We start from the raw sequence: 57671 nt of genomic DNA on the forward strand, positions 1-57671 counted from the left end.
GCGGTAAAAAGGCTTTGTTAACAAAACTAAACTAAAACTAATGCTTCTTACTAAAGGAAGCTCATGAAAACCACCCTTTGGGCCTCAAGTCTGGAGTCGTGAGTTCTAAGTCTTAAGTCGATAAAACGAATTCAAATAAGACTTAGAACTTTCGACTTTAAACTTGCGACTTCAATCGGTGGTTTTTTTATGATGGATAATTAAAATCTCCTTCTGCGCTCAGGGCGATCTTCACGGGGTTTGCCTGAAAAGTCGCGGAAACCACCGCCATTGCTGTGCTCGCGCCTTTCGTTGCCACGGTAACCACCGCCTTCACGACGCTCGCCGCCACGGTAACCACCTTCACGGCGATCTCCGCCACGGTATCCGCCTTCTCTGCGGTCGCCACCACGGTATCCGCCTTCACGGCGTTCGCCGCCGCCACGGTTATCGCTGGTGCCCTCGCCAGAGATCTCGATCCTTACGGGGCGACCTTTATATTCGGCTTCTTTAAAGCTGGCCATCACTTTATCAACATCTTCGTTTTGTACTTCAAAGAAAGAGTACACACCTTTAACATCGATTTTACCTACGGTACGGCCGCTTATTTTGGTAGTGTTACAGATGTAACCTAACAAATCGCCGCGGTTAAATTCATCAACCGAACCTAAGTTTATAAATAAACGGGTAAAGTTGCCACGTACACCATTGCCGCGTTCGCCGCGATCTTCGAACCTGTTACGGCCTTCTTCAACGCTGGCATTCAGGTCAGGAGCGTTTTTGTAATAATCAAGGAAACGGTTAAATTCAATTGAAGCAAATCGTTTGATGAAATCTTCCTTGGTGAAATCTTTAAACTCGTCATAAATGCGTGGCAGGTATTGCTCAATCTGCTCTTCGTTAACAGTTACGTTATGTACTTTGTGAACGATAGAGAATAATTGTTTTTCGCAAACATCAAAACCTGTAGGGATCTCAGCTTTCACGAATTTTTTACCAATAACACGCTCAATCTGGCGAATTTTGCCTAATTCTTTGGCGTTAACGATAGAGATTGATACACCGGTTTTACCTGCACGGGCTGTACGGCCGCTACGGTGAGTGTAGTTTTCAATCTCGTCGGGTAATGAATAGTTAATAACGTGAGTTACGTCGTTAACGTCGATACCGCGTGCGGCAACGTCAGTAGCAATTAATAATTGCAGGCTGCGCTCACGGTAGCGTTTCATCACTTTATCGCGTTGTTGCTGTGAAAGGTCACCGTGCAATGAATCGGCATTGTAGCCGTCTTTGATCAGCGATTCAGCAATTTCCTGGGTTTCAATTTTGGTACGGCAAAATACGATACCAAAAATATCAGGATTAAAGTCAACAATACGTTTAAACGCGGCATACTTGTCACGTGCACGTACTATATAGTACTCATGCTCGATGTTGGCATTGCCGGTGTTTTTTGCGCCCATGGTAAGCTCGAAAGGATCGGTCATGTATTTTTTCGCGATCCGCCTAACTTCGGCAGGCATGGTGGCCGAGAATAGCCAGGTTTTTTTCTCTTCGGGTGTGGTAGATAAGATACTATCAATGTCTTCCTGAAAGCCCATATTGAGCATTTCATCAGCCTCATCCAATACTACATACTTCACAGCCGAAAAATCAATAGCCTTACGGTTAATGATATCAAGCATACGCCCTGGTGTAGCAACTACGATCTGTACGCCGCGTTTGATCTGGCGTAGCTGATCCATAATGCTTGCTCCGCCATAAACAGCAACAACGTGTACGTTGCTCATTTTTTTGGAGTAGTTCTTAATGTCGTTCGCGATTTGTAAACAAAGTTCGCGTGTTGGGCATAAAACAAGTGCCTGTGGATGATTTTCTTCGAAATCAAGCAGTTCCAACAATGGTAGGCCAAAGGCAGCAGTTTTTCCGGTCCCGGTTTGGGCTAATCCGACAAAATCGTTGCTGCCTGTTAACAATACCGGGATTGACTGCTCCTGGATTGGTGTAGGATTCTCAAATCCTAACTCAGAGATGGCATTAACAATATCATGACGGATTCCCAGTTCAATAAATGGGTTGTTCATGAATTTAAATAACGAATCTGGCAACATCGCCAAATCGGGCGCAAAGATAGTGTTAATGTTTTATAATTCCAATAGGCGGGTTGAGATAAAATGAAGTTTGGTGGTATTATTGAGAATAAGCAACTAATTAACTGAAAAAAAACCAGTTAATTAATAATTTCATAACAAGGATTACCTTTTTCTCCGGTTTTTAAAGCCCGATTTTCAGATAACAAGGGGCTTTATTAAGCATGAAAATCATAATCTATTACCTGGTTTTTACAAAGGGATTGCAAACAATGAACTTAGGTTAGTCATAAGTTTTAAATATAGAAAAGGAAACCAGACTTATAACTGCCGACTTAGTACTGTGGACTTAGTACTGTCGACTTAACACTAACCCGGGTTTACCTCAACCTGTCGGCCGATTTTACCAGCTTCTCATCTTTTTTTATGCTTTTTTGCGCAAAGATGATCAGTATAATGCTTAGTGAAGTAAGGAACAGGCCAATGCCCATCGTGCGTGTATCAAGGGTAATGCTGCCTGCTGCACCTTTAACAGTTTGTGCCATCCAGAAACTGTAGCCAATAAGTACAAGTATAGCACTATAGCAGAAGGCTATTTGCTGTTTTCTGTTTTTATATAGAAAAATGATGACCAAAGGAATAAGGGCAACAATAGCGGTTATAGCGGTTAGTGCCACAAATGTTTGGGTATGTTGCTGTACGCCGTTCACATCCTGGTAAATGCCGGTAACCATAATGCTGGATGGTTTATCATTAATATAGACGTTGTGGGCAAGCGGAAAAAAGAAAAGGGCGAACAGCACAAGGCTGGCGAACAAAAGGTAAATGCTTTGGATGCGTTGCAGCATGATATTAAAAATTATAAAGGCAAATATAAATGTTTTGCTTATTGGAGAAGCACTAATTTAATAGCGATATCGCTTGCTTTGAATGATAATTATTTAATGTATATTTATTTGTATTTAAACAATTGTCAAATGCCCCGCATTAGTGAACAAAACCCCGAAGATGTTAAATTTGAGAACGTCCATTTAAAAAGGATTTTCCTTGAGCACCTGAACAGTATTTATTTTGGTAAAAAACACCTGATTGATTTTTTTGAAGAGATAAAAGAGCTTGCATCCTTAGCTTATTTGAAGGAGGCCGTACAGGAATGTCATGAAGCTACCCAAAAGCAGCTTACCCATCTCGATTCTATTTACAGCGCCATTAATGAAACGCCATCAAAAACGACGGTACTTGGCATAAAAGCCATGACGCTTGAAGCTTATATATCGGCAATTAAAACCGGGAAAACCGCCATGGAGCGTGATGTGTTCATTGTATTTTATGTGCAGATCATCGAAGGTATTGAAATAACCTATTTTGATGTTTTGCGTAACCTGGCAAAAACCATTGGCTATAGCAATACCTTTATCAATAAGCCTTTTAATCTGGCTGTTAAAAATAAACTGGCGTTTGAGGCTATCTATAAGGCCTATATAACCGAACCCGCATAATACTATGACCAAATTATGAACCCGGCATAGGCGGCAGATTGTTAACTTTGCCTCGTGAGCAACAACCAGCGTTATTTTATTGAACTGGCCTACAATGGCACTGCCTATCACGGCTGGCAAATACAGCAAAATGCCGTAAGTGTACAGGAATTGCTGAACAAGGCACTGAGCACAATTTTACGGCAGCCCATAGAAACAACCGGCTGCGGCCGCACAGATACAGGCGTGCACGCCAAAGAATTCTTCGCGCATTTTGATGTTGAGGGTAATAGTTCATCGTTCATAGATCATGGCAAAGTTGACGGCCATGAACCATCAACTATTAACCATGAACAGGTGGAGAGGGGCCTCAACGCCCTGCTTCCACCTGATATCGCTATAAAAAATATTATCCCGGTACATGCCGATGCACATGCCCGTTTTGATGCCACATCGCGCTCGTATCAGTATCATGTTCACTTTAATAAAGACCCTTTTTTGCAAGGGGCTTCCTGGCAATTGCGCGATGTGCCTGATATTAATTTGATGAACCAAGCCGCGGCCATTATGATGGAGTACATTGATTTTAGCTGTTTCAGTAAATCAAACACCCAGGTAAAAACCAATAACTGCAAAATCACCCGTGCCGAATGGGTGAAAACCGAAAACGGCATTGTTTTCCATATCACTGCCGACAGGTTTTTGCGCAACATGGTGCGGGCCATTGTAGGTACCTTGATGATGATTGGCCGGGAAGAAATGCAACCGGAAGGTATCCGTGAAATTATTGAAAGTAAAAACCGCTCCAATGCCGGCACCAGCGTACCGGCTTGCGGGTTGTATTTGACGGAAGTTAAATATCCTTACCAACTGGTCGCTCCATTAGCCCCCTAGCCCCCTGAAGGGGGAACAATGGTGGATAATGTGGATGAGATTTGACGATAGATAATTATACTTTAACTTTGATATAGTGGCTAAAGAAGAAAAAGATAATAAACAGGAAACTCCCTCCTCAGCAAATGAGGGAGCAACCAAGCAAGCAGCCCCCCCTTCCGGGGGCGTAACCGGAAAGGCCCTCGACTGGAAGCTACTCGGCCGGGTGATGCATTACGTTAAGCCGTATAATAAAACCTTTGTTATAGCTACTTTCCTCACCATTTTTATAGCAGCCAATGCTTTGCTGCAGCCAATCCTGATCCAACGTACATTGGATGTTAATATTTTGAACGATGATTATAATGGGTTGGTTTTTATGGTTGAGCTCATGATAGCACAGCTTCTCATTCAAACTATTGCGCAGTACTACCAAACTTATTTAACCAATGCGCTGGGCCAATATGTGATCCGTGATTTGAGGATCGATATTTTTAACCACATTACCAGTTTAAGATTAAAATACTTCGACCGTACGCCTATCGGTATGCTTATTACCCGTACGGTGTCTGACCTGGAAACTATTGCCGATATTTTTTCCGAAGGGTTGATCTCTATTATGGGTGATATGCTGTTGGTGGTTGCAGTGATAGGCTATATGCTTTGGCAGGACTGGAAACTGGCCCTGATCACGCTCATTCCGATGCCCTTCCTATTTGCTTCAACCTATGTGTTTAAGGAGGCTATCAAGTCATCATTCCAGGAGGTGCGTACGCAGGTGGCACGGCTCAATACTTTCCTGGCTGAGCACATTTCAGGGATCAGCGTGATCCAGATCTTCGCCCGTGAAGACCAGGAGATGCGCAAATTTAAAGCCGTGAACGAGAAGTACCGCGATGCCAATATCCGCTCCAACTGGTATTATTCGATATTCTTTCCTGTAGTAGAAATTCTGTTTGCCATATGCATGGGCCTGTTGGTTTGGTATGGTTGTAAACGAATGCTGTCAGATAGTCAAATGCTAACTATCTCTGCATCAGGTAAGGGTATTACTCCAGGATTAATCACCAGCTTTATAGTATTGCTGAATATGTTATTCAGGCCTATCCGCCAGCTGGCCGATAAGTTTAATACCCTGCAAATGGGCATGGTTGGTGCCGACAGGATTTTTAAAGTACTGGATACAGACGAGGTGGCCGAAAATAAAGGCACACTTACAACAGGCAGACTGCAGGGCGATATTAGCTTTGATAAAGTATGGTTTGCCTATAACGATGAAAACTGGGTGCTGAAAAACATCAGCTTCCATATCAAACCCGGCGAAACCCTGGCTTTGGTAGGGGCAACCGGCGCAGGTAAATCATCAACCATTAATATCCTGAACCGTTTTTATGAAATTGGCAAAGGCTGTGTAAGGGTTGATGGGCACGATATCCATGATTACGACGTAAACTACCTGCGCTCGCAGATAGCCACCGTGATACAGGATGTTTTTTTGTTCAGCGATACCATTGCCAATAATATCAGCCTCAATAATCCCACTATTACCCGTGAGCAGATCATAGCTGCAGCCAAAGATGTTGGTGCACATGATTTCATTGAACGTTTACCCGGCGGCTACGATTATAATGTGATGGAACGCGGCTCAACACTTTCGGCCGGGCAATCGCAGCTGATCTCGTTTATCAGGGCGCTGGTTTATAATCCCGCGATCCTGGTTTTGGACGAAGCTACGTCATCTGTTGATACGGAAACCGAGATCCTGATCCAGAATGCCATCAATAAATTAATGGAAGGCCGCACGGCTATAGTGATAGCCCACAGGCTTTCCACCATTCAAAACGCCGACAGGATCATTGTACTTGATCACGGCGAGATCATGGAAACGGGCAGTCACCAGGAATTGCTTAAAATTGAGAACGGCCACTACCGGAAATTGTACGACCTTCAGTTTAACTCAGCGGGAATTGCGAGATAGGTACATATTAAATCATGTCATTGCGAGCGCAGCGTGGCAATCCCATAGCCAATGCATGTTCGATATGCATAGCTACGAGATTGCTTCGTCGTTCCTCCTCGCAATGACAAATATTGTGTGACTCACTTCTTCGGTACACTCTTCACCGAATGAACCGGTTGTTCTTCTTTCTCATGCTTTTTGGCAATATCGCCTCCATGCGGATTATCGGCGTGATATTGTTTATCTTCTTTACGCACCTTGCTTTTATGCCCGTTGTCATTGGGGCTGTGGGTCGGGGTATCTGATGGCGAAGGTTTATCTTTTTCGTTTGCTGGCTTTGTCATGTATTGATAACAATAGCGGTAGCGCTTTGTTTAACTCCAGGTTTAGATCAGAATTGATGTTTAATTTGTCTGCACCGGGATTTGGGGGGATTTTCCTGATTTTTCGGATGTTTGTTTGATTGAAATTTGTCGAAATCTGTGTAATCCGAAAAATCCCCCCAAATCCTGGTTCTGTTGTTAATAAATGTTAAATCTGTTAAGCTAAAGCGTTATTAAACATATTTATAAGCAATAAACTTTTACCTTTAGGGAGGGTTTCTTATTTTCGCAGAAATATGATGTTAACTTGAGGGGGATAGTGATCTCAAATCTCACGTCTAATATCTAACATCTAACAAAAGTAAATGGAAGAATTTGAAGCAAGCGCATCCTCTAAAAAGACAAAAACCATCTACATTTCAACTGTATTTGGTATTGCCATGGTGCTGTTAATGGTAGGCCTGCTGGGTTTAATACTGGTGTACGCTAAAAATATTTCGAGCTATGTTAAAGAAAACATCGTACTTAATATTTTTGTTGATGATGCCGCCCACGAAAGCGATGTATTGCAACTTCAAAAACAGTTGGATGGCAACGTAATGGTAAAACAAACCCAATACGTAAGTAAAGAGCTTGCCGCCCGCAACCTGCAAAAAGATCTTGGCGAAGATTTTGTAAAGTTTTTAGGTTACAATCCGCTATCGCAGTCAGTTGATGTTTACCTGAAAGCGGAGTATGCCAATAACAAGGATATTGAAAAGTTTAAAGCCGAATTGCTTAAGAACCCATTAGTAAAGGAGGTTAAATATCAGCAATCGCTGGTTGACCAAATGAACCAGAATGTAACAACCATCAGTTTGATCATCCTTACCTTTGCCGGTATTTTTGTGGTGCTGTCGGTAGCGTTGATTAACAATACCATCAGGCTGGCCATTTATTCGCAGCGTTTCCTGATCAAATCGATGCAGCTGGTTGGGGCTACAAAAGGGTTTATCCGCAAGCCTTTTTTACTGTACGGGATCTGGCATGGTTTATTAGGCGGGTTAATTGCTATTATCCTGCTGATAGGTACTTTATATGTTGCTTATGACAACGTACCCGACCTGGTGTTTTTACAAAACTACACCGAGTTTGGCATCGTGTTTTTAGTTGTAGTTGGGCTGGGTATTTTTATATCAGGCTTCAGTACCTTTTTAGCAGTTAACAAGTTTTTACGTTTAAAAATATACGATCTGTACAGATAGAGGTTAAAGGCAAAAGGTTTAAGCTGAAAGGCTTAATCTGAACTTTCAACCACTAATTCATTAACTCAATAATTCAGTAATTAAAAGATAAATGGCACAAAAATTTAAACCAGCCGGCCCTGTAAAAACAACTGCTGCAACATCGCCGGCAGCTACCGGTGCTGCAAAAGCTACTGCGCCTGCACAACCGGTACAATTTATATTTGATAAAAGCAATTACCGTATGCTGATCATCAGCGTGGCGGTTGTTGCCTTCGGTTTTGTCCTGATGTCGGGCACAACTGACATTTACAGCACTACCAAAATAGTTATCGCCCCAATAGTAGTTTTGGGCGGTTTTGCTTTGGGTTTCTTCGCTATCCTTAAAAAGCCTTCGGCTAATTAATACAGTAACCATGCTGAATTTTACAGTAGATATGTTTTAGTGAAAGATATCTACTGTAATAACGTATATCTCTACCTCAACCCCTTAAAACCCCAATGAATTTAATCCATGTTATTATCCTTGCAATTATTGAAGGGATAACTGAATTTTTGCCCGTATCATCAACCGGGCACATGATCATTGCTTCATCAGTAATGGGCATAGCAGCCGATCCTTTTGTTAAGCTTTTTACTATTGCCATACAACTGGGTGCCATCTTATCGGTAGTGTTTTTGTACTGGAGAAGGTTCCTGCAATCGGTTAATTTTTATTTAAAACTGTTTATCGCTTTTATACCTGCAGCGGTATTTGGCGTATTGTTTAGCAAAAAGATTGACGCTTTATTGGAGAGCGCGCTTACGGTTGGTATTACCCTGTTTGTTGGCGGCATTATTTTATTGTTTGTTGATAAATGGTTCAACAAGCCAGTGATTAAAGAAGAAAAGGATATCAGCAATTTAACGGCACTTAAAATAGGCTTTTTTCAGTGTTTAGCTATGATCCCGGGAACATCACGTTCGGCCGCTACCATTATTGGTGGTATGGCACAGAAACTGAGCCGTACTGCAGCTGCCGAGTTTTCATTCTTTTTGGCGGTGCCCACTATGTTTGCCGCGACTGCAAAAAAACTATATGACTTCCATAAAGAAGGACATGTATTTACCGGCGAAGAAATTAAACTGCTGGCCATAGGTAATATCATTGCTTTTATTGTTGCCATGCTGGCTATTAAAACATTCATTACTTTTCTTGAGCGCCGTGGCTTCCAGATTTTCGGCTGGTACCGTATCGTGGTTGGAGCTGTTATTATAGGATTAATTTTGAGCGGGCACCAATTACAAACGATTTAAGCCTTTAAGTATATCACATTAATTTTGCCGCGCCGGATCAGTCTCATACCAAAGGAGATTGATCCGGCGCAGTAATTTATAGCTTGTCAGGCAATAGGGGCGAAAATCGTACCTTTGCGAAAAATCGGATAAATTGATCCGACATAAATAAAAGATTTGAAGAACACGTACACTAAAATAGAGGAATTTGCTGAGGGTCAGCTACTGCTGGTTAATAAACCATACCAATGGACAAGCTTTGATGTGGTTGGCAAGCTCCGCAATTCATTTAAGCCGCTTAAGCTTAAGGTTGGCCATGCAGGCACGCTTGATCCGTTGGCTACAGGCCTGTTGATCATTTGCACCGGTAAAATGACCAAGCAGATTGATACTTTCCAGGCCGAAGAAAAGGAATATACCGGGACCATGGTATTGGGCGCAACTACGCCCTCATATGATATGGAAACGGAACCAGACAAAAGTTTCGACATCAGCCAACTCACTGAAGAAATGCTGCGTAACAACTGCGGGCAGTTCATTGGCGATATCCAGCAATATCCGCCGGCGCACTCGGCCATAAAAGTTGATGGCGAACGTTTATATGAAAAGGCACGCCGGGGCGAGGATGTGGAACTGAAGCTGCGTAACGTCACTATAACCGGTTTTGAACTAACCCGTATTGAGCTGCCTGAAGTTGATTTCAGGGTGGTGTGCAGTAAGGGTACTTACATCCGTTCGCTGGTAAATGATTTTGGCGCTGCTTTAGGTAATGGGGCTTATCTTTCAAAACTAAGGCGTACACGCAGCGGTAACTTCAGAATTGAGGATGCCTGGGAAGTGATGGAACTGGTAAATACTGTAAGGGAATTAAAAGTATCAGATGTACATACAGCGCGGTAAAGGAAATTTACAAAGCTCAAACACTCCGGTTGTTAATCCCACCAACTAAAAATTAACTTTGTGTTTTACTCATAAATGAGGGTTTACAATAATATCGACGAATTTACAGCGGTAAACAATGCAGTAGTCACCATCGGTACATTTGATGGGGTACACTTAGGGCACCGTAAAATCATATCAGGCATTAAGGATCTGGCCGAAAGCACAGGAGGCGAAACGGTGATCCTTACTTTTTTTCCGCACCCGCGCATGATCCTGCACCCGGAAGATGAAAGCCTGAAACTGATAACCACCATTGCCGAAAAGGCCGAACTAATGGAACGCATCGGGGTTGACCATCTCATTATAACCCCTTTTTCAAGAGATTTCTCCAATCAATCTGCCGAGAGCTATATCCGCGATGTGCTGGTTAACAAAATTGGCACAAAAAAAATAGTAATAGGCTATGACCATCGCTTCGGTAAAGACAGACAGGGCGGCTTTGAAGACCTGCAGCGCCTTAGCGCTGTGTATGGTTTTGATGTGGTAGAAATTCCCGAACAGGACATCAACGAGGTGGCTATCAGCTCAACCCGCATCCGTAATGCCCTGTTAAGCGGCGATATTCATTTGGCTAATGCCTTTTTAGGCTATCCTTTCTTTATTACGGGAAAGGTTGTCCGCGGCGATCAGATCGGCCGTCAGCTTGGTTATCCAACAGCCAATATCGTGGTTGAAGAAAAATATAAGCTTATTCCATGCGATGGTATTTTTGCGGTAACAGTGATTGTAGCCGAACGCAAATACAAAGGAATGGCTTACATTGGCAGTCGCCCAACGGTCAATGGCCTTAGCCGCAATATCGAAGTAAACATCTTTGACTTTAACGAGAAGATCTATAATCAAACTATCCGTATGGAGTTTCACCACTACATCCGGGGCGATGTTAAGTTTTCATCGCTTGATGAATTAAAAGTGCAGTTGGCTCAGGATAAGGTAGATGTGCTGAATCTTGATTTTTAAGGGAACCTTGATGTGCTTGATTTAAGGATTATCTTGAAATTAATATCGATTATCAGCCGTATCAGGCAATCCTTAAATCAAGCAAATCATGGTTCTGTTTTAGTGTTTAAAGAACGATAAGTAAATCTGTTTCACAACATGATACATCGCGAAAGCAAAAAATAATATAGCTATGCTGGTATTGATAAGCCTGGTGCTTAACGCAAATCGTTGCTGTATATACCTGGCAAACTTGGCGTAGATAAACAAGCATAAAAAAGCACCTGCTGCCGAACCCATACTAAAAATAACAAGAGCTACACGGCCATCAAGGATCCATTCATGCGTGATGAGGTATGTGCCTGTAACCATCCAGAAGGGCACCTGCATGGGGTTTAGAAAGCCTAATAAAATACCGTATTTAATACTGGCGTGTTCAGAGTAATTGGCTTTAGGTGGGGCATTGCGATGAATCCAGGTGATATAACCCATTACACCAAACAAAACCACCATGATCCAGTCGATGATGGTGCCCAGTTTCAATTGTCCCGAAAGCCAGCGGGCAGCATGCATAATAAAATAGGTAAAGAAAAATTCAACTGCCGAAAAAGCTGTAATAAAACGTACAGCCTCTTTTATGCCACGGTTTATAGTGATCTGTACTAAAGTTAGGTTTATATTGCCGGGTGGTATATAGCCTATGAAATTAGCTATAAGCCCGATGAAAAAAGTCAAAAATATCATTGCAGCAAAGATAGGTTGTTAATTGGAGTTGGCAAATTATTGTCTGAACCACGATTTATAGGATTTGAGTATTGTCCGATGTCGGCATTAGAATCCAATAATCTGACAAATCCGTTTAATCCCGGTTCAGAATCTTCCTTACATTTGCAAACTTTAACTTGTTAACATGCCAACAAAAAAAATAGTTTCGTTACTACCGGCCGCTACCGAAATAATTTGTGCTTTAGGATTAGAGAAAAACCTGGTGGGGCGTTCGCACGAATGCGATTTTCCGGCATCTGTTAAAGAATTACCCATATGTGCTGAAGCTAATTTTCCGGATGGTTTGAGCAGCGCCGATATTGATATAAAAGTGAAAGAGATCCTGGCCGATGCGCTCTCGGTTTATACCGTAAAACGGGAACAAATTAAAGCACTTTCACCTGATGTAGTGATGACACAAGCCCAGTGCGAGGTTTGCGCCGTATCGTTAAAAGATGTTGAAGAAGCGCTTGAAAACTACCTGGATAAACAGGCACAAATTATATCCCTGCAGCCTAACAGTCTCGATGATATTTTTGAGGACATTGTTACCGTTGCCAATGCACTGAACGTGCCCGCGGCTGGTGCCGAACTGCTTGAAAGCCTGCAGGAACGGGTTGACATTATCAAGCATAAACTGAAATTTATAGACAGCAAACCCACCGTTGCCTGTATTGAATGGCTAGAGCCAGTAATGATATCCGGCAACTGGGTACCAGGCCTGGTAAACATAGCCGGCGGAACGCCCGTTTTGGCACAGGACGGCAAGCACTCACCTTATATTGAGTGGGATGAGATCCTGCAGCAGGACCCGGAAATTATTGTGGTGATGCCTTGCGGCTTCAGTATTGAACGCACCATGCGGGAGATCAACCTCCTTTTGGACCGCCCGGGTTTTGCATCACTCAAAGCCGTAAAAAACGACAGGTTTTATATTGCCGATGGCAACCAATATTTCAATCGTCCCGGCCCAAGGATTGTCGACTCAATAGAGATCCTGGCCGAGATCATCCGCCCCAAGCAGTTCATATTTGGTTATGAAGGTGAAGGATGGATTAAGTTTTCGTTGTAAAATACTGCCGCAGGTTTAGCGATAGCGTAACCTGTGGCGAACCATTACTGAAGCTTCCAGCTTAAGTAAAATAAGTGAAGCTAGAAGCTTCAATCATGCCAGTCACGGGTACACTACCGCTAAACCCACGACAGATAAATGCTTGTTTAAGACTTAGTACTTTAGACTAAAGACTTCTTTAAAATACTTATTAAAATAATTTAAAAAGCAATATATTTACTTGTCTGCTATCTCCCAGGCACAGGATCAATTATGAACAAAATTTTTACGCTGATGGTTATCGCCGCGGTTTTTGTATGCAGCGGTTTTAAAATTAATGATGATAAAAAACCGAACGTAACCGACCTGCACCTCACCTGGCAGGTAATGGATAATAACTATCAAAATAAAAATCAAGCCCTCACCGCACTGGTGATTACCAATAAAAGTCATGAGGTTTTGCCTGCCGGAGGATGGAAGATCTATTTCAATTCGGGGCGTGGTTTTACCAAAGCAGCCGTCAGCGATAACGCCCTAATTGAACAGGTTAACGGAGATTTATACAGCATAACCCCAACATCCGGCTTCAAAGACCTGAAACCCGGCGAAACCTCCCGCATTGAATTTGTGTGCGACGATCCTGTGGTAAACATTACCGATGCACCTGAAGGGCCATACCTTGTTTGGGATAATGCCCCTGAAAAAGGCTATTCTTTCGGCTCATATGATATTACGCCGTACAAACCAACTTACCAGGGCTTAATAACCCCCGAAATTGTTTATGACAGGAATAAAACGGTCACCGATATTTCGGCAGATCAGCTGGTAAAGGTTTTCCCTACACCGGTAAGTTATAGCTCGGGCAGCGGCAGTTTTTCGTTCGCTGCGGGCGTTCAGGTTTCATCGGCCGATGCGCGGTTCAGCAAAGAAACATCTGTTTTAAGTAATTATGTTGCTGGCCTCTTCGAAAAAAAGGGCGCCGGGAAATCTTCAGGTAAAATTATTTCATTTGAATATAAAGCCGGCTTAGGCGATGAAGCTTACGAGCTAAGTGTGAAACCAGCTGCTGTGGTTATCCGCGCATCGACCAGTACTGGCATCTATTATGGCATCCAATCGTTCAAAAGTTTGATCCCTGCAAGTGCTTTGGCTAAAACGCCATCATCGGTACAAATCCCATGTGTAGAAGTTGCTGATGCCCCTCGTTTTGCATACCGTGCCGTAATGCTGGATGTAGCCCGTAACTTTCAGTCAAAACAGCAGGTATTGAAACTGCTGGAGGCGATGAGCTTGTACAAGCTTAATGTGTTGCACCTGCATTTAACGGATGATGAGGGATGGAGAATAGAAATTCCGTCGCTACCCGAGCTTACTGCCGTCGCTTCCAAACGAGGCCATACACTGGATAGTAAACACCATCTGCCTCCATCGCACGGTTCCGGCCCGGAGGTTAACAATCCTTTTGGCACCGGCTATTATACGAAAGCAGATTATATCGAGATCCTGAAATATGCCAACGACCGCCATATTACCGTAGTACCTGAAATTGAAACACCAGGGCACGCCCGTGGAGCTATTAAAGCGATGGATGCCCGTTATGACCGACTAATGGCCGAAGGAAAAAAGGCCGAAGCTGAAAAATATTTGCTATATGATCTTAATGATAAATCTGAGTATCGCTCGGTACAGTATTGGAATGATAACGTGATTGATGTATCGCTCCCTTCAACCTATAACTTTGTTGAGACTGTTGTAAATGACATCATCAATACTTATAAAGAAGCCGAAGCACCACTGCCCACCATCCACTTCGGTGGCGATGAGGTTCCTGCGAATGTATGGGAAAAATCACCGGCTTATGCGGCGCTCAGGGTTACACATCCCGAAATACAAAGCACCAATGATCTTTGGTATTATTTCTACGGAAGGATTAATGAAATCCTGAAAGCGCAAGGTATCCGCCTGTCGGGTTGGGAAGAAATGGCGCTTCGTAAAACTACGCTCGACGGTCAGCCGGCTTACATACCTAATCCGGATTTTACGAAAGAACACTTACAGGTTGATGTTTGGAACAACGTATTAGGCGGAGGGCAGGAAGATTTGGCTTACCGTTTGGCTAATGGTGGTTACAAGGTTGTGCTAACCTGCGTTACCAACCTGTATTTTGATATGGCCAACTACAAATCATTTGATGAGCCGGGTTATTACTGGGGCGCGTTTTTAGGGATAGATAAATTCTTTTCGTTTATTCCATACGACTATTTTAAAAATGCTGATGTTGATAAGCAAGGCAACCCGATAAACAGGAATATCTTCATCGGCAAGCAACGCCTCACGGATTATGGCAAAAGCAATATCGTGGGCTTGCAGGGCGCGCTGTGGGCCGAAACAGTGAAAGGCCCTGAACGGATGGATTACATGATTTTCCCTCGACTGCTTGGCCTGGCCGAACGCGCCTGGGCGCAAGACCCGGCATGGGCTACCGAAAAAGACCCTGTAAAAAGTAAAGAGGCATACCAGGTATCCTGGTCAAATTTCCTGAATGTGTTAGGCAAACGTGAACTGCCGCGTCTAACTTATTACAATGGTGGTTATGGGTACCGGGTGCCTAAGCCAGGGATCAGCCTGCAGGATGGTAAATATTTTAGTAACGTAGAGTTTCCAGGCTTGACTATCCGGTATACAACCAATGGTAAAGATCCTGACGCTGGTAGTAAGGTTTACACTGGCCCGGTTAATTACAACGGTGGCGTTATCAAATTCCGCGCTTTTGATCCAAAAGGCAGGGGTGGTAATGTGGCTGAGGGAGGAAGTAATAATCTAAATCCGTAGTTTCAGTTGGCAGTTTTGGGTTTGCAGTTTGCAAGTCAGAAAAAGATCGCCGCCGCTCGGCTCCAGCCGAGTGGCAACTATCCCCCGGCCTCCGGCCGCCGTAAACAAGCAAGGCGTACACAGGCCAGAGGCCTGGAAATAATCGACACTCGGCAGGAGCCGAGCGTCTGCACTGCTTGCTGTGTGCATTACCACGATCTATGAACCATCAACTACCCGCCATCTAATACATAAAATTCATCCCAACCGAATAATTCCTCAGCGGAGCTGCATTATAATATCGGTTACCTACAGCATTCAAATCATTACCAAGGCTATATTTCTGATTCAGTAAATTATCCGCGGCAACAAATATTTCAAAACGGATTTTACGGCCAATGGTTGGCTGATAGCTAACGCGGGACTGCAACAGGTTATATTTTGGCGCATATACGGTGCTTGCATCGTTCAGCGGAATTTTTGAAGTAAAGGTATGCTGAACAAATAATGCAATACTTTCAGGGAACCTGATCTGCAGGCTGCTCACAAATACGTTTTTAGGTACGCCCGTTAGCCTGTTACCCGAATAATTGGCATTGGTAACCATATAATCCCTGAACCTGAAATGGCTATAGGTGAAAGATTCATTGAACTGTAATCCACGGATAAAACCATATTTACCGGGGCGGATGATCCAATAGTACAACGAGGCCTCGGTACCAAGCTGGTTGGTGCCACCGGCGTTGATATAATGTTCGGTTTCATTAGCATTTAGGCGGCGTACTATGGCATTGTTTAAGCGATAGTAGTAAACAGATGCATCCAGCATAAAAGTTTCATCGCTGTTGCGCAGGCGGAAACCAGTTTCGTAGTTCCATCCATATTGGGCTTGCAGGCTCGTATTCACAATGTTATCTGTTGGCCGTACCTCGGCAGTTGTAGGGCTTGAGTAACCCCGGCTTACACTCGCACGCCATGTTAAGGGATTGATGATCTGGTATGACAAAGCAAGCCTCGGCATTAGTTGCGCGCTAAAGTTGCGGTTAGTGAAATTGTTTTGATTAAGCGGGTACAGGTTTTTGAAATCGTAGCCATAATCATTTAAGCTTACCGCGGCCTCAATATGCAGGCGTTTGTACACATCGGCGGCATAACGCACGAACACAAAATGCTGATTAGTATGGATATCGTCAATAGTTTGGGTGGTATCCTTTACGCCTTTTTTATTGCCATAATTAGCAATATGCGAGTTGGTTTGCTGCCATTCAAAACCGAGGTCAACTTTCCAGTTTAAATTGGGTTTCTTATCGCCGGTTAGTTCAAAATAGGTGCGGAAGCCATAGGTATTTTCACTGCGTTGTTCGTAGTTGGTGATAAACGGATTGGCAAAATCAACGTGATTGCCAAACACAGCCAGCACGTTGCGGATGTGGTCGTTAAAATGATATTCGTTGGTTAAGCCGCCTAAATACATTTTGGTAGTAATACCTATGCGTTGCTGAATAGCCCCCGGCAAAGTTGCTGTAGGCTGGCGGGCTAATCGCGGATTGGCGGTATACTGGGCCAGGTTTAACCCTCCCGGTGTTTGATAGGCCAGGTCGGAATAAATGCCCAATGCTTTTAAGGTGTTTTTGCCGCTGTAGTTCCAGCTATCGGCCAGTTGCAGGTAGTTGCGATGGGTATCGCTGTTTTGCCTGTAGCCATGATAGGTTTGAAAACTTTGGTTAATGTTGAGCAGGTAATTGGTAGTTTTTAATTGTACTGCTGCTTTTTCATGAAACAACCCGTACGAACCACCGTTTACCCCCGCCGAAATATAAGTGCTGTCGTTATAACGGTTAAGCGGACTAAGAATCACGACACCGCCCGAGTTAGCCCCAAATAGGCTGCCATCCGGCCCCTTTAATATTTCAACCTTTTGGATGGCTGCTATATCAATAGCATTTAAATAACTGTTACCCCCGGCGTCGGTAAGCGGGATATCATCAAAATAGATCTTTACGTCCCTCACGCCAAAAGGCGAACGTAATAAACTGCCCCTGATGGATAAACGATAGCTGCCCGGCGAACGCTCCTCGGTACGTACCCCCGGAACCGTATTTAGCGCGTTAACAAATGAGTTATCGGGCTGGATCCTGAGCTGGGCTGCGTTAAGCACACTTACCGACGCCGGTACGCTTATCACAGGCTGGTCGCTCAGGTAACCTTTGATGATCACCGGTTTAAGTTCGGTGGTGTCTCTCTTAGGTTTGATCTTATTTTGTGCGTGGGTTGCAGTAAAAGCAGCAAGTATAAGAGTTATAAGAGTAAAGCGTTTTAGCATAGATTGACAATCAGGGATGACCCTCAAAAATAGTTTTTATACTTGTAAAAGGATATCGCCTGCTTGTAAATATCTTGATGTTGCTAACTTTTTCTTTCCAAACATCTGATCAGCACGCTGCAACTATATTACGCATGTATTTCAGATTTGTCAGAATAGAGCGGAACAATACTGAAAAGGCCCTTTCCCTCAAAATTTATTAATCCCAATTATAGTTATTTTTTTAAATTTGTTCAGTCATATCCCTTATAATGAGAAAGTTATTATTTTACCTTGCTATACTTGCATTGTGCTTTTGTGTAGTATCCTCGTGCCAAAAGAATGGCGAGCCTAACGCTCCTGAGGGAGAAATTGCCGTTAGTAAATTAAAGGTAAAAATAAACGAGCCTGACTCGATGTTGCTGGTGGGAGCAGATAACAAGGAGGTTACCTGGATGGTAGCCCCTTCAGGTTTTGATACCATTCGCACTGCAAAAAATGCTGCCCGGATAAAGTTCACCAAAGCCGGAAATTATACCATCAGCGCTAAAAATAGTGATATTACTTCGAAAAGTATAGTTATAACTGTTATCGATTCTGTATATGCGCCTCCGGTGTATTTTATTCCGTTCGATAAAAGTGATTCGATCACCTTTGTGCCGCAGTATGTAAAAAGCGCCAAGTCTGATTCAGCATACCTTGCATTTACCATAAGCACCAAAAAAAAATATTGCACCAACTTTATGTTTACCTATAGCCTTTTTGTACCATTTCCTTTACATGATAAGTATTATATAAATTTCACCGGTGCTGTTATAAAGAGTCTGGCTAATACCACTTGCACTGGTACAGCGGTATTGACAGCACATAATAATTATGCATTTTATCAACCCGTATTAAAGGAAGGTGTTTATAAGTTTTATGCGGGCTTTGGCCAGGATATTAACACGGACTACGAGGGCAGTATGGAAGTGACCGCAACACAGATCATTTTTCACTGGGACGATTCAACAGGGATAACTATTTCACCAAAGGTGCTGGCGCGATAGGGAACATATAAAGTGCAAACCAAATCTCAACTGATTGGTGCAAAAATCAAAGGAAAGCGGCTATTAGCCTCTTTCCTTTGATCAATGATTTGGTATTATTAAATTTTCCCAAAGATCTCGGCAAGCTTGTTTTGCAGATCTTCGCCCCTTAGGTTTTTACCGATGATCTTTCCGTTAGGATCTAATAAAAAGTTTTGAGGGATTCCGCGTATCGCATACAGATCGGCTGCTTTGCTGTCCCAAAATTTAAGATCGGATACATGGTTCCAGGTAAGACCATCTTTGTGGATAGCTGCCAGCCATTTATCTTTCGCGTTCGGCCTGTCAAGCGACACGCCAAGTATGGTGAAGTTTTTGCCTTTATAAGCGTTGTAAGCCTTTACCACATTAGGGTTTTCACGACGACAAGGGCCACACCATGATGCCCAGAAATCTATCAGGACATATTTACCACGAAATGATGACAGGCTAACCATTTTGCCGGCAGTATCAGCTTCGGCAAATTCGGGTGCGGTTGCACCTAATGCCACAGCTTTTAATTTTGGCAGGCGTTCGGCAAATTTCTTACCTGCTTCCGTTGCTTTAATAGCAGGACTGAAGCTGTTGAACAATGGGGCAATATCTACGTAATCGGCACTGTAGGCATATGATTCAAGCGCGTTAAGGCTTACATATGAATCGGGGTTTTCCTGGATAAACTTTTTATTTAGCTGCGCATCCTGGTCGTCGATCTTTTTTTCCTCAGCATTTAGTTCGGCAAGTTGGTCCGGCGTGGCGGTTTTACGTTTTGCCGAAAGCGCCTCATAGGCATCATTAATCGGTTTTTCGGCCAGGTTATATTTTTCGTTATCGTTATTGGTTTTGGTGCCTTCTATTTTGGCATCAGCAATTTTATCAGTTGCACTTACGTTGATGGTGCCCGGTTCCAGGTAAATGGAACGATAATCTTCCGAGCTATGCAGACCGGTACCTTTGGGGTTAAACAAAATATAACCGCTTACAGGTGTTGTTGTGCTTGTTTTACCGGTAAATTTGAAGGTCCCTCCGTTCAATACTGCCGAGTCGACAACCGTTTTTCCATCTTTACGATATTGCACATAGACTTTCGCCGGTGCGTTATAGGCGCCAATTTTACCTTGCACAGTATATTGGGCATCTTGGGCAAAAGCTAAAGCAGGGGCGCTTGCAATTGCTGTTAAAGCTATTTTTTTAATTGAGGTCAAGTTCATATCGCAATATAATAAAATTAGCCGGGTATTAAATATCCGGCTAATTCAACGGTGAATATGACATATTAATTAATATTGCCCGGGCAGGGCCTTAGTATCAATTAATTGTATTTTCCAAATAGCTGTTCCAGTTTGGCATCAAGATCTTCGCCGCGCAAATTTTTTGCAATGATTTTTCCCTGCGGATCGATCAGGAAGTTTTGAGGGATAGATGTTACTGAATACAAGGCAGCAGCCTGGTTGTTCCAGAATTTAAGATCAGATAATTGCGTCCATTCCAATCCGTCTCTTTTAATGGCAGCAAGCCAAGCCGATTTGCCGTCGGGCCTATCCAACGAAACCCCAACTACCGTAAAGTTTTTATTTTTGAACCTTGCATAGTTACGTACCACGTTCGGGTTTTCCTGGCGGCAGGGACCGCACCATGATGCCCAAAAATCGAGTAACACATACTTGCCCCTGAACGATGATAGCTTTACAGGAGTTCCGTTAACGTCGTTTTGTATAAAATCAGGAGCTTCGGAGCCGATAGCCGTAACTTTTAGGGCGTCGAGCTGCACCTTCATCATTTTACCGGCTTCGGTATCTTTGATTTTTTGAGATAACGAATTGTATAATGGCTCAACCTCGCTAAGGTCGGGAGCAGGACCGCTTACCGAGGTTAGTGCAAGTAAACTTAAATAACTATCGGGGTTGGCTGCAATAAAGCTTTTTAAAGTTGTCTTTTGCTCTGTTTGCAGGGCTTTATACCTTGCCTGCATGGCACTCCTGAAAGCTGCCGATTTTTGCTGCTCCGGCGTTGCTGCCTTGGCGTCGGCCATTAGCTTTTCGCCTTTTTGATTGATGGCTTTTAACTGTGCCTGGAGTTTTACATTATCTGTATTAAGTTGCGACCCTGTGACCTGCGCTTTATCTATCGAATCTTTGCTGGTGATGGTGATGGTACCTTTTTCCAGGAAAAAATCTATGTCGTCTGCCGTCTTTGAAATCAGGCTGCCGTTATCGGCATATTTATAGTTGCCGTCGATAAATTTTTCGAGGGGTAAGCCCTTGTAGTTAACGGCTAATGTTGCATTAACAGGGTTAAATATCGTGCCGGTAAATGAAAATGCACCGTTAACCACATTGGCCGAATCGGTAACATTATTAGCCCCCAGTTGGTACGATAAATATACTTTGGCAGGTGTGGTGACGTTGCCTAATTTACCATTAATAACAAAGGTGTCTGTAGCCTGTGCAAGCGCCGTTACCGGCAGCATGGCGGCTATGTAAAAAAATAATTTCTTCATTAAAATATATAAAAACTCTACGCTGCTAACGTTTAAGCAAGTGTTAAAATTGTGACTATCAGTTTAATTTTTGATAGGTACGCCACCAAAGGTCCGGCAATTCGCCTGATGTTGCCGTTTTATAGTCGGCATAGCTGCAGGGTACCAAATGAAAACGCTCATTAGGCGAACCTGCCGAAGGATAAGGCACCTGCATCCACCACCGGTCGGACTTTTTGCTTTTTACAAATATTACTTCCTGGTCGTCGTGGGTTAAGCTGGTTTTATAAATAAGGTATTGTGATTTAGGGTTAAGCGGAAAATCGCGCTTACGGTTATAAAAACCGTCAATAAAATACCAGATCATTTGGGCCAGTTGCCAGGCAGTTTGTCCGTTACTGTCATAAGCCGGGTTAAATTCATAAAAACCTATCGAGGTAAGTTTATCATTAAAGCCCGCGTAACGGCAGAGCTGGCAGGCTTCTTCGCCATAAAAACCATTTGGCGTGGCATTGGCATTCCCCATGGCATCGGCAGCGCGAATTGCGCCGATATCGAAACTTACCATGCTGGCATTGCGGATGGCAGGTTCGGTAACAGCAATATTGCCGCTCAGTTCGCCTAAGCGGTGTACATCAAAATAAAGCTTATCCATTACCCGGAGGCTGTCCTGGCTTACAAAATAGGTTTGGTAGCCAAGGTTGCTGAAGTTAAACAGGTAATTGGGATCATGCAGGAATATTTTGTTGAGATAGGAAGCAGAAGTAGTTTCAATACTTTCGCCGTGATTATCTTCATCCAAATCAAAATGCGAATCGATTACCACCAGGTCAACTTTCTGTTCAAGCTCCTCATAACCCAGGTACTGGGCGTAAGTAAGATCCTGTCCCCCGCCTAAAATAACGGGGATGATGTCTTTTTTTATCAGTTCGCTCACTACCGTTTTAACAGCGAAGTAGGTGTCTGTTACCTTTTCGCCGGCACGGATATTGCCCAGATCGGCAATTTTTACAGAATAGCCGCCTTCGTTTAACTGGTATAATTTTTCGCGGATGTAATCAGGGCCAAGCGAACAACCGGGGTTGCCAACCGCGTTACGATCATCTATAACACCGATAATGGCAATATCCGTTTTCTCTTCCAGATCAGGAAAGTCGACCGAGTAATGCGCAATTTTATCGCCAAGCTGGCTGGTATAGAAGCCCTTTTTGGGAGCTATCTTTTTAAGATCAATCGGCGTAAAAAAATCAGCTAATGACATAGTGTTTTGATGTGCAAATATGCATATGTGCAAATGTGCGGATTATTTTTTGATGTGCGGATTTCAGATGTGCAAATATGCAGGTACATAAAATCATGTTAATCGCAACATCTAAAATCATATATGCACAATATTATTTGAAATGAGTTACCATCGTGAAAATTTTCACTCACCATTTTGCGAAAATCTGCACATGAGCTTAATATTATCTGAAATGGGATGCCATCGCGCAAATTTTCACACATTCATTGTGCGAAAATCTGCACATTTGCACATCTGAAATCTGCACATTTAAAGGAATGATCTTAATAACGGGCGCAACTGGTTTTCTTGGGGCCGAACTGGCAAAACTTTTGGTAACTACCACCGACCGGCGGATCCGTTGTACCAAAAGGGCAAGTTCAGTTATCCCCCAATTGCTGTTGCCTTATCAGGAAAACATCGACTGGGTTGACGCCGATATAATGGATATTTTTGCATTAGCCGATGCTCTTGAAGGTATTACACAAGTTTACCATTGCGCCGCCTGGGTATCATTAAAGCAAGCGGATAAAAAGCCGATGATCAATACCAATGTTACGGGGACTGCCAACCTGGTTAATCTTTGCAATGAACGTGGCATAAGGATGGTGCATGTAAGCTCAATTGCTGCTATTGGCGCCGCCAAACCCGGAGAGTTAATTACCGAAAACCACCACCTGGAGCAATCAACAGAAAATGATGGTTATGCCATATCTAAATTGGAAAGCGAAATGGAAGTTTGGCGGGGTATTGCCGAAGGTTTGGACGCCGTTATTGTTAACCCCTCGTTGATAATTGGCGCGAGTGCCGGTACTCAGGGCAGCGGCGCCTTATTCAACACGGTACGTAAGGGGCTTAAATTTTATACTTCGGGCACTATAGGTTTTGTTGATGTAGAAGATGTTGCCAAATGCATGGTAGGTTTAATGAACAGCGACATTACGGCCGAGCGTTATATCATCAGCGCCGAAAACCGGGACTACAAAGGTATAGTTACCGAGATAGCAAAAGGTTTCGGCATCAAGCCGCCCGCTATTTTTGCTAAACCCTGGATGATGGAACTGGCCTGGCGCGGGGCCGCTTTTGTTTCGGCTATAACCGGTGGTGTTCCGGCTATAGATAAAACATCGGCACAAACAGCTTCATTAACCCGCGAGTTTGATAATTCAAAAATAAAAAAAGCGATAGGCTTTGAGTTTAAGCCCATCAGTAAGACGATAGGGGAAATTTGTGAGGCGTTAAAATAATAAGAGGTTAAACCGATAACTCTTCTGCTCTGGCAATAAATAAATCATATTCCATTTGCAATCCTAACCAGTAATGGGAACTGATCCCTAAAAACTTTTCAAGCCTTACGGCGAGCTTTGCAGAAATATTTCTTTTGCCCGCAAAAATTTCACTTAAATGGTGCGGCAAAATATGGAGGGCTTTAGCTACATCCTTTTTAAGGATTGCCCTTTCTTCAATTTCTTCCTGCAAAAATTCGCCCGGATGAAATGCTTCTATTTCAATTTCCTTACCATTATGATCTAATACCTGATTATTCATAGTAAGTATAAAGGGCTCCTGGCCCGAGTTTTATGAGTAGTGGTTGTTGATCTCTTCAATGCAAATAATCTCTAACCTGCTGATCTCGTTGTTTTCAATCCGAAATATTAAACGGTAAGATATATTCAATCGTATTGAATACTTTCCTTCATATTTCTTTCCTTTTAGTTTTTCAAAGTGTAAGCTTTTAATCATCCTCAAATCAGCAGTGCTTTTTGCCTGTTTGATTTGATACAATCGTTTTCTAAAAGCTTTGATCACTTCGTCCGGAAAAGGTGATTTTCCGGCAACTTTATTGTAATTGGCCACTTCGCCCAGAAAGTGATCTTCAATAATTACCTGCATTATTAAGGCTTATTTAGTGTGAATGATTTTAGATATTTCATTTTGAGATTAATAGGTTATGGGAAATGTTAATTAAATCAAATATATACAAAAAAATAAAATTACCAAAAAAAGGTTATTTTTATTTAAACTACAAACTCTCTATACTTCCTCAGCAAATTTTTTCGCACCTTTGCAGCCAAGATGGAACAGTACTTTATTATTGATTTCGATAGCACCTTTACACAGGTTGAGGCCCTTGATGAACTGGCCCGGATCTCTCTAAAAAATCGCCCCGACCGCGAAGATATCTACAAACAGATAGAAGATTTGACCAATGCATCAATGGAAGGTAAGCTATCGTTTACCGAAAGTTTAGAACGCAGGGTGAAATTGCTCAATGCCAATCGCGATCATTTAAAGCAACTGATCAGCCATCTTAAAAAGAAAGTTTCTACTTCTTTTTCGCGAAATACTATCTTCTTTAAAAATCACCAGGACGAGGTGTTGATCGTATCCGGTGGGTTCAAAGAGTTCATTACGCCGGTAGTTACCGAATATCATATTAAAAGAGAAAATATCTACGCCAACACTTTTGTGTTTGACGAAGAAGGCAATATTATAGGTTACGACCGCGAAAATCCGCTTTCGCAGGAGGGCGGTAAGGTAAAGCTGCTGAAAGAGCTTCAGTTACCGGGCGATATTTATGGTATCGGTGATGGTTATTCTGATTTCCAGTTAAAGGAATCGGGCATGATCAAAAAGTTTTTCGCTTTTACCGAAAACATCGAACGTAAATCAGTAGCTGAAAAGGCCGACCATATTACCCCAAGCTTTGACGAGTTCCTCTATCTGAATAAACTGCCGCGTGCCATCTCCTACCCTAAAAACCGTATTAAATGTTTGGTTGTGGGCAACGTGGATGAGGATGCCTTAGACCAGCTTAAAAAAGAGGGTTACAACATGCGCCACCGCGACGATGTTGAAGAAAAATATCTTGAGGAAGCCGGTGTGTTATTTTGTGACGAAGAACATCAGCCAAGTGCCGAACAAGTTCAAAATGCAGGCAGGTTAAAGGTGATTGGTATTTTTGGCAAATGTAACCGCAAGCTGGCCGATGCCGCTGCCGAAAACGGAATTATTATATTTGACGACCCAAGACATAACCCACACAGTAATGACTTTTTGCCAAAAAGGGTAATGGCTTTCATGAATGAAGGTAAAACACATACCAGCTGTAATTTTCCCGATCTGCAGCCGCCGCGTGTTAACAATGCCCACCGTTTAATTCACATCCATAAAAACGTACCAGGGATACTGGCTAAAATTAATGATGTATTTGCCCGCCATAATATTAACATTGTGGGTGAGTTCCTGGTTACCAACCCGCAAATAGGTTATGTAATCACCGATGTTAATACAGGCTATGATACTGAAGTATTGAACGAGTTAAAAGCGATTGAGCATACCATTAAGTTCAGGCTTTTATATTAATTTTTCTCTTCATTATAAGGCACAACCAATACAGGGATCAATGATTTGTTGACCACCTGCTCGGCAACGTTTCCTAAAAAGAATTTATCGATACCGGTACGACGGTGGGTACCTAAAACTATCAGGTCGGCATTAAACTCCTGGCTGCATTCAATAATACCTTCAGCTGTAGAACCGTACTGGGTAAATTGAGCTATTTCCAGTCCCTCGCCCCATTCTTTTGCCGTCTGATCCAGCAATGCGGCAGAGCGCTCGGTTTGCAATGTTTCTAATTCTGTGCCTGGCAGATTTATATTAGGATCATATGGCATCCCTCCTAATAAACCGTCCTGGGTATCAGTGGGCACAATAATAGGTTCAACTATGTGTACCAAACCAACTTCGGCATTATAGGTATGGGCTATATCAAAAGCGTAGGCCGCTGCATAACGTGAAAATTCGCTTTCATCAATACCGATGAGTATCTTCCTGATCTTCATAATAATATTTATAAGGCTTGTATCCATTATAACAACCTAATACGGATATGTTTTAGCAGTACACTATTTTATTACCTTTGAAGTATGCATTTCTCTCCCGAAATTGAAGACCGGTTAAATCAACTGCAGGAAAAGTACGAAGCTATGGGCCAGGATATGAACTCATACCTTGATGGCCTGCTTTATGCCGATTTTTTAACCTATTGGGATTATATCCACCTGGATACCCTGTTGAGCTTACAAAACCCTAAAACCCCTTTTCCCGACGAGGAGATCTTTATCATTTATCATCAGATCACTGAATTATATTTTAAGCTTGCCCTGCATGAGTGCAGGCAAATTGCTGAAGCAGCGCCGCTGACAGCCGAGTTTTTTACAGCGCGGTTAAAAAGGATCAACAGATATTTTCGTGCCTTAACCCACTCGTTCGAGATCATGGTTGATGGCATGGAGAAAGAGCAGTTTCTGAAATTCAGGATGTCGTTGCTGCCGGCAAGCGGTTTTCAATCGGGACAGTACCGCATGATTGAGATCTACGCTACGGATTTTATAAACCTGGTTGCTAAAGATAAACGTGAGGAACTGCAACATGCAACTATTGAAGCACAATTTGAATACCTGTACTGGAAGTTTGGAGCTACCGAACTTTCCACCGGAAAAAAGACTTTGACGCTTAAACAGTTCGAGAAAAAATATTCAAAAACATTTATTGAACTGGGCAAGGCCGCTGTTAAGCATAACTTTAATACGCTGGCTAAACAATTTGATTCGTCATCACAACTGACTCCTGAATTGCGTAACGAATTGCGTCAACTGGATATCAATGTCAACGTAAACTGGCCGCTTTCACATTATAAATCGGCGGTGCGTTACCTTAATCGTGAGCCGGAGGATATTAAGGCAACAGGCGGCACTAACTGGCAAAAGTACCTGCCGCCGCGCTTTCAAAAGCGAATCTTTTATCCCTGGGTATGGAGCGAAGAGGAAAAAGAGAACTGGGGTAAGGCTTGGGTTGATGACGTGCTGAGTAGTATTTAAGCTTCGCAATCATATTGTCAAAATAATGTTTTATATGTGATAATCACCATTTAACTATGCAAATTTTTGGCGTAGGCCATAAAAATGCCTAACTTGCCATTTTCTATAATTTATTAATTTTTAATGCCATGACCGAGACATTAGACATCAAGATCAGCAGGACACCTGCTTCCCGTTTGCAGCAAACGGACTTTGACAACTTACCTTTTGGAAAAACTTTTTCTGACCACATGTTTGTGGCCGATTACGCGGACGGTGAATGGAAAAATCTCTCGGTCATTCCCTACGGCGAAATTGGTCTAAGCCCTGCAATTTCAGCACTTCATTACGGACAAGCGTTTTTTGAAGGACTGAAAGCCTATAAACATGCTGATGGAAAAATTACCGTTTTCCGCCCGGATAAAAATGCCATCCGTTTTAATAAATCGGCCGAGCGCCTTTGCATGCCTACTTTACCCGAAGAGATTTTTTTGCAAAGTATAGCTACTCTGGTTGACCTTGACCGCGATTGGGTTCCTTCAAAGCCAAACCATGCTTTGTATATCCGCCCGTTCATGTTCGCTACTGATCCGTACCTGGGGGTAACACCATCTTCAACTTATAAATATATGGTATTGATTGGCCCTGTTGGCCCGTACTTTTCAAAACCATTGCGTGTTAAAATTGAAACACACTACACCCGCGCTGCCGAAGGCGGTATGGGTTATGCCAAAGCTGCCGGTAACTACGGAAGCTCCATGCTGCCGGCCCGCAAAGCAACCGAAGAAGGTTTTGATCAACTGATCTGGACTGATGCCAAAGAGCATAAGTTTATTGAAGAAATGGGCGCTGCTAACGCGATGTTCCTGCTGGATGGTAAACTGATCACGGCCGAAGCAAAAGACACAATATTAGATGGTGTAACCCGCGATACCGTTATAGCCTTAGCCAAAGAGTGGGGTATCACTGTTGAAGAACGCAAAGTTTCTGTAGCCGAGATTGTTGAAGGTGCTAAAAATGGCAAACTTACCGATGCCTTTGGTGCCGGTACTGCCGCAACTATAGCTCCTGTAGCTTCAATCAGCTACGAAGGTCAGGAGTATTTCCTGAGCGATCCGAAAACACGCGAATTTTCGAACAAAGTATTTGATACACTGGATGCCATTAAATATGGTAATGTTCCGGATACCCACGGCTGGAACTACCTGGTTAGCGCATAAGCATTCCCAAGATAAGAACGAAAAACGCCCCGGAAAATCCGGGGCGTTTTTCGTTTTATGCTATATGTGTAGACTGAATGTCGGCAGGGGCATCCCTTTCACGTCATTGCGAGGTACGAAGCAATCGCGAACTATACAGGGTGGACCTGCTTGTTGGGGATTGCTTCGTACCTCGCAATGACGCTTATTTAATTTAAAAACTACACCCCGAAGCCGGTGTAATCCCTTCTCTATCCATCGTTAACGACGGTTTGCCTTTTTTGAAAGTCACTATCCAGATGCTGTCGAAATCACTATCGGGCCATTCCAGGTCTTTAACTTTCATACCTAAAGCTTTCAGTAAAGGTTTAATTTGATTATGTTCCCATACAATAAGGATGGTGCCTTTTTTTGAGGTAAGCTCTTTAGCAACGCCGTTATCATCCTCTTCTTCAAAATTACTATTGATAGAAAGGTTATATTTTGCAGCAAACGGCGAGATGGTTTGGAACATGCGCACCCTCGCGGTTGATTTACCCAGGTGCATTGCCGGCACATAAATATGATCGGGCAGGCCAAATTTGGCTTTTAAAACTTCGGGTAGTTTAAGCGAGCGGTTAAATCCGGCACACGAAAGGTTATCCCCAACATCGGGCTTTTCGGCATGGCGGATGATTACCAGTTTCAGGTTTTTGCCCTGGCCGCAGGCGGTCAGGCTTGCCCAACCGACTAATAAAAAAAATAAAAATGATCTTTTTAACATGTCGGTTGTTTTTAGTGTTTTATTCTACTGAAACTGTTAACCCTTCCTGCTGAAGGATCTTCCGGTAGATCTCCATTTCGGTAAAGGAGCCTTCCAGTACGGCGCATTTGCCTTCGTTATGTACTTTCCATGCTATCTTTTCGGCTTGGGGTTCAGAGTAATCCAGGTATTTCATCATGCAGTGGATCACGTGGTCAAAAGTGTTAAAATCATCGTTCCAGAGTATTAAACGATGCATCTCTTTAAGTCCTGCAAGTAACTCTTCGAGGGTAAATGTTTCTTCCTGTACTTCAGTTGGCATACGTAACTACAAATTTACTCAAAAACAATAATAAAAAAGTTAAAATCGTGTTCCATGGTCTTAAAAATCATGTTACATAAAACCCCTAAAAAACTTCACATGAAAAAAGCATCCCCGGCTTTTGTTTTAGCATTAACTGCACAACTTTTAACAGCTCACCATTCAGCGGCCCAAAGTACTAAAAACAGCTTACAGAGCCCACCCGCTAATATTAACATTGATGGTAGCCTGAAAGACTGGGGCGACAGCCTGCGTTACTATAATGAAGAGAAGAAGCTGAACTACGTGCTGGCCAATGATAAGGATTACCTGTATGCCGCTATCCGCATTAGCGACAGGCTTGATAAAATGAAAGTGTTGAATGCAGGGATTACAATAAGCATTGATCCCAAAGGGAAAAAGAAAGATAGTTTTATGCTTACTTTTCCACTGGCAGCCCCGGATGAAAAGCCGGAGTTTGCCAAGCCAAAAGATGATAACGGCGAAATTACCCAGGCCGACCGTGACGAGCTGATGCGCGAGCGAATAACTAAGCTGCGATATATTAAGGTTGTTGGGTTTAAGGATATTGATGGCGATATGATCACCACATCAAACACCTACGGCATTAAAACAGCCATAAATTACGATGCCAATGGCGATTTGGTTTATGAAGCGGCCATACCCTTAAGCTTTTTCCACGCCGGTAACGATGCTTTTAAAAATGAGTGGGCTTTTAATTTTAAGATCAACGGTTTCCAGCGACCGGCAGGCACAGGTGGGGGCGAGCAAGACGGTGGCAGCTTTGGCGGCGGCGGTGGTCGCGGCGGACGAGGTGGAATGGGCGGAGGCGGCATGGGTGGCGGCCGTGGTGGAAGAGGCGGTCGTAATGGCATGGGCGGCGGTATGGGCCGTGGTGCAGCGGGCGGTGCAGGCGAAATGTCAAAATCCGTTGATTTTTGGGAGAAGTATTATTTGAGCAGTAAATAAGTTTGGTTGTCAACAATAAGCCCGAAAGGTTTAAACATTAGCATTGCTTAAATCTTCCGGACTTGCCGAATGAGGGCTTAATATTACTCCACCTTATACCTATAAACCTGCCTGCCTAAATTACCGTCGGCATCAATACCTTCAATTATTACACGATATGTACCTTTAGCATCGGCGTTAAAAAAGCTCAAGGACGTATTGCCATCCTTATCAGTTAATAAGCCTGGTGCCCAGTAAATGGTGCTGCGAAGGTTCTGCATTTGGGCATTGGTTTTAGGATCATCATATTTAGGCGAATAAAACTCGCGCGCTTTATAATATCCCTTAGGGGCATAAGTAACAATGCCCGGAGCATATCTATTATAAACACTTTCGCCGCCGCGTTTGGTTGTGATAATCAACAGGCCGCCAGCTCCCCTTGATCCGTAAATCGCGGTATTGCCAATGCTGCGTAAAACTTCAATAGTGGCAATATCATTTACATTTAAGTTATCCAGGAAATCGCTTCCTACATAGGTTCCATCAAGTACAATTTGCATGGGAGTTCCCGGGCTGCGGGTTGAATAAGGCGTACCGTTACGAAAAATCACACCGGTTAATCTGCCTTGTAAAATTTGGGATAGCATTCCACCCCCGTACATCAGATTTTTGCTGGTAAGTGTTTGATCTGCATTGCCGGGTCCATTAAGGTTAGAAGAGTTTTTAAATGGGTTTTCCCGCTTTTCGCGGATCACTACTTCCTTTAATACGATAGTGTGGTTGCCAATACCGTATTTTACCTGCTCGTCATAAAGCTTTTTACTGTTTAAAAGGTAGGCCGATGCGCCATCGTTGATGTTGACCTGGATATCGGGTGCGTTTTTATTTGGGCCAACAGATTGCGGAGTTACATTATCAAGGGTGATGTCGAGATTTTTGCGGTCTTTAGCAGTGCGCGCCTGAATCACAAACTTGATACTATCCCTAAAAACAAGGTCTTTAAAAGTAAACTTACCTTCGGCATCAGCCACGGTATCAATAATAAAAGTACCTCCCGATGTTGAAAACAGGGTAACCTTGCCATTAGGTACAGGCTTGCCGCCAAAAGTTTTAAGGTGTCCTGTTACCTCCAGTGATTTTTCAGGCTTGAAGACTATTGGGGTAAATTTATCAGCAAGCAGTTGTTTCCATTCAAAGCGATGGTAGCCCTGGGTAAGCATCAGTGCGTCAAGGTTGGCTTTGGTTTCGTTACTTACATTAGTAAAGTAATAGTTCGGTTTTTCAATATACCCTTTCAGGTCGGAGGTGAGCAGCAGTGTTGAAAATATAGAACTTTCATTTGCTTCATCAGTGTTAACTTTTGATTCATCAATAACGGATGCTGAAAAGCTGCCGACGACGGGCTTATCCTCACTGTTTTTAGCGTTGAGGTTTATGGTCACTTTTTCGCGGGGTTTATAGTTCTGTTTTTCGGAAGTAACAGCTAGCTTAAGCTGATCGGGGTTTTGAACAAAGATAAGACGCTCATTCAGCGGTTCGCCAGTTGCCGAAAACAGCGTGAACTGTACAATGCCTGATGGGAATTTATTTTTAGGGATGGCAGCCGAAAAGGATGTTGCCCCATCCTTACTTTTGCCTGCATAACAAAGCTCGCCGCCAGATTGCGCTATCAGCGTTAAACCCGATAATGAAGCTGTGCCGTTACCGGTGCTTTTACCAGGAATGATGGATACGAACACCTTATCGTCGCGCATGCTGTTAACGCTTAATACATAGCCGTTATCAACGGCTTTGGGCAAATCAAAAATACCTTCAGAGCCATCGGCATAAGTGATGTGCGCTTTATAGTTTTTACCACTTTCAGGCTCAAAGGTTATAGTACCCATGCCAAAATGACTCTCGCCCAATTGCGCAACCTGGTTGTTTTGATCATCGGCAATAAAGCCTTTAATATCAACCCCTAACCCGTCGGCGCCAACGGCTTTAAAAGCTACTTTTTCAAAAACACCATTAATTAAATTTCCGCTCTCCGGGAAAAACTGAACATCAACCTTATTTGATAGCGTTTTTATAGGTACGGCTTTGGCTATGGTATGCTTTTCATCAAGCTTCACTTCGGTATTGATATGGCCGGATGCTATTGAAACTGCCTGATTAGTAGTAAAACCGGCTGTTAGGTTGCCTTTATCGTCGGTTATGCCTTTACCCCTTGTGATGGATTTTCCATTTATTTCAATCTCGTAATTTACCGGCTTATTAACGTAGGCTACACCATTCAGGTCGGTATAGGTAATTACGGCAGTTACCTTTTGTTTACCATTTAAGGTACTGTAGGTATAGGCTGTTTTGGTGAAAACCTTGTTGCTGATGCCATTTACCACAGTGATGGTTTTATTAAAGAAATAGGCTTCGCCTTCGTTTCGCATCCAGTTGGTATAAGCGCGGATGCGGTAATTTCCTTCAGTCATACTATCGGCCAAAGCAAAATCGCCCGCGGCCAGGCCAGCTGTTAACGGCAGTTTAAGGCTGCGTTTTACCGAATCGTTATCATCAATAAGGTCAACATTCAGGGTTTCGCTATAAGCCGAAAGCTTATGCTCACTGCCTATAGTAACATAGGCTTTAAACCAGATATCCTCGCCAATGGCATAATAGGGCTTATCAAAGTGCAGGTAAACTTTTTCCTGCGGATGCTCGGTGCGCCATTTATCAAGCTGGGCAATGATTTTTGTTACCAGTTCATCATCGGGTTTTATAAAAGCTAAGGTAGCACCGGCAATTAAGGTGATCAGGATTCCAACCGATAGGCGTTTTAGGTTCATAGAAAGATAAATCTTGAACTACCAAGATACGCAAAAAAAGTACCAAGTCATATTAAGTCTGAAGTTCGAAGTCTTTGGTCAAAAGTTTGACTTATATTTTCTACTTGGTACTTAAGGCTACCGACTTGAGACTCCCGACTTAAGACTTGTGGCTTAAACCTACCACTTATTCTTCCACATCATGCTTTCAACAGGGCGTGTAGTAGGATTGTTGTATTTGGCGTTGGCTTTGCTGTTGTACAGCGTTTCGATCTCGCCTTCAACTACAAAATAAATAAGCTGGCCAATGGGCATGCCGGCGTAAATGCGCACCGGCTGGGCACATGAAATTTCAAGTGTCCAGGTATTGCAGAAACCAACATCACCTTTACCCGCTGTTGCGTGAATGTCGATACCTAAACGTCCGGTGCTTGATTTGCCTTCCAAAAATGGAACATGCCGGTGTGTTTCGGTGTACTCCATCGTTACGCCCAGGTAAAGGGTATTGGGCTGAAGCACAAAACCATCCTTCGGAATTTCAAAGCCATCTATCTCATTATGAACTTTGGCATCAAGCACTCGGCTACGGTAAGTAGCTAAATATTTGCCCAAATGAACGTCGTACGAGTTAGTGCCCAGGTATTCGCGGTTAAATGGTTCAATAATAATATGGCCTTGTTCAATTTCTTCGAGGATGCGCTTATCAGATAGTATCATACAGGCAGGTTATTGCTGGCGCTAAATTATGAAAATTAGCCTAATCGGCGCCGGCTTTTATAAACAATATTGGCAGGCAAAAGGCGTTCAGATAGCGCAGAAACAACTCATAAACCTGATATGGTTCAGCTGATTACGAATATGTAGCTGCGCTGATATTATTTAATTTTTTTTGACATATGTTTGCAACCTATTTTGCAATTTTACTTTTATGGCGATAGCATACAGGCAGCGTATTGATGATGACACCGAGTTTGCACTCTGGCGTATCGAGGAGGAGGCTACAGACCTGTACAGCCAATTGCAACTTGATCAGCAGGAAAAGGATTTTGTAGAAAGCCTGAGCAATGGCAAGCGGCACCTGCACTGGCTGGGGACCCGCGTGCTGTTGCGTAAAATGCTCCGTACCGATGAGTATATTGACTGTAAAGTTGATGAGCATGGCAAGCCTTACCTGGTAAACCTCCCTTACCATATCTCCTTGAGTCATTCGTTTGATTATGCCGCTGTGATGATCAGCAAAACCTACAAGGTTGGAATTGATATAGAGCAGATTAAGCAAAAAGTTGAGCGTATCGCCAACAAGTTTATGCGTAAGGAAGAGCTGAAATTTATAAATGGCCCGCAAAAAATTGAGCAATTATATGTTTGTTGGTGCGCCAAGGAAGCTGTTTATAAGTGCAACGGGCAAAAAGAGGTTTCGTTTGCCGATAACATTTTTTTGGAGCCTTTTCAGTTTGAGCATCATGGCGTAGTGAATGCGCAATTGAATAAAAAAGATATCACCATTGATTATACCGTGGGCTATCTGCAATATGAAGATTATATGATAGGCTACGTAAAGGGCGAATGATGAAAAACAAGAAAGTATTTTTTCAGGATTGGGGCCTGGTTGATTACCAGCAGGCCTGGGATAAACAGGAAACCCTTTTTAGTGAAACGGTTAAAACTAAAATAGACAACCGTAACCGCGAAACGGCTTATGAAGCCGCTGCTAAAAATACCGGGACTGCGGTAGCTTATGATACTATTGAAGCCGATGAAACTTTCAACTACCTGGTTTTTTGTGAACACCCACATGTATATACCCTGGGTAAAAGCGGCAAGCCCGAGCATCTATTGTTAGATGAGGCAGGCTTGAAAGAAAAGCAGGCTGTTTATTACCCGATAAACAGGGGCGGTGATATTACCTACCATGGGCCGGGGCAAATTGTGTCATACCCGATACTCGACCTTGATAATTTTTTTACTGATATACACCTGTACCTGCGTACGCTGGAAGAAGCAGTGATCCTTACCCTCGCCGATTTTGGCTTGCAGGCCGGTCGCTATGAAGGTTATACCGGCGTGTGGTTTGATGCCGATAATGACAAAGCCCGTAAAATATGCGCCATGGGTGTACGCTGCAGTCGCTGGGTTACTATGCACGGCCTCGCCCTTAACGTAAATACCGATCTGAGCTATTTTAAAAACATAGTGCCCTGCGGTATTGACGATAAGGCTGTTACCTCCATGCAGCAGGAACTTGGGTATGAGGTTGATATTAATGAAGTAAAAAAAATCCTTAAACATCATATTTCCGTACTTTTTGGTATGGAGATATTATAATGAAGGGAATAATTTTCAGTTTACTCACAGCAATTACATTATCGGCCTGTGCAGGCAAAAACACACCGGCGCCGGTTAGCTATAATCCCCCGTCAAAACCAGTTACCGTGATACAGGATACCCTAACATACCTTGCCCTCGGCGATTCATATACCATAGGCCAGTCTGTGCCCCCTGAACAGGCATTTCCTAATCAACTGGCTAACCAGTTACAAGGCCTCAAAGTAAATACGCCAACCATCATTGCCCGCACCGGCTGGACAACCGATCAACTCATTGAAGCTATTCAGAAAAGCAATATCAAAAGCAATACTTATGATTTAGTCACGCTGCTGATAGGTGTAAATGATCAATATGATGGCTTAAGCCAGGAAAATTATCGCATTAAGTTTGAACAGGTTTTAAATACGGCCGTTAAATTTGCTGGCGGTATCAGGGATCATGTGTTTGTGCTGTCTATACCCGATTATGGCGTTACTCCTTTTGCTCATGGCAACGATGCCGTAATAGGCCCTGAGATAGATCAGTTCAATGATATTAACCGTAAAATAAGTGCTAAGGTTAATTATGTTGAAATTACCGGCATTTCTAAGTTGGCAGCGAATGATCTTACCTTACTGGCGACCGATGGTTTGCATCCATCCGGTAAAATGTATGGAATGTGGGTTGATAAACTGAAGGCGGCGGTAGGGGCTGTTTTTGCTAAAAAATAAGATTTGCTTTTCGACGACAATTGTCGTAAGTTTATTGACAATTTACAGCAAAGGCCATGAGTGCTCCAAAACCCTATAAATTTCTTGATGATGACGAGGTTAATTTAACATTTATGGTAAGGGAAGGCATATCATTTTCTTATCTTACCAAATTATCAAATCATATCCATTTTAATATTGATGACTGGGCCTCGTACCTTCATCTTTCTGAGCGTACAATTCAACGTTATAAAAAAGAAAACAAAACTTTTGATCCCATATATTCTGAAAAGATAATCATGATCGAATTACTCTATAAAAAGGGTATTGAGGTTTTTGGCGATGAAAATAAGTTTTACGCCTGGATGGATTATAAAAGCATTCCCCTGGGCGGGGTAAAGCCTAAAGAGCTTTTGGATACAGTTTTTGGTATTAACATGATTCGCGATGAGTTGGGGCGCATTGAACACGGCATACTTGCATGATCGTTTATCGTTTAAGTAAACAAGCTTACATTAAAGACTTAAGCAGCAGGGGAGCTGAACTAAACGGCGGGCGCTGGAACAGTAAAGGAACCGCCGTGGTTTATACCTCTTCGTCACGCGCTTTGGCTGTACTCGAAGTTGCCGTACATACACCGCTTGGACTTATGCCTTCTGATTATTTTATGGCGACGATTGAGCTGCCTGATAATGCAGAGATTTTCAAGCCTGGCACTGCTCAGTTACCCGAAAAGTGGAATAGTAACCCCCTGATCAAAGCAACACAGCAAATTGGGGACAGCTTTGTGAAAGCCAACAAATATTTAGCGCTCCAGGTACCATCGGCCACTGTTGCGGGCGATTTCAACTACCTGCTCAACCCTCTACACCCCGATTTTAAAGCCGTAAAAATTATTAATACCGAATTTTTTGAATTTGATTCAAGACTGTTTAAGAAGTAAGCAATTAACACTCGGGCAAACTAATCGGGATGTTGATTGCCAATCCGCCATCACTTGTTTCCTTGTATTTCGAGTTCATGTCGAGCGCGGTTTGCCACATCGTTTTCACTACGGCATCAAGGCTTACCTTTGCTTTTTCGGGATTGCTTTGCAGCGCTAATTGAGATGCTGTTATTGCCTTAATGGCCCCCATAGTATTCCGTTCAATGCAGGGGACCTGTACCAACCCGCCGATAGGATCGCAGGTGAGGCCGAGGTGATGTTCCATGGCTATTTCGGCAGCCATGAGCACCTGGCGCTGGGTACCGCCCATACATTCGGTCAAAGCAGCAGCAGCCATGGCCGATGATACGCCTATTTCGGCCTGGCAGCCACCCATAGCTGCCGATATGGTAGCGCCTTTTTTAAAGATACTTCCAATCTCGCTTGCTGTAAATAAAAAGTTGACGATCTTTTGCTCGGTATTGCCATCGCAAAAAGCAATATAATATTGGAGCACTGCAGGAATAACGCCTGCGGCGCCGTTTGTTGGCGCGGTTACCACACGGCCAAATGAGGCATTTTCTTCGTTAACAGCCAAGGCAAAACAGCTTACCCAATCTAAAGTATTTTTAAAGCTGTCGCCGGTATTCCTGATGGCCGCAACCCATTCATCAGAATTGCTGTATTTATTATTCCCGATGAGCCTTGCGTTTAATTTTGCGGCGCGCCTTGCCACATTTAACCCGCCAGGCAATTGGCCGGTAGTGTGACATCCCCGGTAAATACACTCTTTTAATGCCTTGAAGATATTCAACGCTCCGGTACGGGTTTCCTGTTCGCTGCGCCAGGCCAGCTCGTTTTCGGCTACAACTTCCGAAATCCGAAGACCTGTTTTGATACACCAGTGCAGCAGATCGGCTGCGGTATCAATAGGGAAGGGAAGGTCAACCTCCGCTTTTGATTGCCCTGAAGCACCTTCCTTCACCACAAAACCACCTCCTATTGAGTAGTATGTTTCAGAAATTGCCTTTCCGGTACTTAAAAATGCCTGAAAAGTTACCGCGTTTGGATGATAAGGTAAGCTTTCGTTAAACAGGAACAGCAGGTCATCCTCAGCATAAAAACTCAATGGTAAAATACCACCAATGATCAGTTGATGCGACCTTTTGATCTGCTCAATTTTAGGTGTTACCTGGTCCACCTCGAAAGTAACCGGGTCATCGCCGCTTAAACCTAATAATATAGCTATATCCGTACCGTGCCCATGACCTGTTTTGGCTAATGAGCCATATAATAAGATCTTAACCTGCTGCACCATCGGCAGTACCCCCTGTTGTTCAAGCGACTGCACAAACTGCTGGGCGGCGCGCCAAGGGCCAAGCGTATGCGAGCTCGACGGGCCTATGCCTATCTTAAACATATCAAAAACCGAAATCTGTTCTCTTTGCATCAAGTCAAAATTAAGGATAAATTATAATTACAGGTTCCATAATAAATACGTTGTGCTGGTGCTTTTGATAAAAATAATTTATAATTTGCGTTGAACTTAAACAAATAATACACTTAAACTTAAACACTAAACAAAATTATGGATTCTTACACTTCTTCTTCCGACATGTCAAGCACTATGATTGGCGCGTTAATGGGTGCGATTTTGATACCAGCACTTATTGTTGGTTTAATATCAATTATTAGTATGTGGAAGATTTACACCAAAGCAGGCAAACCCGGATGGGCCGCAATTATACCTATCTACAGTACTATTGTATTGCTTGAAATAATAGGTAAACCCATGTGGTGGCTTGCAATATTGCTGCTGGTACCATGTGCTAACATTATATTTGCAATATGGATGATAAACCTGTTAAGTAAAAGCTTTGGCAAAAGCGAAGGATTTACTGTTGGTTTACTCTTTTTACCTTTTATATTTCTCCCGATACTGGCTTTTGGCGGTGCACAGTATTTAGGCCCATCAGCTAAAGAAGCACAAGCCATGCCATTCAATCCGAACGATTACCGCGATCCGTTCAATAATCAGAACAATCCGCCACAAAACTATTAATGTGGTTAAATAATATCATGATATATGCTTCCTGCAGCCGGTTAGGGTTTATCCACTGGCTGCAGGGGCATTTAATACCCTGTCCCTTTAAATATCTTACAGGTATTGATTGCCCCGGCTGCGGCTTTCAGCGCTCGGTAGTAGCACTCATCCAGGGCGATTTCCAAAAAAGCTTCTTCCTATATCCCGCGGCTATTCCGCTAATCCTTTTTTTTATCTACGGCATAGCCGATGTTATTTTTAAACTCGATACAGATAAAGCCGTTGTAAAGAAAACCGTTTTTATGATCAATGGTAGTATCGTGCTTATCAGCTATGTTATAAAGATGTGGCATCTTTATAATCATGTTGCTTATTGATAAGGTTCAGACATGGCGCTTACATGGCTGTAATCTTTAATAATGGCCTGTAAAAACTGCAGGTCATTCATATCGGGGGGCAGGGCGGATATTTTCAGATGTTCTTTTAATTTGAGCGCCATATTGTAAACCACAACGGCATTATGCGTTTTCATGTAATTATGTATCACGTCGGCTATCAGCCTTACATCATTATCGTTTAGCTCAGCTACTTCTTTAAAAGTAGGTTCATAATCGTCGCCCGATGGTCTGAATGTTAAGCTGTCTATTTTGGTACGAGGATGTGTTTTTACCATTGCTGTTCCCGCAACCACATCCCCTATACGTTGGCCGTTTTCAGTCACCAGGGCGCAAAGTAACGCGCCAAGGTTAAGGGTAATGCCAAAATCAACCATGCGCATCAGCCATCTTAACAAGTACTGCCCAAAGCGGGGGCGGTTGCCATTGAGGCTGATCACCCGTATCTTCATTATCCGCTTGCCAACGCTTTGGCCGTTGAGCAGCGTTTCGCAAATCAAATCGTAAAATACAAATATCGCCGCAATGATTATTGCGCACGTTACCAGCACACTTTCGGGCATTTTTCCGATGATCAGAAAAATAAGGATGAAATAGAAAGCAATGAAAATGGCGTAATCAATTATGCGGGCAACTATCCGTTCGCCGAGGCCGGCTATTTCATAGTCTATATCAATATTTTGTGTTGTGTGTACGGTTATGGTTTGCATCTTAACAAAGATAAATTTGTTAGTGTAAAATATGATTGCATATTAAAGATTTGTGAGTATTTTAACAAAAAATAAAACCTGCTTTTTAAAATGCGTGAGGCGCTGTTTATCAAACAAAATACCGAAAAATGGAAGGCCTATGAAACCAATAAGCCAACCGATCCGGACGAGCTTGCTGCCGCATTTATAGCCATTACTGATGATTTGGCATACGCCAAAACTTTCTTTCCGCAGTCAAATACAACAAAGTACCTTAACGGGCTTGCATCAACGTTTCACCAGGATATCTACAAAAATCAAAAGGAAAAAAGTAACAGGTTTGCAGCTTTCTGGCGATATGAACTGCCGCTGCTTTTTTTTCAGCACCGCAGGCAGTTATTGTATTCGCTTATCTTCTTTGCGGTTTTTACCTGTATGGGGGTGCTTTCGGCCAAATACGATAATCATTTTGTACGGCTTATCCTTGGCGATGATTATGTGAACATGACCAATGATAACATCGCGAAAGGTGATCCTTTCGGTGTATATAAAAGCAGTTCTTCGGGGCTGATGTTTTTACAGATAGCCATCAATAATGTTTATGTTGAACTGCGCTTTTTTGTGATGGGCTTATTTTTTTCTGTTGGTTCATTATACGCCAGTTTAATGAACGGCGTCATGCTTGGCTCATTTCAGTATTATTTTTTCAGCAAAGGACTGGGAATCCAATCCATACTGGTGATCTGGATCCATGGTACGCTTGAAATGTCGTCGTTTATTGTGGCCGGTGGTGCCGGTTTAGTGCTTGGTAACAGTTTGTTGTTTCCCAAAACGTATACCCGGCTGCAATCATTAAAAAAAGGGGCGCTTGAGGGCTTGAAAATTACAGTAGGCCTTATTCCCATCATATTATTAGCCGCATTTTTTGAAAGCTTTGTAACGCGCCATACCGAAATGCCCGTTTGGTTAAGTATTATTATATTAGCCTCATCATTACTGTTCATGATATGGTATGTGATGCTTTATCCTGCAAAACTGAATAAAAACCTAAACTATATTAATACCGATCATTAAATGAAATATATTATTGAACTGAGGAGGATCCGTGATTTTGGCGAAATAATAAATGACACATTCACCTTCCTGAAACAGAATTTCAAACCGCTTTTTTCGTCATTACTCGTTATCTGCGGCTTTTTTGTGCTGGTTGGTACTGTTGCCACTGCATTTTCACAATTATCTGTTTATGACAGTCTTGATCCAGGCGCTAAAGGCGACTATAACAGCACCCTCAAAGTGGGCATAAGTGCTGCTGCAAACGGTTTCGTGATGATGCTGGCGCAATTTTTTATATACCTTACCACCCTGTGTTTTGTCGCGGTTTATCTTGAAAAAAAAGGAGATAAACCAACGGCGCAAGACGTTTGGGGTTATTTTAAATATTACTTTTTCCGTTCATTAGGGAGTGGTCTTTTATTATTCATCCTGCTCATTTTCGGTTTTTTATTTTGTATAATACCAGGCATATATCTTACGCCGATATTTTACCTTATTTTGCCTACCATGATCATGGAGAATGCCTCATTTGGATACTCATTCAATAAAGGCTTCCGGCTTATAAAAGATCACTGGTGGATGGTTTTTGGGATCATATTTGTTTGCTCGCTGATAGTAAGTGTAAGTAATTCAATTGCCAGTATACCTTTAATGCTTGTTGCCTCATTGCGGATCCTCGTTTCTTTTAAATATCTTTCAATAGCAGCAGTGATATTTTTCAGTATGCTTCAAAATATTTTACTACTTACTTATGCTATTCCAACCATAGCCATTGCCTTGTGTTATTTTAGCCTCCAGGAAAGAAAAGACGGGACCGGGATCTTAGAGCGTATAGAAGCATTTGGCACACATGCCGATAAAGCCGACGATCTGCCTGCCGAACAATACTAATTGAGTTATGCCTAAACCGATACTAATCCTGTTCATTCTGTTGTGCTTTGCCCTCGAGCCGGCGGCGGCTAAAGTTGGCGGACAGGCTATCCCCTTAAAAACAGATACCGTTGCTAAAAAAAAGCCCCCGGTTTTGCGTATGGATAGCTCGAAGGTTAACGTACGCCGTTTTAACGAAAACGCGCTTGATAAATACCGGGCCGACAAGGAATATCAGTATAACGACAAAAGTATAGGTAATGAGCTGTCGTTCTGGGATAGGTTTTGGATGTGGTTTTGGCGTACCTTATTTGGCAGCTTAAGCATAAGCCCCGGCTTTGGAACTTTTTTAAAGTACTTCTTTTTGATGCTGGCTGTAGGTGCTATCATTTTCTTCATCATGAAACTTTTGGGTATGGATATGGGCAACCTGTTACTGGGCAAGTCTCGTAAAACACCGCTGGCCTATACCGAATCGGCAGAGAATATCCACGAAATTAATTTTGATGAGGAGATTGAAAAGGCAATTTCAAATCATAACTACCGGCTGGCTGTTCGCCTGCTTTATCTGCGGAGTTTAAAACAGCTCAGTGATAACGGTCTTATCCAATGGCTGCCCGAAAAAACCAATTCGGCATATGTGTACGAATTAAACAATCCATCCGTACGGCAGTCTTTTGTGTCGTTGACCCGGCAGTTTGAATATGTATGGTATGGCGGTTTTAACATAGATGGTGCTGCTTTTGGCAATATAAACCAGTTGTTTCAAAACTTTAAAAAACAGCTGTTATGAAGGACCTTAAGATTTACTTTATAATAGCCACAGTATTGTTTGCCGTTTACATAGTGGCAAACATGAATAAGCCCAGGGATATTAACTGGACGCCTACGTTCAGCAATACTGATAAAATTCCTTATGGTACGCGGGTACTTTATGAGCGTGCCCGGGATATTTTTCCCGGTGCTGCGATCAAAACTAAACGCCAGGCCATTTACAATACTATTACCGAAGATTCCATTAAGGGTTCATCCTATATTATCATAGCAGGAGGGCTCAATATTACCAAGCCCGATTTTAAACAGCTTAAGCAATATATAACTGCCGGTAACGATGTTTTTATTGCCGCCGGATTTTTAGGGGCCGATTTTGAAAAGGAACTTAAAATAAGCATCACTAATAAATTTGCGGTTAATGGAACTGCTCATACGTTAATGCATTTTGTAAACCCGGCCCTGTCGCCCGAGGTGAATTATTTTGTTGATAAAGGTTTAACGGCAGGCTATTACGATAAATTTGATACCGCACACGCAATAGTTATAGGTGAAACGGACGACCATAAGGCCAACTTACTGAAGTATCCGATGGGGAAAGGCAACCTGTATTTAACGCCCAACCCGGGTATGTTCACTAACTACAGCTTGTTGAAGCCGCAGGGGGCCGAGTGGGCTTCTACTGCTTTATCCATGGTAAAGAGAACGCCGGAGATAGTTTGGGATGAATATTATACCCAGGGTACCGGTGAGAATGACTCGCCGATGAGGGTATTCCTTGGGAATGCGCAGTTGAAAGCGGCTTACTATCTGGCGTTGTTTAGCTTGCTGATATTTGTGCTATATGAGGCGAAAAGACGTCAGCGCATTATCCCAATTATTAATCCGCTCGAAAACTCAACTGTTGATTTCGTGAACGTAGTGGGGCAGGTATACTATGAACGAAGGGACAACATTAACATCGCCCGGAAAAAAATGCAGTATTTCTGGGCTTTTATACGCGAAACCTACCGAATAAAAGCAAACCGGGCAGGTCCCGAATTTGTAGAAGAACTGGTTAACCGTACCGGTGCAACCGAAGACCTCGCCCGTGAATTGTCCGGTGCATTTATCTTCATCAGTACTCATGACATTGTAACAGATCAAGAGCTCATCAGGCTTAACCAACTTATTGAACAATTTTATATCCAATCCAGATAAATATGGAAAACGAATTTTTTGAACAACGTACCGATCTATCTAAATTAAGCACTGCTGTTGAGCAAATAAAAGCCACACTGGCAACCATCATCGTAGGTCAGCATGATTCAATCGATTTGCTTATTGCGGGGATCCTGGCCGATGGGCATATCCTGATTGAAGGTGTGCCGGGCGTTGCCAAAACACTTACCGCAAAGCTTATTGCCAAAACTATAGATGCCCGGTACTCCCGTATTCAGTTCACACCCGATCTGATGCCATCGGATATCCTGGGAACCTCTGTTTTTAACCCTAAAACAACCGAGTTTGAATTTAAACAAGGGCCTATTTTCGGTAATATCATCCTGATAGATGAGATCAACCGTGCACCAGCAAAAACACAGTCGGCCTTGTTTGAGGTAATGGAGGAGCGACAGCTTACTATTGATGGGCACCGTTACAAAATGGAAGAGCCTTTTACCGTTTTTGCAACACAGAACCCGGTTGAGCAGGAAGGTACCTACCGCCTGCCTGAAGCCCAGCTGGATAGGTTTTTGTTTAAGATAGAAGTGAAATATCCAACGCTCGAAGAGGAAATAACTATCCTTAGTCGTCAGCATCAGCAAAAAACAACCGATCAGCTAAGCCAGGTACAACCTTTACTCGCCGCTGCGGATATCAACCAGTTGCGCAACCAGGTGAGGGCCCTGCATGTAGAAGATAAGATCCTGGAGTTTACAGCTAAAATTATCCACGAAACACGTAACAGCAAATCCCTGCAGCTAGGAGGCTCGCCACGTGCGTCGCTGGCTATTGTTAATGGAGCCAAAGCGCTTGCTGCAACAAGGGGGCGTGATTTTGTTACCCCCGATGATATTATTTATGTTGCCGCTCCTGTGCTGCGCCATCGTATTATGTTAACGCCTGATAAGGAGATGGAAGGCGTAACGCCCGACGAGGTGATAACCCAGGTAATACAAAAAATTGAAGTGCCACGATAGTAAAGCGCGTGAAAAAACTATTCCGACTATTTTATACCAACTTGTTTTTAACTAACCGTTTATTCGGCGCGGTTGCTGCCTGTGTGGTATTGTATTTACTTTCGTTTTTCTTCCCCTGGCTGGGCATTGTGCCCGACATCGCGTTTTACGCCTTATTGGCATTATTAATTGCCGATCTGTTTATACTTTACCGTGTTGCAGATGGCGTGTTTGCCAAACGCCTTGCCCCCGAGCGCTTGAGCAACAGCGACGAAAACGAACTTAGTATTTATATCGAAAACCGGTATAGTTTCAGGATTAACACCGGAATTATAGATGAGATCCCCGCACAGTTTCAGAAACGTGATATTTGGTTTGCTACAACCCTTGCCCCCGGCGAACGTAAGCAGATTAATTACATACTGAGGCCAACCCGCCGGGGCGAATATGAGTTTGGCTTTATCCGGGTTTTTGTGCGATCGGCTATTGGTCTGGTATCTAAACGTTACAATTTTGAGCAGGCTGAGGCTTTGCCCGTTTATCCTTCGTTTTTACAAATGCGTAAGTATGAACTGATGGCTATATCAAACCGGCTCACCGAGATAGGCATTAAGAAAATCAGGAGGATTGGCCACAGTATGGAGTTTGAACAGGTAAAATCCTATGTTCCGGGCGATGACTATCGCACCATAAACTGGAAGGCCACAGCCCGGCGGGGCGACCTGATGGTAAACTCCTATACCGACGAAAAATCGCAGCACGTTTATTGCATCATTGATAAATCGCGGGTTATGCGGATGCCTTTTGAAGGGTTAAGTTTATTGGACTATGCCATTAACGCAAGCCTTGTGCTATCAAACGTAGCCCTGCTTAAAGAAGATAAAGCGGGTTTAATAACTGTAGGCGAAAAAATAGGTTCTATAGTGCCTGCCGATAAGAATTATGCGCAGCTTAATAAGATAATGGAGGTTTTATACAAGGAAAAAACCCGATATCTGGAAACCAATATGGAGGCCCTTTATGTTACAACACGCAGGGTACTAAAACAGCGCAGTTTGGTGGTGTTCTTTACCAATTATGAAAGCCTTTCGGCATTACAACGGCAATTACCATTTTTACGCAGGATAGCTAAATTTCATTTGCTGTTGGTGGTTTTCTTTGAAAATACCGAGTTAAAGGTACTGAGCGAACAGCCTGCCAAAGATGTTGAAGGCATCTACATAAAAACTATTGCCGAAAAGTTTGCTTACGATAAAAAGCTGATGGTTAAAGAGCTGGCCAGTCACGGCATCCAGTCGATACTGACATCTCCCCAAAATCTTACCATAAACACAGTAAACCGCTACCTGGAAATAAAAGCGAAGCAAAAGATATAGATGACCATGCATTTCGCGAATTGTCATTATGCAATTACCCATTGCGCTTTATTGCATTTTGTAACTTAAAGAAAAGATCAGCATTTTTAACATCAGGTAGTTTAGTCCGCGCAGAGACAATTAAACTGCCTGCTAACAAAATGTACCCTATATTTACATTGCCAACAATAGCCCAATCAAAACTTTCAACTTTTTGTTAGCAATCTTTTTTTGAATTGTAAGCCTATTCCCTCAACTTCGCAGTCCGAATTTTGATTATGAGTATTCATTATAAAATAATAGCTGCAGAGCTTTCTGTAGCTGAAAAGCAGGTTACCGCTACGGTAGGCTTGCTTGATGAAGGAGCTACTGTTCCGTTTATTTCCCGTTACCGTAAAGAACTTACCGGCAGTTTGGATGAGGTACAGGTTGCCACTATTCGTGATCGTGTACAGCAACTGCGCGAACTGGATAAACGCCGCGAGGCTATCCTGAAATCGCTTACAGATATGGGCAAACTAACGCCAGAGCTTGAAAAACAGATCAACGAAGCAGAAACAATGGTTACTTTGGAAGATCTTTATCTTCCGTACCGCCCAAAACGCAAAACCCGCGCTACTACAGCCCGCGAAAAAGGCCTGCAGCCATTGGCCGATGTTTTATTGGAACAAAAAAATATCGACCCCGAACTGATAGCTGCCGAATACATCAGCGATGAAAAAGGCGTAGCCAGCGTTGAAGAAGCTTTAGCCGGTGCAAGAGATATCATTGCCGAAACCATAGCCGAAAATGCTGAAATACGGACCAAAATCCGTGAGCTGTTTGTAGAGAAAGGCACTTTTGCATCAAGAGTGGTTGAAGGCAAAGAAGAGGCAGGCATTAAGTACAAAGACTATTTTGAATGGACTGAGCCTGTTAAAACAGCGCCATCGCACCGCGTATTAGCCATGCGCCGCGGCGAAAAGGAAGAGATCCTATGGCTCGACCTGAAACCTGAAGAAGATGATGCACTGGAGATATTGGAAAATTCAGTTATCAAGGCAAACAACCCGGCTGCCGGACAAATCCGCCTGGCTATCACCGATGGCTACAAACGCCTGTTAAAACCATCGATGGAAACAGAGGTGCGCCTGCTTACCAAAAAGAAAGCCGACGAGGAAGCGATCCGCGTATTTGCCGAGAATGCCCGCCAGCTATTGCTGAGCGCGCCACTTGGTCAAAAACGTGTAATGGCGCTTGACCCGGGTTTTCGTACCGGTTGTAAACTGGTTTGTTTGGATGAACAGGGCAAACTGCTTGAAAATACCACTGTTTATCCACACACGGGCGCAGGCCAGGCCCGCGAAGCTGAGAAAACGGTACAGCATCTGTTCCAGAAATATAATATCGAGGCTATTGCTATTGGCAACGGCACCGCGGGCCGCGAAACAGAAGTATTTGTTCGCAACCTGAATTTACCGGGCGTGACTATTGTAATGGTTAATGAAAGCGGTGCTTCTATCTATTCGGCATCTGAAGTGGCAAGGGAAGAGTTTCCGGATTATGATGTCACCGTAAGAGGGGCCGTATCTATCGGTCGCCGTTTGATGGACCCACTGGCCGAGCTGGTAAAGATCGACCCAAAATCGATTGGCGTAGGTCAGTACCAGCACGATGTTGACCAAAACAAGCTGCAAACCTCTTTAGATGACACTGTGATTAGCGCGGTGAACGCAGTGGGGGTTGAGCTAAACACAGCTTCAAAACAGATCCTGGCTTATGTATCAGGCCTTGGTCCGCAATTGGCACAGAACATTGTAGAATACCGCAACCAGAACGGCGCTTTTAAACGCCGCGAGCAACTGAAAAAAGTTCCGCGTTTGGGTGATAAGGCATTTGAGCAGGCAGCAGGGTTCCTCCGTATCCACAATGCCGAAAACCCGTTGGATACCAGTGCGGTTCACCCGGAGCGTTATGGCTTGCTTGAACAAATGGCTACTGATATGAAGTGTACGGTGAAAGACCTGATGAGCAATCCAACCCTGCGCAAAAGCATTCCGCTGCAAAAATATGTTTCCGAAACCGTTGGTTTACCAACCCTGAATGATATCATGGCCGAACTTGCCAAACCGGGCCGGGACCCGCGCGAGCAGTTTGAAGCTTTCAGCTTTACAGAAGGTGTAAATGCCATCGGCGATCTGAAAGTTGGCATGAAGCTGCCGGGCATCGTCACCAACATTACAGCCTTTGGTGCTTTTGTTGATATCGGCGTTCACCAGGATGGCCTTGTTCACCTGAGCCAGATCACCAATCGCTACATTAAAGACCCTAATGAAGTATTGAAAGTACATCAAAAGGTTGAGGTAACTGTTACCGAGGTTGATGTGAACCGCAAGCGCATTGCCCTATCCATGAAAGAGAACGACAAAAGCGAACCGAACCAGCGCAGGAACGATGACCGCCGTCCGCAAGGCAATAACAACAAGCCCAACTTTAATAAAAGGGTTGAAAAAGAACCGGAAACCGATATGGCCTTGAAGCTGGCTGCGTTGAAAGGTAAGTTTAAGTTGTAAGCTATCCTCTCTTATGATCTAAAAGCGTCATTGCCAGGTACGAAGCAATCCCCGATTTGCAGGTCCGCCCTGTATAGTTTGAGATTGCTTCGTACCTCGCAATGACGCTTCTTTTTGTTCGATATAATTTTTAATTCTGGTTGAACAAAAAAGGTCCCCAACCTACCGATTGGGGACCTTTTCAATATTATCTAACCGAATTTTACGCTACTGTCCCTTCTTTCAGCTTCTCAGCATTCTCTGCAAACTGAAGCGATTCAAGGATCTCCTGCAGGTCGCCGTTTAATACGCCAGGCAGGTTGTAAATAGTCAGTCCGATACGGTGCTCAGTTAAACGTCCCTGAGGATAGTTATAGGTACGTACCTTAGCCGACCTATCGCCAGTTGATACCATGGTTTTACGTTTTTTAGATGTTTCTTCCAGGTGCTTTTGCAGCTCCATTTCATACACTCTCGAACGCAGTACCTGTAAAGCCTTATCGTAGTTTTTTAATTGTGATTTCTGGTCCTGGCACTGGGCAACAATACCTGTAGGGATGTGGGTTAACCTTACTGCCGAATACGTAGTATTTACCGACTGTCCACCCGGGCCTGAAGCGCAGAACAGATCTTTACGGATATCACTAACCTGCAGGTCGATATCAAACTCATCAACTTCGGGCAATACAACCACCGAAGCTGCTGAAGTATGTACACGGCCTTGTGTTTCGGTATCAGGCACACGTTGTACGCGGTGTACGCCCGATTCATATTTCAGGGTCCCGTAAGCGTCTTCGGCGTTTACGTTAAAAACGATCTCTTTATAACCTCCGCTGGTGCCTTCGGTATAATCCACCAGTTCGGTACGCCAGCCGCGTTTTTCGCAATAGCGCATATACATGCGGTAAAGGTCACCTGCAAAAAGAGCAGCTTCATCACCGCCGGTGCCGCCACGGATCTCCACAATAGCATTTTTCGAATCTTCAGGATCTTTAGGGATCAACATCAGACGAATTTCTTCTTCCTTTACTTCCTGTTGAGCAAGCAGTTCGTCAAGTTCCATTTTGGCCATCTCACGAAACTCCTCATCTTTTTCGGTAGCAAGGATCTCTTTATTGGTTTCGATATTGCTCATAATGTTGCGGTATATATGATACTCGTCAACAATTTTGGCAAGGTCTTTATATTCTTTATTCAACTGGGCAAAACGCTTCATATCCTGCATTACCTCAGGATTGCTTAGCTCACCTTCAACATTTTTCCAGCGCTCGTATATCAGCTCTAATTTATCTAACATATTTTATAAATAATGATGCAGCTAAAACTGTTTGATATTGAACCGGCTTATGAAATATTTAATGTTTCGGGCGGCTTACAGGCTTGCTGCAAAAAAGTGCACAAAAGTACGCATTTTACTGCATATTTTAATTCAGCGGATTGTAAGTTGTTTTTCTTAGTTTATAGATGATGGTTCATGGATCATAGAGCGCCACCTATGGATCATAGTTTAGGGACATAGGTAGCTCGGCTTATAGATCATAGTTCATGGATCATAGCAAAGCCACCCTATCAATATCAATTAGACCAATCAAAAACCATGAACCATGATCTATTAACCATGAACCATGAACTAAACAAAATATTCCAACTTCAGTTCCTTGCCATCAAAAACGGCATAAGAAAAATATGAAATCCATTCGCCAAGGTTAATATAACGGCTTTGAGGGGTTATTTGAATATCAAGCGGTATATGGCGATGGCCAAAAACAAGGTAGTCGTAAAAATTGATCTTTAATTCTTCACGGCAAAAATTTACCAGCCATTCCTGCTCCCCCGGTTTGGGGTTTTCTTTTTTTGCATTGGTATCCCGGCTGTGGCGGCTCCATTTATTGGCTATCCCCACGCCAAGGTTTGGGTGAATGCGTGCAAACAGCCACTGGCAAAACCGGCTCCTGAAAAAACCTTTTAAAAACTTGTAAAAGTTATCCCCCGGACCAAGCCCATCGCCATGATGAATGAAGAATTTTTTGCCGCCGCGCTCAATTTTTAATTCGTTGCTGATAATAGTTGCGCCCAGTTCATTTACAAAATAATCAAACATCCACATATCGTGGTTGCCTTTAAACAGGTAAAGCTTTACACCGGCATCGGCAAGTTCAGCAAGTTTGCCAAGAAAACGGATGTAGCCTTTGGGCACTACGGTTTTGTATTCAAACCAGAAGTCGAAAACATCGCCAACCAGGAATAGTTCGGCGGCATCATGCTTAATACTGTCGAGCCAGCGCACTATTATATCTTCGCGTTGGCGGCTTGAGGCATATGTGCCCGTGCCTAAATGAACATCAGAAGCAAAATAGAGTTTGTCGCGAACCGGCATATCCGGCAAAAATACGTTTTAACAGCCAAACAGAAAAGATAAAGATTGTTACACAATAACCAACAAACAACGCCGTATCTTAGTGGTTATTCAGCATACATTAAACATTAAAATTATGGCAATCCCCGAAAACCCAAATCTTGACGATGCGCAGGAAGATAAAGACCCCGGCAATGAATATGAGCAGAATGAAGGCCAGGACACCGGTAACGAAATAATTGATAACAGCGAACCGGATGTAGCCGGACTGAACGCGGCCTCCCGGGCATCAGAATCAGCGTTTACTTTAAATTTTGAAGATGGCTATGCCCCTGCTCCGGATAAAAAAGACGAAGACCAGCAATCGCCAAAGCACTGATATATTAAGCAATGAAAAAAATATTACTGCCGGCATTGATCATGGTTGTTTTTGCCGGCAAGGCATCTGCACAGTCAAAAGGCTTTACCATGGCCGATTTTAAAGCCAATATAGGCAAAACAGGCACATTGTGCGATACCGTTTACTCGTACAAAGCAGTGAGCGACACGCTTACCCTTTTGAACATGGGCGCAGCTTACCCAAGGCAAAAATATACCATAGCTGTAAAAGGCAGCACAATAAAGCTTGACCTATCTGTCATAAAAGGAAAACACGTATGCGCAACCGGCACATTTGAGTTTTTTAAAGGTCAGCCCGAAATTGTAGCCGATAAACCAGAGCAGATCACGGTTAACTAATAAGCTATCAATGCCTTATAAACAAGAAAAGCAGATCGTTGATCTGCTTTTCTTGTTTATAAGAGAATAATCTTATTAAGGTTTTTTAGCCTTAAGCTTTATGCATTTCGCCTTTAGCTTCAATTAAAAAGCTTTGTATAAGCCAAATACAATTTGTCCTTCGGTAATTGGCTGTTTGGTGACTAAACGGCCTACATTAAGCGTACGCCCGGTTGTTGTTACATCATATCCCTGCGATTTAACATAATTACCTTTAAGCGATAATCCCCAGCCGGCACCCATATCCAACCTGATAGCCGCGCTGCCTCCATATGCAAAAGCATAGCCTTTGGCACTTTGCTGTGTAATGCTGCCGCTTTGCGCGTCAACGCCGGTAACACTAATGGTTAACTGCGGTGATGTTTGGCTTTTTATAGCACCTGCCGATGCCCTTAAATCAAATGACAGGCTTCGCCATACAAAGGTATATTGCGGGCCTACTAACAGGTTAAAGCTACGGTAACGTTTATCAGCGGTAACAGTTCCCTGGTCGGCTTTAAAATCGGTTGTATAGCCCTGCGATAGTATCAGGTCGTCATCATATGAAAAATTGCTTTGGTCCTGGTATGAGAAAGTGTAGCCGATACCAAAATTTCTGTAGATGTAATATGCTCCGTCAAGCTGGAAGGTAACGCCCTTGTTTGCAAAGCCCGATTTATTATTCTTATAATCCACCTTTTGGAAATCGCTTAACGGATAAGAAATACCCATACCTAAGCCAACATAAGGTTTAAGTTTTACTTTGGTTTCGTCATCTTTATCGTTGGTATCCTGAGCTTTTGAAGTAAATGCCAGCAGCATTAAAAGGCCTGCTGTAAAAAAAGTAAGGGTTTGTTTCATGTTTGTTATTATGTAACTGTATTACCGTAAGTTGCCGCTGCATCCTTAACCGCAAAGCAAACGTGTAAAAAAACGCATTATTATTGATACTTCGTTGATAACAGGCTCCGCTTTCTGGTTAAAAATCACACCGGGTATCAGCTGCAAAAAATTAAAGGGGTTAGCTTTTAATAACTTGCCCTTATTTTACAGCAGTTTTTTCACGCCGCTAATATAGCCTGCTACTGGCAATTAAACAGCAACCGGGTGCAAAATTAACAACTTTTAACCTTTTGAACCGTTATTGCCTTGCGGCAATGTAACCCGAATGGCTATCTTTAGTTGCCTGTAATTTAAACAACCATGACAAAAACGTTCTGTTTATTAGCGTTAGCTGTTTTATTTTGCAGCTATACACATGCACAAATGACTATAAAAACACTTCCATACCCCAAAACAAAAAAAGTTGATGTTGTTGATACCTATTTTGGCACACAGGTGCCCGATCCCTACCGCTGGCTGGAGAATGACCATGCCGATGACACCAAAGCCTGGGTACAGGACGAAAATAAGGTAACGTTCAACTATCTCGATCAGATCCCGTACCGGACCGACATTCATAAGCGCCTGGAGTTTTTATGGAACTACGAAAAATATAGCGCCCCCTTTAAGGAAGGTAAATACATTTACTTTTATAAAAACGACGGGCTGCAAAGCCAGAATGTATTGTACCGCCAGTTGGGCGATAACGGCGCGCCCGAAGTTTTCCTTGATCCCAATAAATTCTCTGCCGATGGTACTACCTCTTTACAAGGCATCGAGTTTAGCAAAAACGGTGAGCTGGCAGCCTACCAGATCTCTGAAGGCGGTTCGGACTGGCGCAAGGTCATCGTTATTAACACCGAAGATAAAACTGTTGTTGGCGACACTTTAAAAGACGTAAAATTTAGCGGACTGGCATGGCATGGCACTGATGGCTTTTATTACAGTAGCTATGATAAGCCGACAGAAGGCAGCCAGCTTTCGGGAATGACACAGTTTCATAAACTTTATTACCATAAGCTGGGCACACCTCAAAGTGCCGATAAGCTGATCTTCGGCGGTGATAAAATCCCCCGCCGTTACATAGGCGCTTATCTTACCGAAGATGAACGTTTTCTGGTGATCACTGCCGCCACTTCAACAACCGGCAACGAGCTTTACATCCAGGACTTAAGTAAATCCGGCAGCCAGATCATTAACGTTGTAAATAACTTTGACAACCAGCACAGCGTTTTGGATAATGTGGGGAGCAAGCTTTATATTCTCACCAATATCTACTCGCCCAATTTTAAAATAGTTACTGTTGATGCCGCCGAGCCGGGTATCACCCACTGGAAAAACCTCATCCCCGAAACTAAAAACGTATTAAGCGCCACTACCGGCGGAGGTAAAATTTTTGCTGAATACCTGCAGGATGCCACCTCGCTGATCCAGCAATATAATATGGATGGCAAACTTGAACGTACTATCCAGTTGCCATCAATAGGCTCCGCGTCGGGTTTCGGCACAAAAAAGGAGGAGAAGGTTACCTATTACACTTTTACCAACTATATATATCCGCCCACCATTTTTAAACTGGATATTGAAACCGGTACTTCGGCGGTCTATAAAAAATCGGGTGCAAAGTTTGATCCTGAGCAATATGAATCAAAACAGGTGTTTTATACCTCGAAGGATAAAACAAAGATCCCGATGATCATCACCTATAAAAAAGGGACGGTACTAAACGGTCAAAATCCAACTTTGCTGTACGCTTACGGAGGTTTCGGTGTTAGCCTAACCCCGGCTTTCAGTACATCAAACATCGTATTGCTTGAGCATGGGGGCATTTACGCTGTACCTAACCTGCGCGGGGGCGGCGAGTACGGCGAAACCTGGCACCGCAAAGGCATCAAGCTAAAAAAACAAAACGTATTTGATGATTTTATTGCAGCCGCCGAATATCTTATCAAAAACAAATATACCTCGAAAGATTATCTCGCGGTTTCGGGTGGCTCAAACGGCGGCTTGCTTATCGGCGCCATGTTAACCCAGCGTCCCGACTTGTTTAAAGTAGCTTTCCCCGCTGTTGGTGTAATGGATATGCTCCGGTATAACAAATTTACCGCCGGGGCCGGATGGAGCTATGATTACGGCACTGCTGAAGATTCGGAGCAGATGTTTAAATATCTTTATAACTATTCACCTTATCATGCCCTTAAACCGGGTATTTACCCGGCAACCATGGTTACCACTGCCGATCATGACGACCGTGTAGTGCCTGCCCACTCCTTTAAATTCGCTGCCCGCCTGCAGGAATACCAGCAGGGAGCGGCACCAATACTTATCCGTATTGAAACCAATGCCGGTCATGGGGCAGGCCAAAGTACAGCCCAGTTAATAAACGGCCAGGTTGATAAATGGGCTTTCATGTTTTGGAATATGGGTATAAAATGGTAACGATTTTTTAATTTCAATACTCAATTTATAAATGAAAAAATACCTGTTTGCTGTTGTTCTGTTATTCGTTGCTTCGGCAATAACATTCGCGCAGCATAAAAAACCAAATTTAAACATTGTATTCATAGGCAACAGCATAACCCAGGGCGTACAGTTGGCCGATCCGGCAACTGAAGCGCCACCGGCCACAGCAGCAGCTTATCTGCAAAAACAAAAGAACCTTGATACGGTAAGCTTCAGCAACCAGGGGCATAGTGGTTATACTACACTTGATTTTTTACCCGGTACCGGCACTCTTGCCAAAGTTGAAGAAGCTGCCAGCGCTTTTACAACTAAGAACGCGCTGCTGATATTTTCGATAAAACTTGGTACAAATGACAGTGCCATACAAGGGCCGCATGGCGCACCCGTATCGCCCGAAGATTATCAAAAAAATTTAAAGACCATAGCTGACAAGCTTTTAGCCGATTTCCCAAAAGCGGTTATCATTTTCCAGCACCCGTTATGGTATAGCCCTAACACCTATAATGGCTCCAAATATTTGCAGGAAGGCCTGAGCAGATTGCAGAGTTATGTGCCGATGATAGATGCGCTTGTAAAAAAATATGCATCAACAAATCCCAAACAGGTTTTTGTGGGCGACACCAAAGCGTTCGCCTACTTCGAAAAAAATCATTTAACTGATCTCATCCCGGAGAATGGTAAGCAAGGTACTTTTTATCTCCACCCCAATAAAAAGGGCGCTGAGGCTTTAGGGCAGTTTTGGGGGATGGCTATCAATAAAATAATAAAGCGTTATTTTTAAATACACAGGCGATGAGTTACATAGCACATATCAAGATCCGGATTTTTACGGTATCGATATGTTTATTCATTTGCTCGTGCAAACCATCTGTAAAACAGCCTGCCCAAACTGGTAGCAGCCATGCAGCAGTGCCCAAATTCAAAACCATTGCTTATACTGATACCGCTTTTAAAGTAATCCATGTTTTTGTTGCCCTTTGCGATAATAAATATCAGGGAATAGTACCTGTGCCGCCCGCAATTGGAAATGGTCAGGATCCCGAAACCAATTTATATTGGGGCTGCGATAACGGTGTGCGCGCCTATTTTAAAAAAAGTAAAGACTGGCAATTGCTTAAAAAACAAAAAAGGGGCGCAATAATATTGGAAAGGCTCATCTTTCGGCATCGCACAAAAAACGTTTATTTAGTAGCCGATGCCTGGGATGGCCAGGCTATTGAAAAAACTACCGAAGATTTTTTATTCAGTTGCGCGGGCCAATTAAAGGATACCATACATTATAACAGACGGGTTATAGGCATTAATGGCAATGCCCAATTGCTGGCTTATATTGGTCATGATGGGCTGATGGACTTCAAACTACCCAACGAATTTAAAAATGCAGATAGCAAAACCCGGGATTGCATCATTTTGGCCTGTATCAGCAAAAAATATTTTGGCGATTTTATTAATGCTGCCAAAACTAATCCCCTGCTTTTAACAACCGGGCTCATGTGCCCCGAGGCCTACACTCTTCATGATGCTATAACAGGCTATGTCAATAACGAATCGCAATCAAGCATTCGGAAGCGGGCAGTTGCGGCTTATGTAAAATATCAAAAATGCAGTATCAGGGCGGCTGAAAACTTATTGGTTAACAATCAAGCGTCGGTGACTCATTAAATTGTTTGTTAATTCATTCCATCACCG

56 protein-coding genes (1 of these 56 only partly in view) are annotated in these 57671 nt (G+C 43.1%); 35 read left to right on the plus strand and 21 right to left on the minus strand.

Going from position 1 to position 57671, the window contains the following annotated elements; translation table 11 throughout:
• Positions 1–200: 200 nt before the first annotated feature.
• Positions 201–2063 carry a DEAD/DEAH box helicase gene (locus ABIC84_RS22080; protein ID WP_429264960.1) on the minus strand — a complete coding sequence of 621 codons (1863 nt, stop codon included), beginning with the start codon at positions 2061–2063 and terminating at the stop codon, positions 201–203.
• A gap of 386 nt (positions 2064–2449) precedes the next feature.
• Positions 2450–2917: a DUF4293 domain-containing protein gene (locus ABIC84_RS22085; protein ID WP_091167471.1), complete on the minus strand. Its 468-nt coding sequence runs from the start codon at positions 2915–2917 to the stop codon at positions 2450–2452.
• A 129-nt stretch (positions 2918–3046) separates the two neighbouring features.
• Here ABIC84_RS22085 and ABIC84_RS22090 point away from each other — a divergent pair, with 129 nt between their 5' ends.
• From ABIC84_RS22090 to ABIC84_RS22100, 3 genes are all read left to right on the plus strand, one after another.
• Positions 3047–3568: a DUF892 family protein gene (locus ABIC84_RS22090; protein ID WP_426583887.1), complete on the plus strand. Its 522-nt coding sequence runs from the start codon at positions 3047–3049 to the stop codon at positions 3566–3568.
• A gap of 54 nt (positions 3569–3622) precedes the next feature.
• Positions 3623–4441: a tRNA pseudouridine(38-40) synthase TruA gene (truA, locus tag ABIC84_RS22095; RefSeq protein WP_429264961.1), complete on the plus strand. Its 819-nt coding sequence runs from the start codon at positions 3623–3625 to the stop codon at positions 4439–4441.
• 208 nt (positions 4442–4649) lie between these two features.
• On the plus strand, positions 4650–6398 hold the full coding sequence (locus tag ABIC84_RS22100; RefSeq protein ID WP_429264996.1) for an ABC transporter ATP-binding protein: 1749 nt from the start codon (positions 4650–4652) through the stop codon (positions 6396–6398).
• 122 nt (positions 6399–6520) lie between these two features.
• On the opposite strand, the gene ABIC84_RS22105 is transcribed toward ABIC84_RS22100, so the two are convergent.
• On the minus strand, positions 6521–6724 hold the full coding sequence (locus ABIC84_RS22105) for a hypothetical protein (RefSeq protein WP_426583883.1): 204 nt from the start codon (positions 6722–6724) through the stop codon (positions 6521–6523).
• A gap of 344 nt (positions 6725–7068) precedes the next feature.
• Here ABIC84_RS22105 and ABIC84_RS22110 point away from each other — a divergent pair, with 344 nt between their 5' ends.
• The 5 genes from ABIC84_RS22110 to ABIC84_RS22130 all read left to right on the plus strand — a co-directional run bounded on the left by ABIC84_RS22110 (position 7069) and on the right by ABIC84_RS22130 (position 11103).
• Entirely contained in the window at positions 7069–7947 is an 879-nt protein-coding gene (locus tag ABIC84_RS22110; RefSeq protein ID WP_090530733.1) for a cell division protein FtsX, read from the plus strand.
• Positions 7948–8038: 91 nt separating this feature from the next.
• Positions 8039–8332, plus strand: coding sequence for a DUF3098 domain-containing protein (locus tag ABIC84_RS22115; protein ID WP_176625453.1), 294 nt, complete (start codon positions 8039–8041; stop codon positions 8330–8332).
• A gap of 95 nt (positions 8333–8427) precedes the next feature.
• Complete coding sequence (locus ABIC84_RS22120) at positions 8428–9222, plus strand: undecaprenyl-diphosphate phosphatase (RefSeq protein WP_429264962.1); 795 nt, start codon at positions 8428–8430, stop codon at positions 9220–9222.
• 147 nt (positions 9223–9369) lie between these two features.
• Positions 9370–10101: a tRNA pseudouridine(55) synthase TruB gene (gene truB / locus ABIC84_RS22125; protein WP_429264997.1), complete on the plus strand. Its 732-nt coding sequence runs from the start codon at positions 9370–9372 to the stop codon at positions 10099–10101.
• A gap of 75 nt (positions 10102–10176) precedes the next feature.
• Positions 10177–11103 carry a bifunctional riboflavin kinase/FAD synthetase gene (locus ABIC84_RS22130; protein ID WP_429264963.1) on the plus strand — a complete coding sequence of 309 codons (927 nt, stop codon included), beginning with the start codon at positions 10177–10179 and terminating at the stop codon, positions 11101–11103.
• 99 nt (positions 11104–11202) lie between these two features.
• Here ABIC84_RS22130 and ABIC84_RS22135 read toward each other — a convergent pair whose 3' ends face one another.
• Positions 11203–11826 carry a LysE family transporter gene (locus ABIC84_RS22135; RefSeq protein WP_426583875.1) on the minus strand — a complete coding sequence of 208 codons (624 nt, stop codon included), beginning with the start codon at positions 11824–11826 and terminating at the stop codon, positions 11203–11205.
• A 166-nt stretch (positions 11827–11992) separates the two neighbouring features.
• Here ABIC84_RS22135 and ABIC84_RS22140 point away from each other — a divergent pair, with 166 nt between their 5' ends.
• On the plus strand, positions 11993–12919 hold the full coding sequence (locus ABIC84_RS22140) for a cobalamin-binding protein (RefSeq protein WP_429264964.1): 927 nt from the start codon (positions 11993–11995) through the stop codon (positions 12917–12919).
• A gap of 252 nt (positions 12920–13171) precedes the next feature.
• Positions 13172–15730 (plus strand): family 20 glycosylhydrolase, encoded by a 2559-nt coding sequence (locus ABIC84_RS22145; protein ID WP_429264965.1) that lies wholly within the window; start codon positions 13172–13174, stop codon positions 15728–15730.
• Between the two features lie 223 nt (positions 15731–15953).
• On the opposite strand, the gene ABIC84_RS22150 is transcribed toward ABIC84_RS22145, so the two are convergent.
• On the minus strand, positions 15954–18032 hold the full coding sequence (locus ABIC84_RS22150) for a TonB-dependent receptor (RefSeq protein WP_429264966.1): 2079 nt from the start codon (positions 18030–18032) through the stop codon (positions 15954–15956).
• Between the two features lie 251 nt (positions 18033–18283).
• Here ABIC84_RS22150 and ABIC84_RS22155 point away from each other — a divergent pair, with 251 nt between their 5' ends.
• The gene (locus tag ABIC84_RS22155; RefSeq protein WP_426583867.1) at positions 18284–19060 is read left to right on the plus strand and encodes a hypothetical protein; all 777 of its coding nucleotides are present in this window, start codon (positions 18284–18286) and stop codon (positions 19058–19060) included.
• Between the two features lie 98 nt (positions 19061–19158).
• Here the strand turns inward: ABIC84_RS22155 and ABIC84_RS22160 are convergent, their stop codons facing one another.
• The 3 genes from ABIC84_RS22160 to ABIC84_RS22170 all read right to left on the minus strand — a co-directional run bounded on the left by ABIC84_RS22160 (position 19159) and on the right by ABIC84_RS22170 (position 22818).
• Positions 19159–20289 carry a redoxin domain-containing protein gene (locus ABIC84_RS22160; RefSeq protein ID WP_429264967.1) on the minus strand — a complete coding sequence of 377 codons (1131 nt, stop codon included), beginning with the start codon at positions 20287–20289 and terminating at the stop codon, positions 19159–19161.
• A gap of 101 nt (positions 20290–20390) precedes the next feature.
• Positions 20391–21578, minus strand: coding sequence for a redoxin domain-containing protein (locus ABIC84_RS22165; RefSeq protein WP_429264968.1), 1188 nt, complete (start codon positions 21576–21578; stop codon positions 20391–20393).
• 58 nt (positions 21579–21636) lie between these two features.
• Complete coding sequence (locus ABIC84_RS22170; protein WP_429264969.1) at positions 21637–22818, minus strand: formimidoylglutamase; 1182 nt, start codon at positions 22816–22818, stop codon at positions 21637–21639.
• 299 nt (positions 22819–23117) lie between these two features.
• Between ABIC84_RS22170 and ABIC84_RS22175 the strand changes: the two genes are divergently transcribed.
• Positions 23118–24086, plus strand: a complete 969-nt coding sequence (locus tag ABIC84_RS22175) for an NAD-dependent epimerase/dehydratase family protein (protein WP_429264970.1) — start codon at positions 23118–23120, stop codon at positions 24084–24086.
• A 7-nt stretch (positions 24087–24093) separates the two neighbouring features.
• Here ABIC84_RS22175 and ABIC84_RS22180 read toward each other — a convergent pair whose 3' ends face one another.
• A complete protein-coding gene (locus tag ABIC84_RS22180; protein ID WP_188834316.1) occupies positions 24094–24387 on the minus strand; it encodes a HigA family addiction module antitoxin in 294 nt (97 codons plus the stop codon).
• 30 nt (positions 24388–24417) lie between these two features.
• Positions 24418–24732 carry a type II toxin-antitoxin system RelE/ParE family toxin gene (locus tag ABIC84_RS22185; protein ID WP_426583856.1) on the minus strand — a complete coding sequence of 105 codons (315 nt, stop codon included), beginning with the start codon at positions 24730–24732 and terminating at the stop codon, positions 24418–24420.
• 183 nt (positions 24733–24915) lie between these two features.
• Between ABIC84_RS22185 and ABIC84_RS22190 the strand changes: the two genes are divergently transcribed.
• Positions 24916–26205, plus strand: a complete 1290-nt coding sequence (locus tag ABIC84_RS22190; RefSeq protein ID WP_426583854.1) for an HAD-IB family phosphatase — start codon at positions 24916–24918, stop codon at positions 26203–26205.
• Here the strand turns inward: ABIC84_RS22190 and ABIC84_RS22195 are convergent.
• Complete coding sequence (locus ABIC84_RS22195) at positions 26202–26684, minus strand: universal stress protein (RefSeq protein WP_426583852.1); 483 nt, start codon at positions 26682–26684, stop codon at positions 26202–26204. The genes ABIC84_RS22190 and ABIC84_RS22195 overlap by 4 nt on opposite strands.
• Positions 26685–26768: 84 nt before the next feature.
• Here ABIC84_RS22195 and ABIC84_RS22200 point away from each other — a divergent pair, with 84 nt between their 5' ends.
• Positions 26769–27722: a tryptophan 2,3-dioxygenase family protein gene (locus ABIC84_RS22200; protein WP_426583850.1), complete on the plus strand. Its 954-nt coding sequence runs from the start codon at positions 26769–26771 to the stop codon at positions 27720–27722.
• A 128-nt stretch (positions 27723–27850) separates the two neighbouring features.
• Positions 27851–28921: a branched-chain amino acid aminotransferase gene (locus ABIC84_RS22205; RefSeq protein ID WP_426583848.1), complete on the plus strand. Its 1071-nt coding sequence runs from the start codon at positions 27851–27853 to the stop codon at positions 28919–28921.
• A gap of 193 nt (positions 28922–29114) precedes the next feature.
• On the opposite strand, the gene ABIC84_RS22210 is transcribed toward ABIC84_RS22205, so the two are convergent.
• Positions 29115–29663, minus strand: a complete 549-nt coding sequence (locus tag ABIC84_RS22210) for a histidine phosphatase family protein (RefSeq protein WP_426583846.1) — start codon at positions 29661–29663, stop codon at positions 29115–29117.
• A gap of 19 nt (positions 29664–29682) precedes the next feature.
• On the minus strand, positions 29683–29964 hold the full coding sequence (locus ABIC84_RS22215; protein WP_090530789.1) for an ATP-dependent Clp protease adaptor ClpS: 282 nt from the start codon (positions 29962–29964) through the stop codon (positions 29683–29685).
• Positions 29965–30063: 99 nt separating this feature from the next.
• On the opposite strand from ABIC84_RS22215, the gene ABIC84_RS22220 reads away from it, so the two are divergent.
• Positions 30064–30933, plus strand: coding sequence for a hypothetical protein (locus ABIC84_RS22220; RefSeq protein WP_429264971.1), 870 nt, complete (start codon positions 30064–30066; stop codon positions 30931–30933).
• An 83-nt stretch (positions 30934–31016) separates the two neighbouring features.
• Here ABIC84_RS22220 and ABIC84_RS22225 read toward each other — a convergent pair whose 3' ends face one another.
• Positions 31017–33734, minus strand: coding sequence for a TonB-dependent receptor plug domain-containing protein (locus ABIC84_RS22225; protein ID WP_429264972.1), 2718 nt, complete (start codon positions 33732–33734; stop codon positions 31017–31019).
• Positions 33735–33893: 159 nt separating this feature from the next.
• Positions 33894–34430: a dCTP deaminase gene (gene dcd / locus ABIC84_RS22230; protein WP_090530796.1), complete on the minus strand. Its 537-nt coding sequence runs from the start codon at positions 34428–34430 to the stop codon at positions 33894–33896.
• A gap of 211 nt (positions 34431–34641) precedes the next feature.
• On the opposite strand from dcd, the gene ABIC84_RS22235 reads away from it, so the two are divergent.
• From ABIC84_RS22235 to ABIC84_RS22255, 5 genes are read left to right on the plus strand one after another with little or no spacing between them, the layout of a single operon-like run.
• Positions 34642–35283, plus strand: a complete 642-nt coding sequence (locus ABIC84_RS22235; RefSeq protein WP_426583839.1) for a 4'-phosphopantetheinyl transferase family protein — start codon at positions 34642–34644, stop codon at positions 35281–35283.
• Positions 35280–36038 carry a lipoyl(octanoyl) transferase LipB gene (gene lipB / locus ABIC84_RS22240; RefSeq protein WP_426583837.1) on the plus strand — a complete coding sequence of 253 codons (759 nt, stop codon included), beginning with the start codon at positions 35280–35282 and terminating at the stop codon, positions 36036–36038. Before ABIC84_RS22235 ends, lipB begins: the two co-directional genes overlap by 4 nt.
• Positions 36038–36751 carry an SGNH/GDSL hydrolase family protein gene (locus ABIC84_RS22245; RefSeq protein ID WP_429264973.1) on the plus strand — a complete coding sequence of 238 codons (714 nt, stop codon included), beginning with the start codon at positions 36038–36040 and terminating at the stop codon, positions 36749–36751. Before lipB ends, ABIC84_RS22245 begins: the two co-directional genes overlap by 1 nt.
• Before the next feature lie 56 nt (positions 36752–36807).
• Positions 36808–37215, plus strand: a complete 408-nt coding sequence (gene parS / locus ABIC84_RS22250) for a type II RES/Xre toxin-antitoxin system antitoxin (RefSeq protein ID WP_429264974.1) — start codon at positions 36808–36810, stop codon at positions 37213–37215.
• Positions 37212–37673: an RES family NAD+ phosphorylase gene (locus ABIC84_RS22255; RefSeq protein WP_429264975.1), complete on the plus strand. Its 462-nt coding sequence runs from the start codon at positions 37212–37214 to the stop codon at positions 37671–37673. Before parS ends, ABIC84_RS22255 begins: the two co-directional genes overlap by 4 nt.
• Positions 37674–37677: 4 nt before the next feature.
• Here the strand turns inward: ABIC84_RS22255 and ABIC84_RS22260 are convergent, their stop codons facing one another.
• Positions 37678–39105, minus strand: coding sequence for an L-serine ammonia-lyase (locus tag ABIC84_RS22260; RefSeq protein WP_429264976.1), 1428 nt, complete (start codon positions 39103–39105; stop codon positions 37678–37680).
• A gap of 138 nt (positions 39106–39243) precedes the next feature.
• Between ABIC84_RS22260 and ABIC84_RS22265 the strand changes: the two genes are divergently transcribed.
• Together ABIC84_RS22265 and ABIC84_RS22270 are read left to right on the plus strand one after the other, a co-directional pair.
• Positions 39244–39717, plus strand: a complete 474-nt coding sequence (locus ABIC84_RS22265; RefSeq protein WP_429264977.1) for a DUF5684 domain-containing protein — start codon at positions 39244–39246, stop codon at positions 39715–39717.
• The gene (locus tag ABIC84_RS22270; protein ID WP_429264978.1) at positions 39717–40076 is read left to right on the plus strand and encodes a DUF2752 domain-containing protein; all 360 of its coding nucleotides are present in this window, start codon (positions 39717–39719) and stop codon (positions 40074–40076) included. The genes ABIC84_RS22265 and ABIC84_RS22270 overlap by 1 nt, the downstream gene beginning before the upstream one ends.
• Here the strand turns inward: ABIC84_RS22270 and ABIC84_RS22275 are convergent.
• Complete coding sequence (locus ABIC84_RS22275) at positions 40070–40804, minus strand: RDD family protein (protein ID WP_429264979.1); 735 nt, start codon at positions 40802–40804, stop codon at positions 40070–40072. The two genes, ABIC84_RS22270 and ABIC84_RS22275, sit on opposite strands and share 7 nt — an antisense overlap.
• A gap of 90 nt (positions 40805–40894) precedes the next feature.
• Between ABIC84_RS22275 and ABIC84_RS22280 the strand changes: the two genes are divergently transcribed.
• The 7 genes from ABIC84_RS22280 to ABIC84_RS22310 all read left to right on the plus strand — a co-directional run bounded on the left by ABIC84_RS22280 (position 40895) and on the right by ABIC84_RS22310 (position 49546).
• Positions 40895–41857, plus strand: coding sequence for a stage II sporulation protein M (locus tag ABIC84_RS22280; protein ID WP_429264980.1), 963 nt, complete (start codon positions 40895–40897; stop codon positions 41855–41857).
• Positions 41858–42730 carry a hypothetical protein gene (locus ABIC84_RS22285; protein WP_090534838.1) on the plus strand — a complete coding sequence of 291 codons (873 nt, stop codon included), beginning with the start codon at positions 41858–41860 and terminating at the stop codon, positions 42728–42730. It abuts the gene before it with no gap.
• Positions 42731–42737: 7 nt separating this feature from the next.
• Entirely contained in the window at positions 42738–43502 is a 765-nt protein-coding gene (locus ABIC84_RS22290) for a DUF4129 domain-containing protein (RefSeq protein WP_429264981.1), read from the plus strand.
• Positions 43499–44680, plus strand: a complete 1182-nt coding sequence (locus tag ABIC84_RS22295; protein WP_429264982.1) for a DUF4350 domain-containing protein — start codon at positions 43499–43501, stop codon at positions 44678–44680. The genes ABIC84_RS22290 and ABIC84_RS22295 overlap by 4 nt, the downstream gene beginning before the upstream one ends.
• Positions 44681–44682: 2 nt before the next feature.
• A complete protein-coding gene (locus ABIC84_RS22300; RefSeq protein ID WP_090534833.1) occupies positions 44683–45660 on the plus strand; it encodes an AAA family ATPase in 978 nt (325 codons plus the stop codon).
• 8 nt (positions 45661–45668) lie between these two features.
• Entirely contained in the window at positions 45669–47015 is a 1347-nt protein-coding gene (locus tag ABIC84_RS22305) for a DUF58 domain-containing protein (RefSeq protein ID WP_429264983.1), read from the plus strand.
• A gap of 257 nt (positions 47016–47272) precedes the next feature.
• On the plus strand, positions 47273–49546 hold the full coding sequence (locus tag ABIC84_RS22310; RefSeq protein WP_129567962.1) for a Tex family protein: 2274 nt from the start codon (positions 47273–47275) through the stop codon (positions 49544–49546).
• 202 nt (positions 49547–49748) lie between these two features.
• Here the strand turns inward: ABIC84_RS22310 and prfA are convergent, their stop codons facing one another.
• Positions 49749–50822, minus strand: a complete 1074-nt coding sequence (gene prfA, locus ABIC84_RS22315) for a peptide chain release factor 1 (protein ID WP_091167385.1) — start codon at positions 50820–50822, stop codon at positions 49749–49751.
• A gap of 333 nt (positions 50823–51155) precedes the next feature.
• On the minus strand, positions 51156–51902 hold the full coding sequence (locus ABIC84_RS22320) for a UDP-2,3-diacylglucosamine diphosphatase (RefSeq protein ID WP_429264984.1): 747 nt from the start codon (positions 51900–51902) through the stop codon (positions 51156–51158).
• A gap of 115 nt (positions 51903–52017) precedes the next feature.
• On the opposite strand from ABIC84_RS22320, the gene ABIC84_RS22325 reads away from it, so the two are divergent.
• The gene (locus ABIC84_RS22325) at positions 52018–52260 is read left to right on the plus strand and encodes a hypothetical protein (RefSeq protein ID WP_426583811.1); all 243 of its coding nucleotides are present in this window, start codon (positions 52018–52020) and stop codon (positions 52258–52260) included.
• Positions 52261–52271: 11 nt separating this feature from the next.
• Positions 52272–52619 carry a hypothetical protein gene (locus ABIC84_RS22330; protein ID WP_426583810.1) on the plus strand — a complete coding sequence of 116 codons (348 nt, stop codon included), beginning with the start codon at positions 52272–52274 and terminating at the stop codon, positions 52617–52619.
• A gap of 123 nt (positions 52620–52742) precedes the next feature.
• Here ABIC84_RS22330 and ABIC84_RS22335 read toward each other — a convergent pair whose 3' ends face one another.
• Entirely contained in the window at positions 52743–53498 is a 756-nt protein-coding gene (locus ABIC84_RS22335) for an outer membrane beta-barrel protein (RefSeq protein WP_426583809.1), read from the minus strand.
• Between the two features lie 342 nt (positions 53499–53840).
• On the opposite strand from ABIC84_RS22335, the gene ABIC84_RS22340 reads away from it, so the two are divergent.
• Genes ABIC84_RS22340 through ABIC84_RS22350 form a run of 3 tightly spaced genes read left to right on the plus strand, consistent with a single transcriptional unit; the run spans position 53841 to position 57644 of the window.
• Positions 53841–55958: a prolyl oligopeptidase family serine peptidase gene (locus tag ABIC84_RS22340; protein ID WP_429264985.1), complete on the plus strand. Its 2118-nt coding sequence runs from the start codon at positions 53841–53843 to the stop codon at positions 55956–55958.
• A 31-nt stretch (positions 55959–55989) separates the two neighbouring features.
• A complete protein-coding gene (locus ABIC84_RS22345) occupies positions 55990–56763 on the plus strand; it encodes a GDSL-type esterase/lipase family protein (protein WP_429264986.1) in 774 nt (257 codons plus the stop codon).
• 11 nt (positions 56764–56774) lie between these two features.
• Entirely contained in the window at positions 56775–57644 is an 870-nt protein-coding gene (locus ABIC84_RS22350) for a hypothetical protein (RefSeq protein WP_429264987.1), read from the plus strand.
• A 21-nt stretch (positions 57645–57665) separates the two neighbouring features.
• Here ABIC84_RS22350 and ABIC84_RS22355 read toward each other — a convergent pair whose 3' ends face one another.
• Positions 57666–57671, minus strand: partial view of a PKD-like domain-containing protein gene (locus tag ABIC84_RS22355; protein ID WP_429264988.1) — the 3' end only. The gene runs 5370 nt beyond the window's last position; the window shows 6 of its 5376 coding nt (coding positions 5371–5376); the start codon falls outside the window, past its right edge; the stop codon is at positions 57666–57668.

It is taken from the genome of Mucilaginibacter sp. 3215 (genome assembly GCF_050433785.1).
Taxonomy (GTDB): Bacteria; Bacteroidota; Bacteroidia; order Sphingobacteriales; family Sphingobacteriaceae; genus Mucilaginibacter.

What these genes read in the sequence shown, in the direction of transcription:
- ABIC84_RS22080 (WP_429264960.1), bottom strand. Translation starts at nt 2,063, where the DNA reads ATGAACAACCCATTTATTGAACTGGGAATCCGTCATGATATTGTTAAT.
- ABIC84_RS22085 (WP_091167471.1), bottom strand. Translation starts at nt 2,917, where the DNA reads ATGCTGCAACGCATCCAAAGCATTTACCTTTTGTTCGCCAGCCTTGTG.
- ABIC84_RS22090 (WP_426583887.1), top strand. Translation starts at nt 3,047, where the DNA reads ATGCCCCGCATTAGTGAACAAAACCCCGAAGATGTTAAATTTGAGAAC.
- ABIC84_RS22100 (WP_429264996.1), top strand. Translation starts at nt 4,650, where the DNA reads ATGCATTACGTTAAGCCGTATAATAAAACCTTTGTTATAGCTACTTTC.
- ABIC84_RS22105 (WP_426583883.1), bottom strand. Translation starts at nt 6,724, where the DNA reads ATGACAAAGCCAGCAAACGAAAAAGATAAACCTTCGCCATCAGATACC.
- ABIC84_RS22110 (WP_090530733.1), top strand. Translation starts at nt 7,069, where the DNA reads ATGGAAGAATTTGAAGCAAGCGCATCCTCTAAAAAGACAAAAACCATC.
- ABIC84_RS22115 (WP_176625453.1), top strand. Translation starts at nt 8,039, where the DNA reads ATGGCACAAAAATTTAAACCAGCCGGCCCTGTAAAAACAACTGCTGCA.
- ABIC84_RS22120 (WP_429264962.1), top strand. Translation starts at nt 8,428, where the DNA reads ATGAATTTAATCCATGTTATTATCCTTGCAATTATTGAAGGGATAACT.
- ABIC84_RS22130 (WP_429264963.1), top strand. Translation starts at nt 10,177, where the DNA reads ATGAGGGTTTACAATAATATCGACGAATTTACAGCGGTAAACAATGCA.
- ABIC84_RS22135 (WP_426583875.1), bottom strand. Translation starts at nt 11,826, where the DNA reads ATGATATTTTTGACTTTTTTCATCGGGCTTATAGCTAATTTCATAGGC.
- ABIC84_RS22140 (WP_429264964.1), top strand. Translation starts at nt 11,993, where the DNA reads ATGCCAACAAAAAAAATAGTTTCGTTACTACCGGCCGCTACCGAAATA.
- ABIC84_RS22145 (WP_429264965.1), top strand. Translation starts at nt 13,172, where the DNA reads ATGAACAAAATTTTTACGCTGATGGTTATCGCCGCGGTTTTTGTATGC.
- ABIC84_RS22150 (WP_429264966.1), bottom strand. Translation starts at nt 18,032, where the DNA reads ATGCTAAAACGCTTTACTCTTATAACTCTTATACTTGCTGCTTTTACT.
- ABIC84_RS22155 (WP_426583867.1), top strand. Translation starts at nt 18,284, where the DNA reads ATGAGAAAGTTATTATTTTACCTTGCTATACTTGCATTGTGCTTTTGT.
- ABIC84_RS22160 (WP_429264967.1), bottom strand. Translation starts at nt 20,289, where the DNA reads ATGAACTTGACCTCAATTAAAAAAATAGCTTTAACAGCAATTGCAAGC.
- ABIC84_RS22165 (WP_429264968.1), bottom strand. Translation starts at nt 21,578, where the DNA reads ATGAAGAAATTATTTTTTTACATAGCCGCCATGCTGCCGGTAACGGCG.
- ABIC84_RS22170 (WP_429264969.1), bottom strand. Translation starts at nt 22,818, where the DNA reads ATGTCATTAGCTGATTTTTTTACGCCGATTGATCTTAAAAAGATAGCT.
- ABIC84_RS22175 (WP_429264970.1), top strand. Translation starts at nt 23,118, where the DNA reads ATGATCTTAATAACGGGCGCAACTGGTTTTCTTGGGGCCGAACTGGCA.
- ABIC84_RS22180 (WP_188834316.1), bottom strand. Translation starts at nt 24,387, where the DNA reads ATGAATAATCAGGTATTAGATCATAATGGTAAGGAAATTGAAATAGAA.
- ABIC84_RS22185 (WP_426583856.1), bottom strand. Translation starts at nt 24,732, where the DNA reads ATGCAGGTAATTATTGAAGATCACTTTCTGGGCGAAGTGGCCAATTAC.
- ABIC84_RS22190 (WP_426583854.1), top strand. Translation starts at nt 24,916, where the DNA reads ATGGAACAGTACTTTATTATTGATTTCGATAGCACCTTTACACAGGTT.
- ABIC84_RS22195 (WP_426583852.1), bottom strand. Translation starts at nt 26,684, where the DNA reads ATGAAGATCAGGAAGATACTCATCGGTATTGATGAAAGCGAATTTTCA.
- ABIC84_RS22200 (WP_426583850.1), top strand. Translation starts at nt 26,769, where the DNA reads ATGCATTTCTCTCCCGAAATTGAAGACCGGTTAAATCAACTGCAGGAA.
- ABIC84_RS22205 (WP_426583848.1), top strand. Translation starts at nt 27,851, where the DNA reads ATGACCGAGACATTAGACATCAAGATCAGCAGGACACCTGCTTCCCGT.
- ABIC84_RS22210 (WP_426583846.1), bottom strand. Translation starts at nt 29,663, where the DNA reads ATGTTAAAAAGATCATTTTTATTTTTTTTATTAGTCGGTTGGGCAAGC.
- ABIC84_RS22215 (WP_090530789.1), bottom strand. Translation starts at nt 29,964, where the DNA reads ATGCCAACTGAAGTACAGGAAGAAACATTTACCCTCGAAGAGTTACTT.
- ABIC84_RS22220 (WP_429264971.1), top strand. Translation starts at nt 30,064, where the DNA reads ATGAAAAAAGCATCCCCGGCTTTTGTTTTAGCATTAACTGCACAACTT.
- ABIC84_RS22225 (WP_429264972.1), bottom strand. Translation starts at nt 33,734, where the DNA reads ATGAACCTAAAACGCCTATCGGTTGGAATCCTGATCACCTTAATTGCC.
- dcd (WP_090530796.1), bottom strand. Translation starts at nt 34,430, where the DNA reads ATGATACTATCTGATAAGCGCATCCTCGAAGAAATTGAACAAGGCCAT.
- ABIC84_RS22235 (WP_426583839.1), top strand. Translation starts at nt 34,642, where the DNA reads ATGGCGATAGCATACAGGCAGCGTATTGATGATGACACCGAGTTTGCA.
- lipB (WP_426583837.1), top strand. Translation starts at nt 35,280, where the DNA reads ATGATGAAAAACAAGAAAGTATTTTTTCAGGATTGGGGCCTGGTTGAT.
- ABIC84_RS22245 (WP_429264973.1), top strand. Translation starts at nt 36,038, where the DNA reads ATGAAGGGAATAATTTTCAGTTTACTCACAGCAATTACATTATCGGCC.
- parS (WP_429264974.1), top strand. Translation starts at nt 36,808, where the DNA reads ATGAGTGCTCCAAAACCCTATAAATTTCTTGATGATGACGAGGTTAAT.
- ABIC84_RS22255 (WP_429264975.1), top strand. Translation starts at nt 37,212, where the DNA reads ATGATCGTTTATCGTTTAAGTAAACAAGCTTACATTAAAGACTTAAGC.
- ABIC84_RS22260 (WP_429264976.1), bottom strand. Translation starts at nt 39,105, where the DNA reads ATGCAAAGAGAACAGATTTCGGTTTTTGATATGTTTAAGATAGGCATA.
- ABIC84_RS22265 (WP_429264977.1), top strand. Translation starts at nt 39,244, where the DNA reads ATGGATTCTTACACTTCTTCTTCCGACATGTCAAGCACTATGATTGGC.
- ABIC84_RS22270 (WP_429264978.1), top strand. Translation starts at nt 39,717, where the DNA reads ATGTGGTTAAATAATATCATGATATATGCTTCCTGCAGCCGGTTAGGG.
- ABIC84_RS22275 (WP_429264979.1), bottom strand. Translation starts at nt 40,804, where the DNA reads ATGCAAACCATAACCGTACACACAACACAAAATATTGATATAGACTAT.
- ABIC84_RS22280 (WP_429264980.1), top strand. Translation starts at nt 40,895, where the DNA reads ATGCGTGAGGCGCTGTTTATCAAACAAAATACCGAAAAATGGAAGGCC.
- ABIC84_RS22285 (WP_090534838.1), top strand. Translation starts at nt 41,858, where the DNA reads ATGAAATATATTATTGAACTGAGGAGGATCCGTGATTTTGGCGAAATA.
- ABIC84_RS22290 (WP_429264981.1), top strand. Translation starts at nt 42,738, where the DNA reads ATGCCTAAACCGATACTAATCCTGTTCATTCTGTTGTGCTTTGCCCTC.
- ABIC84_RS22295 (WP_429264982.1), top strand. Translation starts at nt 43,499, where the DNA reads ATGAAGGACCTTAAGATTTACTTTATAATAGCCACAGTATTGTTTGCC.
- ABIC84_RS22300 (WP_090534833.1), top strand. Translation starts at nt 44,683, where the DNA reads ATGGAAAACGAATTTTTTGAACAACGTACCGATCTATCTAAATTAAGC.
- ABIC84_RS22310 (WP_129567962.1), top strand. Translation starts at nt 47,273, where the DNA reads ATGAGTATTCATTATAAAATAATAGCTGCAGAGCTTTCTGTAGCTGAA.
- prfA (WP_091167385.1), bottom strand. Translation starts at nt 50,822, where the DNA reads ATGTTAGATAAATTAGAGCTGATATACGAGCGCTGGAAAAATGTTGAA.
- ABIC84_RS22320 (WP_429264984.1), bottom strand. Translation starts at nt 51,902, where the DNA reads ATGCCGGTTCGCGACAAACTCTATTTTGCTTCTGATGTTCATTTAGGC.
- ABIC84_RS22325 (WP_426583811.1), top strand. Translation starts at nt 52,018, where the DNA reads ATGGCAATCCCCGAAAACCCAAATCTTGACGATGCGCAGGAAGATAAA.
- ABIC84_RS22330 (WP_426583810.1), top strand. Translation starts at nt 52,272, where the DNA reads ATGAAAAAAATATTACTGCCGGCATTGATCATGGTTGTTTTTGCCGGC.
- ABIC84_RS22335 (WP_426583809.1), bottom strand. Translation starts at nt 53,498, where the DNA reads ATGAAACAAACCCTTACTTTTTTTACAGCAGGCCTTTTAATGCTGCTG.
- ABIC84_RS22340 (WP_429264985.1), top strand. Translation starts at nt 53,841, where the DNA reads ATGACAAAAACGTTCTGTTTATTAGCGTTAGCTGTTTTATTTTGCAGC.
- ABIC84_RS22345 (WP_429264986.1), top strand. Translation starts at nt 55,990, where the DNA reads ATGAAAAAATACCTGTTTGCTGTTGTTCTGTTATTCGTTGCTTCGGCA.
- ABIC84_RS22350 (WP_429264987.1), top strand. Translation starts at nt 56,775, where the DNA reads ATGAGTTACATAGCACATATCAAGATCCGGATTTTTACGGTATCGATA.